47 protein-coding genes (2 of these 47 cut by a window edge) are annotated in these 57,671 nt (G+C 49.1%); 38 read left to right on the forward strand and 9 right to left on the reverse strand.

Annotated features, from left to right (window positions below; translation table 11 throughout):
• The 4 genes from C7R94_RS04520 to C7R94_RS04535 all read left to right on the forward strand — a co-directional run.
• On the forward strand, positions 1-953 hold the 3' portion of the coding sequence (locus C7R94_RS04520) for an N-acetylglucosamine kinase (RefSeq protein WP_106778648.1). The gene continues 28 nt to the left of window position 1, outside the view; 953 of the gene's 981 nt are visible here — the last part of the coding sequence; its start codon lies beyond the left edge, outside the window; it ends in the stop codon at positions 951-953.
• Positions 954-1,080: 127 nt separating this feature from the next.
• Complete coding sequence (locus C7R94_RS04525) at positions 1,081-2,493, forward strand: PAS domain-containing sensor histidine kinase (protein WP_106778649.1); 1,413 nt, start codon at positions 1,081-1,083, stop codon at positions 2,491-2,493.
• A 12-nt stretch (positions 2,494-2,505) separates the two neighbouring features.
• On the forward strand, positions 2,506-2,820 hold the full coding sequence (locus tag C7R94_RS04530; protein WP_106778650.1) for a DUF3870 domain-containing protein: 315 nt from the start codon (positions 2,506-2,508) through the stop codon (positions 2,818-2,820).
• A gap of 27 nt (positions 2,821-2,847) precedes the next feature.
• The gene (locus C7R94_RS04535) at positions 2,848-4,062 is read left to right on the forward strand and encodes a sensor domain-containing diguanylate cyclase (RefSeq protein WP_047070587.1); all 1,215 of its coding nucleotides are present in this window, start codon (positions 2,848-2,850) and stop codon (positions 4,060-4,062) included.
• Here C7R94_RS04535 and nhaC read toward each other — a convergent pair.
• The gene (nhaC, locus tag C7R94_RS04540) at positions 4,059-5,411 is read right to left on the reverse strand and encodes a Na+/H+ antiporter NhaC (protein WP_106778651.1); all 1,353 of its coding nucleotides are present in this window, start codon (positions 5,409-5,411) and stop codon (positions 4,059-4,061) included. The genes C7R94_RS04535 and nhaC overlap by 4 nt on opposite strands.
• A gap of 330 nt (positions 5,412-5,741) precedes the next feature.
• On the opposite strand from nhaC, the gene C7R94_RS04545 reads away from it, so the two are divergent.
• From C7R94_RS04545 to C7R94_RS04555, 3 genes are read left to right on the forward strand one after another with little or no spacing between them, the layout of a single operon-like run.
• Positions 5,742-6,665 carry an NAD(P)/FAD-dependent oxidoreductase gene (locus tag C7R94_RS04545; protein ID WP_106778652.1) on the forward strand — a complete coding sequence of 308 codons (924 nt, stop codon included), beginning with the start codon at positions 5,742-5,744 and terminating at the stop codon, positions 6,663-6,665.
• A gap of 24 nt (positions 6,666-6,689) precedes the next feature.
• Positions 6,690-6,938 carry a glutaredoxin family protein gene (locus tag C7R94_RS04550; protein WP_047070590.1) on the forward strand — a complete coding sequence of 83 codons (249 nt, stop codon included), beginning with the start codon at positions 6,690-6,692 and terminating at the stop codon, positions 6,936-6,938.
• Positions 6,939-6,983: 45 nt separating this feature from the next.
• Positions 6,984-7,538, forward strand: coding sequence for a peroxiredoxin (locus C7R94_RS04555; RefSeq protein ID WP_047071263.1), 555 nt, complete (start codon positions 6,984-6,986; stop codon positions 7,536-7,538).
• A gap of 107 nt (positions 7,539-7,645) precedes the next feature.
• Here C7R94_RS04555 and C7R94_RS04560 read toward each other — a convergent pair whose 3' ends face one another.
• On the reverse strand, positions 7,646-8,560 hold the full coding sequence (locus C7R94_RS04560) for an NAD(P)/FAD-dependent oxidoreductase (RefSeq protein WP_106778653.1): 915 nt from the start codon (positions 8,558-8,560) through the stop codon (positions 7,646-7,648).
• A gap of 441 nt (positions 8,561-9,001) precedes the next feature.
• Here C7R94_RS04560 and C7R94_RS04565 point away from each other — a divergent pair, with 441 nt between their 5' ends.
• From C7R94_RS04565 to C7R94_RS04615, 11 genes are all read left to right on the forward strand, one after another.
• Positions 9,002-11,224, forward strand: coding sequence for a hypothetical protein (locus C7R94_RS04565; protein ID WP_106778654.1), 2,223 nt, complete (start codon positions 9,002-9,004; stop codon positions 11,222-11,224).
• Between the two features lie 21 nt (positions 11,225-11,245).
• Positions 11,246-12,436: a HEAT repeat domain-containing protein gene (locus C7R94_RS04570; protein WP_106778655.1), complete on the forward strand. Its 1,191-nt coding sequence runs from the start codon at positions 11,246-11,248 to the stop codon at positions 12,434-12,436.
• Positions 12,437-12,453: 17 nt separating this feature from the next.
• Positions 12,454-13,896: a glycosyltransferase family 2 protein gene (locus C7R94_RS04575; RefSeq protein WP_047070594.1), complete on the forward strand. Its 1,443-nt coding sequence runs from the start codon at positions 12,454-12,456 to the stop codon at positions 13,894-13,896.
• Entirely contained in the window at positions 13,893-14,684 is a 792-nt protein-coding gene (locus tag C7R94_RS04580) for a response regulator transcription factor (RefSeq protein WP_106778656.1), read from the forward strand. Before C7R94_RS04575 ends, C7R94_RS04580 begins: the two co-directional genes overlap by 4 nt.
• 30 nt (positions 14,685-14,714) lie before the next feature.
• Positions 14,715-16,076 (forward strand): nucleotide sugar dehydrogenase, encoded by a 1,362-nt coding sequence (locus tag C7R94_RS04585; protein WP_047070596.1) that lies wholly within the window; start codon positions 14,715-14,717, stop codon positions 16,074-16,076.
• A 44-nt stretch (positions 16,077-16,120) separates the two neighbouring features.
• Positions 16,121-17,953, forward strand: coding sequence for a glutamine--fructose-6-phosphate transaminase (isomerizing) (gene glmS / locus C7R94_RS04590; RefSeq protein WP_106778657.1), 1,833 nt, complete (start codon positions 16,121-16,123; stop codon positions 17,951-17,953).
• 56 nt (positions 17,954-18,009) lie between these two features.
• A complete protein-coding gene (locus C7R94_RS04595) occupies positions 18,010-18,216 on the forward strand; it encodes a hypothetical protein (protein WP_106778658.1) in 207 nt (68 codons plus the stop codon).
• A complete protein-coding gene (gene glmU / locus C7R94_RS04600; RefSeq protein WP_106778659.1) occupies positions 18,213-19,235 on the forward strand; it encodes a bifunctional UDP-N-acetylglucosamine diphosphorylase/glucosamine-1-phosphate N-acetyltransferase GlmU in 1,023 nt (340 codons plus the stop codon). Before C7R94_RS04595 ends, glmU begins: the two co-directional genes overlap by 4 nt.
• Positions 19,235-20,143, forward strand: a complete 909-nt coding sequence (locus C7R94_RS04605; protein WP_106778660.1) for a hypothetical protein — start codon at positions 19,235-19,237, stop codon at positions 20,141-20,143. The genes glmU and C7R94_RS04605 overlap by 1 nt, the downstream gene beginning before the upstream one ends.
• A gap of 9 nt (positions 20,144-20,152) precedes the next feature.
• Positions 20,153-21,832 carry an SGNH/GDSL hydrolase family protein gene (locus tag C7R94_RS04610; protein WP_106778661.1) on the forward strand — a complete coding sequence of 560 codons (1,680 nt, stop codon included), beginning with the start codon at positions 20,153-20,155 and terminating at the stop codon, positions 21,830-21,832.
• Positions 21,833-22,086: 254 nt separating this feature from the next.
• Positions 22,087-22,593 (forward strand): hypothetical protein, encoded by a 507-nt coding sequence (locus C7R94_RS04615; RefSeq protein WP_106778662.1) that lies wholly within the window; start codon positions 22,087-22,089, stop codon positions 22,591-22,593.
• A gap of 57 nt (positions 22,594-22,650) precedes the next feature.
• Here C7R94_RS04615 and C7R94_RS04620 read toward each other — a convergent pair whose 3' ends face one another.
• The 5 genes from C7R94_RS04620 to C7R94_RS04645 all read right to left on the reverse strand — a co-directional run bounded on the left by C7R94_RS04620 (position 22,651) and on the right by C7R94_RS04645 (position 29,039).
• Positions 22,651-23,433: a hypothetical protein gene (locus C7R94_RS04620; protein ID WP_106778663.1), complete on the reverse strand. Its 783-nt coding sequence runs from the start codon at positions 23,431-23,433 to the stop codon at positions 22,651-22,653.
• Between the two features lie 337 nt (positions 23,434-23,770).
• On the reverse strand, positions 23,771-25,078 hold the full coding sequence (locus tag C7R94_RS04630; RefSeq protein WP_106778664.1) for a YheC/YheD family endospore coat-associated protein: 1,308 nt from the start codon (positions 25,076-25,078) through the stop codon (positions 23,771-23,773).
• Positions 25,079-25,119: 41 nt separating this feature from the next.
• The gene (locus tag C7R94_RS04635) at positions 25,120-26,496 is read right to left on the reverse strand and encodes a YheC/YheD family endospore coat-associated protein (protein ID WP_106778665.1); all 1,377 of its coding nucleotides are present in this window, start codon (positions 26,494-26,496) and stop codon (positions 25,120-25,122) included.
• A gap of 3 nt (positions 26,497-26,499) precedes the next feature.
• The gene (locus C7R94_RS04640) at positions 26,500-27,588 is read right to left on the reverse strand and encodes a YheC/YheD family endospore coat-associated protein (protein ID WP_106778666.1); all 1,089 of its coding nucleotides are present in this window, start codon (positions 27,586-27,588) and stop codon (positions 26,500-26,502) included.
• 5 nt (positions 27,589-27,593) lie between these two features.
• Positions 27,594-29,039 carry a YheC/YheD family endospore coat-associated protein gene (locus tag C7R94_RS04645; RefSeq protein WP_106778667.1) on the reverse strand — a complete coding sequence of 482 codons (1,446 nt, stop codon included), beginning with the start codon at positions 29,037-29,039 and terminating at the stop codon, positions 27,594-27,596.
• A 91-nt stretch (positions 29,040-29,130) separates the two neighbouring features.
• Between C7R94_RS04645 and C7R94_RS04650 the strand changes: the two genes are divergently transcribed.
• The 3 genes from C7R94_RS04650 to C7R94_RS04660 all read left to right on the forward strand — a co-directional run bounded on the left by C7R94_RS04650 (position 29,131) and on the right by C7R94_RS04660 (position 32,981).
• On the forward strand, positions 29,131-30,288 hold the full coding sequence (locus C7R94_RS04650) for a DUF445 domain-containing protein (RefSeq protein ID WP_106778668.1): 1,158 nt from the start codon (positions 29,131-29,133) through the stop codon (positions 30,286-30,288).
• Positions 30,289-30,502: 214 nt separating this feature from the next.
• Positions 30,503-31,813, forward strand: coding sequence for a DRTGG domain-containing protein (locus C7R94_RS04655; RefSeq protein ID WP_047070608.1), 1,311 nt, complete (start codon positions 30,503-30,505; stop codon positions 31,811-31,813).
• A 538-nt stretch (positions 31,814-32,351) separates the two neighbouring features.
• Positions 32,352-32,981 carry a DUF2087 domain-containing protein gene (locus C7R94_RS04660; protein ID WP_106778669.1) on the forward strand — a complete coding sequence of 210 codons (630 nt, stop codon included), beginning with the start codon at positions 32,352-32,354 and terminating at the stop codon, positions 32,979-32,981.
• A 222-nt stretch (positions 32,982-33,203) separates the two neighbouring features.
• On the opposite strand, the gene C7R94_RS04665 is transcribed toward C7R94_RS04660, so the two are convergent.
• Positions 33,204-33,515, reverse strand: coding sequence for a YtpI family protein (locus C7R94_RS04665; protein ID WP_047070611.1), 312 nt, complete (start codon positions 33,513-33,515; stop codon positions 33,204-33,206).
• 169 nt (positions 33,516-33,684) lie between these two features.
• Between C7R94_RS04665 and C7R94_RS04670 the strand changes: the two genes are divergently transcribed.
• The 11 genes from C7R94_RS04670 to C7R94_RS04720 all read left to right on the forward strand — a co-directional run bounded on the left by C7R94_RS04670 (position 33,685) and on the right by C7R94_RS04720 (position 48,611).
• Positions 33,685-37,113 (forward strand): DNA polymerase III subunit alpha, encoded by a 3,429-nt coding sequence (locus tag C7R94_RS04670; RefSeq protein ID WP_106778670.1) that lies wholly within the window; start codon positions 33,685-33,687, stop codon positions 37,111-37,113.
• Positions 37,114-37,281: 168 nt separating this feature from the next.
• Positions 37,282-38,526: an NADP-dependent malic enzyme gene (ystJ, locus tag C7R94_RS04675; protein ID WP_106778671.1), complete on the forward strand. Its 1,245-nt coding sequence runs from the start codon at positions 37,282-37,284 to the stop codon at positions 38,524-38,526.
• A 105-nt stretch (positions 38,527-38,631) separates the two neighbouring features.
• Positions 38,632-39,303, forward strand: a complete 672-nt coding sequence (locus C7R94_RS04680) for a FadR/GntR family transcriptional regulator (protein ID WP_047070614.1) — start codon at positions 38,632-38,634, stop codon at positions 39,301-39,303.
• Positions 39,304-39,384: 81 nt separating this feature from the next.
• The gene (locus tag C7R94_RS04685) at positions 39,385-39,567 is read left to right on the forward strand and encodes a glutamate decarboxylase (RefSeq protein ID WP_047070615.1); all 183 of its coding nucleotides are present in this window, start codon (positions 39,385-39,387) and stop codon (positions 39,565-39,567) included.
• 20 nt (positions 39,568-39,587) lie between these two features.
• Positions 39,588-40,532 carry an acetyl-CoA carboxylase, carboxyltransferase subunit beta gene (accD, locus tag C7R94_RS04690; RefSeq protein ID WP_106778672.1) on the forward strand — a complete coding sequence of 315 codons (945 nt, stop codon included), beginning with the start codon at positions 39,588-39,590 and terminating at the stop codon, positions 40,530-40,532.
• Positions 40,499-41,455 (forward strand): acetyl-CoA carboxylase carboxyl transferase subunit alpha, encoded by a 957-nt coding sequence (gene accA, locus C7R94_RS04695; RefSeq protein ID WP_047070617.1) that lies wholly within the window; start codon positions 40,499-40,501, stop codon positions 41,453-41,455. Before accD ends, accA begins: the two co-directional genes overlap by 34 nt.
• Before the next feature lie 221 nt (positions 41,456-41,676).
• On the forward strand, positions 41,677-42,636 hold the full coding sequence (gene pfkA, locus C7R94_RS04700) for a 6-phosphofructokinase (RefSeq protein WP_106778673.1): 960 nt from the start codon (positions 41,677-41,679) through the stop codon (positions 42,634-42,636).
• A 40-nt stretch (positions 42,637-42,676) separates the two neighbouring features.
• Positions 42,677-44,431: a pyruvate kinase gene (gene pyk / locus C7R94_RS04705; protein ID WP_106778674.1), complete on the forward strand. Its 1,755-nt coding sequence runs from the start codon at positions 42,677-42,679 to the stop codon at positions 44,429-44,431.
• Between the two features lie 442 nt (positions 44,432-44,873).
• Positions 44,874-47,135, forward strand: coding sequence for a ribonucleoside-triphosphate reductase, adenosylcobalamin-dependent (nrdJ, locus tag C7R94_RS04710; RefSeq protein ID WP_106778675.1), 2,262 nt, complete (start codon positions 44,874-44,876; stop codon positions 47,133-47,135).
• A 646-nt stretch (positions 47,136-47,781) separates the two neighbouring features.
• Entirely contained in the window at positions 47,782-48,213 is a 432-nt protein-coding gene (locus C7R94_RS04715) for an acyl-CoA thioesterase (protein ID WP_106778676.1), read from the forward strand.
• A 2-nt stretch (positions 48,214-48,215) separates the two neighbouring features.
• Entirely contained in the window at positions 48,216-48,611 is a 396-nt protein-coding gene (locus C7R94_RS04720) for an FxsA family protein (RefSeq protein WP_106778677.1), read from the forward strand.
• A gap of 77 nt (positions 48,612-48,688) precedes the next feature.
• Here C7R94_RS04720 and ytvI read toward each other — a convergent pair whose 3' ends face one another.
• The gene (ytvI, locus tag C7R94_RS04725; protein ID WP_106778678.1) at positions 48,689-49,819 is read right to left on the reverse strand and encodes a sporulation integral membrane protein YtvI; all 1,131 of its coding nucleotides are present in this window, start codon (positions 49,817-49,819) and stop codon (positions 48,689-48,691) included.
• A 424-nt stretch (positions 49,820-50,243) separates the two neighbouring features.
• Between ytvI and citZ the strand changes: the two genes are divergently transcribed.
• The 6 genes from citZ to phoU all read left to right on the forward strand — a co-directional run.
• A complete protein-coding gene (citZ, locus tag C7R94_RS04730) occupies positions 50,244-51,356 on the forward strand; it encodes a citrate synthase (protein WP_048031704.1) in 1,113 nt (370 codons plus the stop codon).
• A gap of 153 nt (positions 51,357-51,509) precedes the next feature.
• Positions 51,510-52,793, forward strand: a complete 1,284-nt coding sequence (gene icd / locus C7R94_RS04735; RefSeq protein ID WP_106778679.1) for an NADP-dependent isocitrate dehydrogenase — start codon at positions 51,510-51,512, stop codon at positions 52,791-52,793.
• Between the two features lie 52 nt (positions 52,794-52,845).
• Positions 52,846-53,784: a malate dehydrogenase gene (mdh, locus tag C7R94_RS04740; RefSeq protein WP_047070624.1), complete on the forward strand. Its 939-nt coding sequence runs from the start codon at positions 52,846-52,848 to the stop codon at positions 53,782-53,784.
• A 716-nt stretch (positions 53,785-54,500) separates the two neighbouring features.
• Entirely contained in the window at positions 54,501-55,196 is a 696-nt protein-coding gene (locus tag C7R94_RS04745) for a response regulator transcription factor (protein ID WP_106778680.1), read from the forward strand.
• 13 nt (positions 55,197-55,209) lie between these two features.
• The gene (pnpS, locus tag C7R94_RS04750) at positions 55,210-56,973 is read left to right on the forward strand and encodes a two-component system histidine kinase PnpS (RefSeq protein WP_106778681.1); all 1,764 of its coding nucleotides are present in this window, start codon (positions 55,210-55,212) and stop codon (positions 56,971-56,973) included.
• 108 nt (positions 56,974-57,081) lie between these two features.
• On the forward strand, positions 57,082-57,671 hold the 5' portion of the coding sequence (gene phoU / locus C7R94_RS04755) for a phosphate signaling complex protein PhoU (RefSeq protein ID WP_016738714.1). 67 nt of this gene lie beyond the right edge of the window; the window shows 590 of its 657 coding nt (coding positions 1-590); it begins with the start codon at positions 57,082-57,084; its stop codon lies beyond the right edge, outside the window.

Here is a 57,671-nt window from a genome sequence, read left to right on the forward strand (position 1 = left end):
TTATTGGGATCGATGGGGGCGGAAGCAAAACCAGAGCAGCCATCTGCAATGAGGCGGGACAGGTAAGGGCAATTGTGGTAGGGGAATCATCAAACCCGCTTTCCAGAAGCTGGAGGGATGTGGAAGTTACTCTACGCCAACTCATTGATGCTGTGAGGATAAAGGCAGGTGCCAAAGAAGGGCAAGTAGCCGGTCTGTTTATTGGGCTTGGCGGTGCAGATCGTCCGCAGATCAAAGAAAGAATTCAGCAATCCTTTGCCGATGAGTGGGGAGAACGGCTATTGATTGATAACGATGTCATCGCAGCCCTTTACGCGGGGACGTGGGGGCAGCCAGGCGTCGTTCTCCTTGCTGGTACGGGCTCGATTGCCTGTGCCTTTTCAAAGGAGGGGGCGCGGCATCGTGTAGGTGGATGGGGGTATCTGGTAGGGGATGAGGGCAGCGGGTTTGATTTGGGCAAAAAAGCGGCAAGCGCCATATTGCGCGAATACGATGGACGCGGTGAATCGACAGTACTGACGAGTCTGTTTATGGACCACTATGGCGTTGAGCGTCCTGATGAGTTGATCAGCCTAATCTACGGGGGAAGCAATCCGCGGATGGAGCTGGCAAAAACGAGTCAACTCGTGGAAAAAGCCGCAGCACTAGGTGATCTGGTGGCGAATGCATTGATCATGCGAGGAGTGGAGGATTTGCTAGAATTAGCCGATGCTTGCTTAAAAAAGGTTCAGGAGCCTGTTCCAGTCGTTTTGGCGGGAGGATTGTTAACGGCCTGTACAATCCTTCGCGAACAACTGATTGGGAGAGCTTCGTTTCAAACGATCATTCCCACGGTATCCCCTGTCGTCGGAGCGCTGGTAGCCGCTTTCACAAAGCTGGGCTTCGTTGTTGACGAAAAAATGGCAGAGCAACTGCGTGTCAGTTCAGAGGCACTGGAAAAATCGTACAATTAAATTTTCCGGGGGATGGAAACAACAGAACGAATAGGGTAAAATTGGGTGAGAATAGGATTTGAGAACGTTGTAGGCTATTTCCGTAATTTGGAGTAGCCGTTTTCTCGTCCCAGGAGGGAGGGGCACGATGAAAAATTTATTGGACAGTGGATGGAGAAGTGGTCATCTCTATCGTTCCTTCTTTGATCAAATGATTCAAGCCACTTTTCTGCTCGATCAATTTGGTAGAGTTTTTAAAGGAAATCCTGCCTGCCAAGTGTTGAATGGCTACTCCGTAGAAGAATGGGAAGGGTCCTCATTTTGGAAGCTGGCTATTTCGGAAGAACAGGAAATGGTACGCCTTCAAACACAATTTGCGATGAATGGTGATCCGAGACCTTTTTTTACCGCTTTTCGCCATAAGGATGGGACAAGCATTCCCGTGCATATTACATATGGAACCTTTTGGGAGGAAGGCACATCAATTGGGTATTATGCGATGGTGCAGAAGCTTCCGGCCCCGTTTGGGGACAGCTATGGTTCCAAACAGTGCAGAGTATTGGATATTTCCGGTGAAGGTGCGTTCATTTTCCGTGCTGGGGAGCTTCAATACGTTAACCAAGCAGGGATGAAACTGGTTGGGGCTTCCGGCTTGGACGAACTGTTATGGTATCCGTTTCAGTCGTTTTTCCATCCCCGTGATGAACCGAAGATCAAGGGCCTCATCCGTACTTTGGAAGAAGGGGAAACGGCCTCGCCAATTGAGGTCGAGCTGATCCGCTTGGATGGCAGTCGGACGGAGGTAGAAGTGTGTGGAACATCCGTAACGATTCAGGACAAGCTCTCCATGTACATCCTGATTCGAGATATTACGGAACGCAAACGGGCGCAAGAATTTTTGCAAAACTCGGAAAAACTCGCGCTGGTCGGGCAGTTGGCGGCAGGGATCGCGCATGAGATACGCAATCCGCTTACCTCGTTAAAAGGCTTTGTGCAATTAATGCAAAAGGACGGCATGAGAAAGCCGGAGTATTTTTCGATCATGAGCTCGGAATTGGCGCGAATTGAGATGATTGTCTCAGAGCTGTTGGTTTTGGCGAAGCCGCATACGGCTGTGTTTGAAGCCCACGATCTGTCCAACCTGATCACGCATGTGGTTACGCTCTTGGAGACGGAGGCGATTTTGAAAAAGGTCATGATACAGGTCGTTTTCGAATCGGAAGTCCCCTTGATCCATTGCGATGAGAATCAGTTGAAGCAAGCCTTCATTAACTTTTTGAAAAACGGGATCGAGGCGACCGCAGGGAATGGAGAAATTGTGATTCGACTGCGGTGTGAAGATGACCGAGTCGTCATTCGGTTTGAAGACAACGGAGTGGGGATCCCGGCCCATCAGATGGCGAGATTGGGAGAGGCTTTTTTCACTACGAAGGAAACGGGGACGGGCCTGGGATTGATGGTGAGCCGCAAAATCATCGAGAACCATCGGGGGACTTTGCGGTTGATAAGTACCCCAGGTAACGGAACGGCAGTTGAGGTATGCTTGCCGATCAGCAGCTAGGAGGACGACTGGATGAACAGAAATACGGTACTGACAGCAGGCTTCGCCCAAATCCCCAAGGGAACTACCTTGTACGAGGTTTCTACCATGGTAGGCTGTGTACTCATCATTGATGTAGACGCCGAAGTGATTTGCGACGCCAGCTTTACCTTTGTCATGGACAAGACGAGCGAGTTTTTGGTGAACTTGCTTGTAGGCAAGACAGTTGCAGATGGCATGCAGGATATCACGAAGGCGATCCAAGAACGTTTTTTAGCACCTGGTCAGGGAGCTGTCTTGCAAGCCATCCGTGCAGCTATTGAGCGATATCATGAAAAAAAAGCGTAAAGCTACCCAATAGCCGGAGGGTTTACTATGCATGAGAAGCACGACGTTAGAGAAGCGTATGCAAGACAGTTGTTGGAGCGTTATAGCCAATGGCTTGGCAACATAGAAGAAGTCGAGCTTGGAGAGGTTGAAGCGTTATCTCGTGAGGTAGACAGCATGCTGTCGGAACAGGACAGTGCCTTGCATGCAGAACTGCTGAAGCAGATTGTGGAGCTGCGAAATAAGGTAACCGAAATGATGTGGATCTCCGAGCATATGAAGATTTTGCACGATCTCAGCCACATTTTTGCCAAAACATTTGAGGAATGCAAAATTTTGTGGAAAGCATTCGAACTGGTCTCGCGCGTGATGCGTGCAGATGCGTTCTTTATTGCCTTTTATGATGAAGGCGACAGTGAGATCAGGATTCCGATCAGCATCGATAATGGGGTCAATTATGGTCCGCTCACGATTCCTTATGGGCAAGCGATGGTGTCCAAAGTGATTGATACACGGGAAACCATCCACATCAAGACGATGAAGAACGAGCCAAGCGAGCCGGAAATGATCCGCTGGGGGAGCCCGGAAATTGATACGAATACATGCATTTTTGTTCCACTCATGCTGGGGAATCAGATTAAAGGCGTTATTTCTGCCCAGTCTTATCGCGAATTCGCCTATAAAAAAGAGCACGAGGAACTACTGAAAATCATTGGTTTTCAGGTAGCAAGTGCTATCGAAACGGCGCGTTTGTATGAGCGAATGTACCAGATGTCGTTTCAGGATGAGCTGACAGGAATTGCGAACTATCGTGCGTTCCATCGTGATTTGGAAAAGCTGCTGAGTGAAGAGGATGCGTCTGTCTCTTTGATCATGTTGGATTCAGACAGCTTAAAAGCGGTGAACGACCATTATGGTCATCATGCAGGGGACGCATTGATTAAACAAATTGCCGAAGCGATGAAAGAAGTGGCGGGGCCAGAGGATACTGCGTATCGTTATGCGGGAGACGAGTTCATGCTGCTTTGCCCCGGATCGTCCATGAAGATGGCGGAGGAAAAAGCGCATGCCATCCGGGAATATTTGCGGTTGCGCCCCTTAATACAGGACGATTGCTGCATCTTGATAGCGGTCAGTGTTGGCATTGCGCGCTATCCTCAAGACGCAAACACGGCAGATGGCTTGAAGCGGGCAGCAGATGAGGCACTGTACCGCTCCAAGCGCAAAGGGAAAAACTGTACGACCGTGTATGCAGCCGGCTAAGCTTTCTGCCGACGCATGGCGAATAGAAACGTCAAAATTGGTGAGATCCACAGGTAGATGACGTAAGGCAAGTATTCCAGTGTGGATACATGCAAGGTAGCAGTAAAGAATGCGCCACTTACCCCCCATGGAATGAGTGGGTTGACGAGTGTCCCGCAGTCTTCGAGAGTACGAGACAGTCGTCTGCCCGCCATTCCGCGAGCTGCGAATGCTTCACGAAACATCTGCCCAGGGAGCAGGATGGACAAATATTGTTCTCCTGTCAGCAGATTTACGAGAATAGAAGAAGATCCGGCAAGTCCGATCATCTCAGCGTCTCGTTTGATTCGATTGATGAATCCGGAAAAGAGTGCATGAAACACACCGCTGTATTGCAGGATACCGCCTAAAGACAAGGCAATCAAAATCAAGGCGAGGGACCAGGTCATCGACAACAGTCCACCGCGGTCTACAATCGATGCAACGGCTTCATTGGCGATATTGCTGGTGAAGCCTTTTTGCATGACAGTCATCCATTCGACCGGAGAGGTAACTCCTTCGGAAAGAGCAGCTGTGACAATCCCGCTCAAAATCCCGAATACCAATGTAGGCAAAATCGGTTTTCGCAGCGCTGAGCATAACAGGACGACGAATGCTGGCAGCAGCGATAAGAGGCTAAGCGAGAAGTTTTGTTCCAAAGCAAGCTGGATTCCTTGAATGGCGTCTAGATTCACACTGGCGCTTTGTCCTTGAATTCCGAAGAAAATCGCGGTAATGACAAGGGCAGGAACGGCAGTGCGTGACATGAACTTGACGTGCTCCGACAAGGAAACGCCTGCAATGGCTGCTGCAAAGTTGGTTGTGTCAGAGAGTGGCGACATTTTATCCCCGAAGCAAGCCCCACAAATAATGGCTCCGGCTGTAATCAACGGATCAAGTCCGAGTGCAGTCGAGACCCCCATCATAGCGACCCCTACCGTACTGATCGTGGTAAAAGAGCTTCCTGTAACAGTTGAGACGATCACCGTCAGAAACAGGGCGGAGAGTGTGAAGTACTCCGGTGAGATGAGCGAAATGCCGAGGTGCAGAATCATCGGAACGGTTCCACTCATCATCCATACCCCGATCAAAATGCCGATTAAGGAAAGAATCAGCATGGGGGCGATCGCGGTTTGAATGCCTTTGATCAAGCCCTCCTCCATTTGCTTCCACGGAACGCCGAACAGGAAGAGAAGAGTGGCAGCCCCTATGGTTGCGAGGAAGAGCGGCATATGCGGCTCAACTTTGCCCCAGAAAAGGGCAGGAAACAAGATTCCGAATACGGTGACAAGCACCCAAATACTTTGTGAAAAAGATAATGGCTTATTCATAATGGCAACTCCTTGTTAAATCAGGCTGAAGCAGTGAGAAGGTACATTTTACTTTCGTACTTTTGTGCTTTCTTGCTTTTTGGCTTTTGTGCGTTCAAGTGTTAGTGGTACTTTATCCTGATTTATTTGTTTCGTCAACGAGATGAAGTGAATTCGGAATCGTAAAATAATACAGACAAGTATGTGGGGTGCCGAGTGGGACGAATCTTAGAACTCTTAATTAAAATTATTATAAAAAGATATTGACTTTAAAATTATATCAAGTACAATGATAATTGTTCCTAGTTGATAATAATTACAATTTGATAATAAGGAAAGGGGGAGCCGTTCATGTATGATGTCATCATCATCGGGGGAGGACCAGCTGGTGCTTCCGCTGCCATTTATACAGCTCGTGGAAATCTAAAGACGCTCGTCATCGATAAGGCACCCGGAACCGGGGCGCTTGCCCTGACACATAAAATTGCCAACTACCCAGGGGTTGAAGGCGAGATGACTGGGAAAGAACTGCTGGATAAAATGCGCAGACAAGCGGAGGGCTTCGGTGCAGAATTCATCCAGACGACGATTTCTGCTGTAGATGTAGAGGATGAGGAAAAAAGCATCTTCACGGCTCATGGTACTTTCCAAGCAAAGGCCGTGATCGTAGCGACTGGTTCCAAAGGGCGTAACCGTATACTTCCAGGAGAAGAGCAATTGCTCGGACGAGGAGTGAGCACTTGCGCGACATGTGACGGAGCTTTTTATGAAGGCAAGCATGTTGCGGTCATCGGTGATTCGGAGGAAGCATTGGAAGAAGCGCATGCACTGACCAAATTTACGGACAAGATCACTTTCTTGGTGCCGCGCGCTGATCTACAAGGAGTAGATGAACTACCTGAACTGCCGAACACGGAAATGCGTTTCCGCACGCGCCCATTGGAAATCGTGGGAGAAAAGGCGGTCGAAGGGTTGCGCATTCGCACGGCAGAAGGAACGGAGGAAATGCTTTCCGTAGACGGGGTCTTCGTCTTCCTGTCTGGCAGCAAGCCGGGTACCGATTTCTTGGATGGACAAGTTCCCCTCGATGAGGAAGGATTTATGATTCTAGATGAGTTCATGCAGTCTTCTGTTCCAGGCGTATTTGGAGCGGGAGAGGTGCGCAAAACACCTGTGAAGCAAGCAGTAGTCGCTGCGGCAGATGGTGCCATTGCGGCTATGGCTGTAGACAAATACATCAACAAGCGCTCCAAGGTTGTTCCACAGTACAAATAATAGAAGAAAAGGAGAGAAACAAACATGGCACAAGCAATCGTATACTCCAGCACAAATTGCAACTTCTGCAAGCAATTAAAGACGTATTTGACAGAACAAAACATTTCTTTCGAAGAGCGCAATATCGATGAAAAAGAAGAGTACGGCCAGGAGCTGAGCCGTTTGGGCGTGATGTCCGTTCCCTTGACAGTCATTGGTGAAAAGCAAATTTTGGGCTTCAACCCGACACGTATCAAAAAAGCACTGGCAGCATTGGAAGAGACAGCGAAGTAAATTTTAGCAAATACAATATAAAAGGAGAGATTTATCATGACAGCAATGACAACACAGCAAACTGTACAACTTCAAGTAGGAAAACCAGCACCTGACTTTAACATGGTTACAACGAAAAACCTCGAGACACTGGAAGAACGTGTGTCGCTGGCTGATTACAAAGGAAAATGGCTGATTTTGTTCTTCTGGCCGTTCGACTTCACATTCGTTTGCCCGACAGAGGTAACTTCGTTTAGCGACAACATGGAAGAGTTCGAAGATTTGGATTGCGAAGTGCTGGGGGTATCCACGGACAGCGTACATACGCACCGGGCATGGATCAAAACACCTCGCGATGAAAACGGCATCGGTGAAGTAAACTTCCCGCTCGCGAGCGACTTCAAAAAAGAGACGGCACGAGCTTATGGCGTCCTGGACGAAGAGACCGGTGCAGCTCACCGTGGCTTGTTCATCATCGATCCAGACGGCATTCTGCGCTACCAAGTAGTTACGGACATGAACGTAGGCCGCAGCGTGACAGAAACAACTCGTATTTTGCAAGCTCTGCAGGCTGGCGGTCTGTGCCCGGCGAACTGGAAGCCAGGTCAGAAGACGCTGTAATCAAAGAAAAAGCATTGCTTCTATAATATAGAAGAAAGACAATCCCACCCATCTATTGCAGACGGAGGGATTGTCTTTTTTTATGGAAGGAACGAGGAGGGATGGAGCTAACTTTGATGATTCCATGCCTCTGAAAGCAGCTCGTTGTTGATGCTCATTCCAGCGGCAGAACCTAGAGCAGCAGCAGTTATCACTTGGTATTGTGTAGTAGCTGCATCGCCTGCACTGTAGACACCCGGTACGCTCGTTTTCCCAAAGCTGTCGACGATGACCGTACCTGCTTCCGTTACCTGGCAGCCTAATGCTTGCGGCAACTCAGATCCAGCCGCGAGTTTTGGAGCAAAAAAGATCCCCTTGCACGAAATGCTATCGCCATCTGCAAGGTCAACGCGCTGTACCATCCCATCGATAGATACAATTCGCTCAATCGGGGAGTCATAGACAGGAACGCGATGCTGCAACAGCTCCAACCTTTGTTCTTCTGTGAATCCATCTGGTCCATTGGTGCAGATGGTGTATTGCTGGGTCCAACCAGAGAGCATTTTTGCCAAATGTAATGCTTTCTCTCCGTTGGCAATCAAGACAAGTGGCTGGTCGCGTAATTCCCATCCATCACAATAAGGGCAGACAAAAGCACTTTTTCCATACACTTCTGCCAATCCGTTAACAGGCAAAGGAAGATCCTTCATTCCCACTGCGAACAACAGCTTTTTGCTTTGATAGGTCGTTCCCTGTGCAGTCGAAATGAGAAAATTTCCATCGTGTCCCGTGATCGTTACAGCTGTATCCTCCACAAAGTGAACAGAGGAGTAAGCGCTGATTTGCTCTCTTGCAATGCGACGAAATTCACTCGGCGTGATGCCGTCTCGCGTAAGAAAGCCATGTGACTCACGTGTAACGCGATTCCGCGGACGGCCTTCATCGATAACGACCACGTTTTTTCTTGCCCTGCCAAGTGCGAGAGTGGCACTCATACCTGCTGGTCCGCCGCCAATAATCCCTACATCGATAAGTTGATTCATGCTTTAATACCACCTTTATAGATTCCTTATATCCTTAATTAAGCGTCAAAAAAACTATTAGAGACCCTTTATATCTATTATAAACAAAGCTTCCTAAGAATCAAGGCGAGAAACACTTTGTATTCTTTTTGTAAAATAATCCCCTATATCGGCAAAATTCATCCTCTTCCAAATAGTAGCAACCTACCATTTTCACAAGCGAAAAGGAAAAAAAAGGAAGCGAAAATATACCTAATTGAGAAAAAGTGTGGGCCAGAAGACCGTCCCGGTTGCAGGACTTCCCTCCAAAAAACGTAGGACGATGGAGGTGAATCCGCCCCAATATTACATTTTCATGACAAATCTAAAAAAGGCACAATAGTGAATTTTGTCTATGGGAACGATTTGCTCCCTATGTTTACAATGACTGTGACGTGGCAACATATCGGAGGTTGACGAGAAATGGAGCCAACAAAAAAGAGAAGATGGCGCTGGATGAGCCTGACCATGCTGGTCGTGGTGGGGGTAAGTGCCTTCTGGTGGTTTTGGGCAGCAGATCGAGTCGAAAGCATGGAGACGACTACAGGTGCTCAATTGAAATTTCGCGCAAGTGGCGAGCTGTTCGAAGTCTATCAGAATCAGAAATGGCAGCCCTTTTTTGCGAAAGGCGTCAATTTGGGGGCATCGCTACCGGGTCATTATCCGGGTGAGCTTCCCATAACAAGAGAGGATTACATGCGCTGGTTCGCAATGATCGACGAGATGGGAGCGAACGTCATTCGTGTGTATACCATCCATTCTCCTGTCTTTTATGAAGCACTGGTTGATTACAATCGGCGCAAAGAAGGGGACCCTCTCTATTTGATGCAGGGCATTTGGAGTCCAGAAGAGCTGTTGATTGAAAAGAAAGACGCTTATTTGCCAGAGATTCGCGAGGAGTTTCGACAGGAAATCAAGGATGCAGTCGGCGCTGTCTACGGAGATATCACCCTGCCGGAAAAATCGGGAAAGGCAAGCGGTACATACCGTGCCAATGCAGGCAAATACTTGATCGGATGGCACACAGGGACCGAGTGGGACCCCGTGATGGTGCGAAACACCAACCGCCTGCATCAAAAAGTGGCTCCCTATCAAGGGAAGTACTTCCACGCGACGCCGAATGCAACTGCTTTTGAGACATGGCTTGCTGAAATGGTGGATACCGTCGCAGTGGAGGAGAGCAAATACGGTTGGCAGCATCCGATGACCTTCACCAATTGGGTGACAACAGACCCCTTATCGCATCCGGGAGAGCCGATCCATCACGAAGATTTGGTCAGTGTCGATCCTACCCATATAGAGCCGACGCAATGGGACGCAGGCTACTTCGCTTCCTATCACGTGTACCCGTATTATCCGGATTTCTTCCGCTACGACACTACCCTGCAACAGCTAAAGAACGATGCAGGGCAAATCGATACGTACAAAGCGTATTTGCGACAACTGAAGCAGTATCACAAAAACATGCCGATCATGGTGACGGAATTCGGGGTCCCGGCATCGGTGGGAGTCGCCCATCTGGGCAATTTGGGGCGCAATCAGGGTGGTCATTCAGAAAAGCAGCAGGGAGAGATTGATGTCGATCTTTTGCAAGAAATTCATCAGGAGGGGTATGCAGGAGCAATCGTATTCGTCTGGCAGGACGAGTGGTTCAAAAAAACGTGGAACACGATGCGTTTTGAGTTGCCGGAAGATCGGCGCTCCCTGTGGGTCAACGTGTTGACCAACGAGTCTCTGTTTGGAGTCCTCGGCATGTATCCGAACAAAGAAGGCGTGCTGACCATCGACGGGAATCGCACAGATTGGGATCAGCTCGTACCGGAAGAGAAGCAACGCCTCGATGTTCAAGTCCCGGGTGTCGAGGAAATCTGGATGACACATGATGAAGGGTATGTCTATTTCCTTGCTCAATTGAAGGAAGAGTTTGACCCGGCAAAACAACAGCTCTATGTGGGCGTTGATACGCTTCCTGGCGGGAACAAGCATGCGGCTCAGCTTCCCGGCTTGACGCTGGATGAGGGGCTAGAGACATTGATCACGTTGGGAAAAGCAGACGAGAGCCAGATTCAAATCGCTGCCAATTACGACTTTCATGCACGCTTATACGGAAAACGCTATGGCATGCTTGCGGTCAAGGAAGAGGAGAAAAAAGACAATTCCGGGATTTTCAAGCCGTGGAAGCTGGCTGTTAGCCTGGAGATGGAGCCGCCAGACAGCAAGAAGTACTATCCGTTGGAGGAAGTCGAGGTCGGCAAGCTAATCCGGGGAACGACAGATGCCGAAGACCCGCAGTACGATTCACGAACCGCCTGGCAAGCAAAGGGCAAAGTGGTAGAGCTGAGAGTACCGTGGATGCTGCTTGGATTTACAGACCCGAGCTCCTTGTCCGTCATGAGCTATGAAGATGACGGCAAAAGCTTCACGACGAAGACGACGAAAGGCATTCGCATCCTACCGCTCCTGGTGGATACAGCGACGAAACAAATCGTCGGGCAAAACGCTTATGCAGTGACGAAGCTCCCGATGTATACATGGCAAGGCTGGGAGCAGGTCGGCTATCACGAACGCAAAAAACAGAGCTATTCCATACTAAAAAAAGCATTCCATGAGATTGAGGCTCCGGTGAAGATCGGGACTCAGCCTTGATTGGATAGGAGAGTGGCAAACGTGCAAACACCATTGGCGACGGCAATTGTTTTTCTGTACGCGCTATGTGGATTGACAGTGCTAGGCTTGCTTGTCTTGTTCGCACTGAAGCTGCGCAACATTTCGGTGGAGAAACAGACCATGCGTTGTCTGGAAAAATATCGCGACTACTTCGTTTACCTGCAAGCACACGGGGAAGAAGAGGAGCGCTTGCAAGTGCCTTATGGCGATGTGACGCAAAAAGAAAAGCAAATCATTCAGAAAAAGCTGTTTGAGCTGATGGAGCGAGTCACAGGCATTCATCGGGACAAGCTGATCTGGCTCTGCGAGGATATGGGACTCGTAGAGCTGGACATGCAAAGACTAAATGGCTGGTGGAAATGGACGAGAGTGGATGCCGCTTACAATTTGGGGATCATGCGCTCCAAGCTCGCCGTACCTGCACTACTCACCCTCCTGCAAAAAAACACGAATGACACCAGTGTTTTTATCATTGCGCGCTCCGTCGCCAAATGTGCACGCAACACAGAAGATTTGCGGGAAATGGTGACCCACGTTGTCGGAGCGAAGAAAAATGTCCACCAGCTTATCGTGGACATCATCAGTGACGCGCAGGTGGATACAGCACCGCTTTTCGCACAGTTTTTACAAGAATCCGATTCTGAACTGGTCAAAATCGGACTGATAGGCTACGCCGTGCATGCCCAGCCCGGCATTGAGCCTGCGTTATACCAGCTCATTCAGTCTCCTGACAAGGAAGTCCGAATCAAGGCAGTAAAGCTTATGAGTCGGGATATCCGCTATATGAATGAGCAGGCAGTCACGGATTTTATGAACCACAAAGATTGGGAAATTCGGGCAATGGCAGCGAAAGCAATTGGCTCACTGAAATTGTATTCGTACATCGCCTTGCTGAAAAAGGCGGTGGGCGATGCGAACTGGTGGGTTCGTCATCACAGTGCACGCAGCCTGGCGCAGCTAGAGGTCGAAGGCTTTGCTGCCCTGTGTGAAATTTTGCAGGAAGAGAGAAACGGTCATAAGAGCGAGATGGCTCATCAAGTGATCCAGGAGGAGCTGGAAAAAGAAAAGATGGTTCTTCAGGGTGGGACTGCAACAGCGACAGAGAAGCTCGTGCAATACAACGAAAAGCTGCATCTGTACCGCAAGTCGTACCGCAAAACGATCTCCACGGTTCAGGCACTGGAAAGATAGAGCGAAAGGAGGCTGCCATGAGAGATTTTCTACTTTACTACGGTGTGTTTGCGATCTATTACGTCATCACGATCAACTCTCTGTACTTCATCATCATGCTGTTCTCGTTCAAGAGCATCATGGGAATCTTAAAAAGCTCCATCTATTCGAGATTCCAGACACTTTCAGGCTCTGAGCACGTTCCGCCGATTTCGATTCTCGTGCCGGCATACAACGAGGAGCTGACGATTATTGAAAATGTAAGGTCGCTCTTATCCTTGAACTATCCGCGCTACGAGGTGCTCGTAGTCAACGATGGATCGAAGGATGCTACCTTGCAGGTATTGATTGACGAGTTTTCACTGGTTTACTCCGAGCACATGCCGTTGCAGCCGCTTCTGCATACGTCGAACATCAGGGGAATCTACCACAATCCGGCTTTTCCGAATCTGTATTTGATCGACAAAGAGAACGGAGGAAAAGCTGACTCGCTCAATGCGGGGATCAATCTCTCCCACTATCCGTTGATCGCATCCATTGATGCAGATTCCTTGCTGGAAAAAGACGCGCTGATTCGCATTGCGAAGGTGTATATGGAAAACCCGGATGAAACAGTTGCCATCGGGGGAGATATCCGCATTGCCAACGGCTGCAAGATCGAAGACGGTGTCGTGAAAGACATTCGTTTGCCAGACAAGTTTTTGCCGATGATGCAATCCGTCGAATACCTCAAGGCGTTTCTCGGGGGACGGATCGGCTGGAGCGCAATCAACGGATTGATTATCGTCTCGGGTGCGTTCGGTGTTTTTCGCAAGGATTACATCATCAAGGTAGGCGGCTATCGTGAGGGGTATCCAGGTGAAGACATGAACATCATCATCAAGCTGCACAAGTACATGCTGGAAAACAAGCTGCCGTACCGTGTGGCATTTTGCCCCGATGCGGTCTGCTGGACACAAGCGCCGGATACGCTGAAAATCTTGGGCAGTCAACGGCGCAGATGGGGACGCGGCAATCTGAAAAACATGATTGAGTACGGCAGACACATGGTGTTTCGCCCCAAGTACAAGCTGTTCGGGATGCTTACGCTACCGTTCAATATCTTGTTTGAAACCTTGAATCCGTACTTTCGCATCACAGGTCTATTGGCCCTCATCGGGTACACCTTGCTGGATATGACCAACGGCTACGTCCTCTTACTCTACGGCTTGCTCAATGTGCTGTATGGCGTGCTGCTTGGCATAGGCTCCTTATTGCTGGAGGAAATCGCGTTTCGACGGTATCCGCGTTTTCGGGACATTGTCAAAATGCTTTTCTATACGATTCTGATGTTCTTCGGCTATCGGCAAATCGGCGTCATCTGGAGATTCCTCGGTCATATTGAATTTTTGCGCAACAACAACTCCTGGGGAACGATGACGCGGACGAGCTGGCAGACGAAGGGAAGCGAAAACATTTCAAGTTTGGAGGCTAGATCATGAGTAATCTCGTACCAGTTTTTTACGAGCATCTGAGCAAGATGGAGGAGAAACAATTGGCGTGTGGGGTTATTCTGGCAGCTTGCAAAACCCTCACGAAAGAGTCAATCGAGCTGATCAAGCAAGACTTGGGCACTCGTTCAGGAGACGGCTCCGAGGTTGCCTTGCACTATGCGTATGACAAGAACAAGCAGCTCTTCGGAATCCTGCTGGAAGGACAGAAGCTTTCGAACACCCATTTCTATGCTTTGCGTGTCAAAGACTATTTGCAAGAGCACAAACTGCTAGCAGGCAGCCTGTTGATTGCGAGTTTTCCCGAAAGCTCTCGCTCGTCCGGTCAAATGCTGATGCGGATGATCCAAGAGATGAGAGAGTCAGGCGCTCATGGGGAAATCAAGATTTACGAGCAGAATCCCGCTCCAAAAGAGGAGCCGGCAAGTATTTTGCTGGTTAACCATGATAAGACTGTCAACGAGTTTTTGAGCATCTACTTTCAGCGCAAAGGGTATCTCGTTACGGTAGCCAATGACGGGATGGATGGCATGGAAAAATATCAGGAGGTCGCCCCTGATCTCGTGATTACCGACCTGAATCTCCCTATCCTCAATGGATACCAGCTCATGGAAAAAATCAAGCATATCAGCGCTTCTATGAGCAAAATTATGGTGCTCACAGACAAACGTCTGGAAGAAGATGTGCAAAAATCATTTGCAATGGGAGCATCTGACTACATTACCAAACCATTCTCCCCGGTAGAACTGGAAGCCAGGGTGAAAAGGCTAATTTTATAATTCTAGAAAGAGAAAGGGAGAGAACCGAGGATGGCGAGATACGAGGAACTGCAACAGAAGATTCAACAAAAGACAGCGAGAGTGGGTGTCATTGGGCTTGGGTATGTAGGGCTGCCGCTGGCGGTAGAGACAATCAAGAGCGGTTATACCGTAGTCGGAATCGATCTGCATGGCGGAAAAATCGAGAGCCTGAAAAGAGGAGAGTCTTACGTCCAGGATATTTCCAATGAAACCTTGCAGGAATGCCTCGCGACCAACCGCTTTTTTCCAACGACTGATTATAGCGTCATCGAGGAGCTGGATGCGATCAGCATTTGCGTTCCGACGCCACTCAGTCCCAATCAGGACCCGGATACCTCTTACATTACAAACGTTGTCGAGCAAATCAAGCGATTCATGAAAAGAGGAATGCTCATTACCCTGGAGAGCACAACCTATCCGGGAACGACGGAGGAGCTGATCCAGCGCGAATTTGAAAAGCTGGGCTATCGGGCTGGCATCGACTTTTTCCTCTGCTACTCGCCGGAGAGGGTCGATCCGGGCAATCGCAAATACAGTACGTACAATACGCCAAAGGTAATCGGCGGGACGACAGAACGCTGCATGGAGTTAGGCACACTCTTGTATGGCAGCTTGGTCAAAACTGTCGTGCCGGTCTCCTCGCCAAAGGTGGCGGAGATGTCCAAGCTTTTGGAAAACACCTTCCGCAGCGTCAATATTGCCTTCATGAATGAGATGGCGATGATGTGCGACAGAATGGGCATCAATGTTTGGGAAGTAATCAAGGCCGCATCGACCAAGCCTTTCGGGTTCATGCCGTTTTACCCGGGACCCGGAATCGGTGGGCATTGCATACCGCTCGATCCGATGTATTTGTCGTGGAAGGCCAAGGGCTTTCGTTTTCACAGCCAATTTATTGAGATCGCTCAATCGATTAACGACAACATGCCGGACTATGTGCGAAACAAGACGGCACAGGTGCTCAACATTTACGCCAAAGCGATCAACAGCTCGCGCATCTTGATTCTCGGCATGGCCTACAAGCCGGAAGTAGATGACCTGCGGGAATCACCAGGGCTGGAGATTTACGAGCTATTCACCAATAGCGGAGCAACTGTTGACTATTACGACCCGTATGCGCAGAGCTTTGTGAATAAAAAAGGCGAGATCGTCCACTCCATCGCCAATGACTACGAGGCGTTCAAGACTTACGATTGCATGGTGCTCATTACGAATCACCAATGCTTTGCCTATCAGGAGCTGGCGGATTTGGGCGTGGCCATTATCGATACACGAAATGCGTTTGAGGGCATCACGAATCCGAATGTGTATCGCATCGGAACCTCCGTGGCTATCAAGCAGGAGAAGGAAGTTGTCAGCTTGCTTGCATAATACAAAGTTCGAACATTATACGCAACAAGGGAGGAACCGAAAACATGTGCGGAATTATGGGATATATCGGGAACAGGGAAGCGCAGCCGATTTTAATCAATGGGCTGCGAAAGCTGGAATACAGAGGCTACGATTCAGCGGGTATTGCGATTTGTGACGGGGAAACGATCGGCATTCGCAAGGCAAAAGGCAGAATTGACGTACTGGAGAGCCAAACCCAAAAATCCGGCTTGCAGGGCTCCATCGGCATTGGTCATACGCGCTGGGCGACACACGGACGACCGTCTGACGAAAACTCTCATCCTCATTTTGATCAATCCGGCAAGTTTTCGATCGTGCATAACGGCATTATCGAAAACTATCTGGATCTCAAGCAGGAGTTGATCGAAAAAGGCGTGACGTTTACTTCGGAGACAGACACAGAGGTCATCGTGCATCTCTTGGCGCAGGAATACGACAACAACCTGGTTGCAGCGGTGCAGAAGGTCGCTGGCAAAATTCGCGGAGCATTTGCCCTCGGTGTGATGACGGAGCATGAACCTGACAAGCTGATAGCAGTTCGCATGGCGAGCCCGTTGATTATCGGGGTAGGGGAGAATGAGAATTTCATCGGCTCTGATATCCCGGCGATCCTGGAGCATACGCGTGATGTGTACGTTCTGGAAGACGGAGACTTGGCAATTTTGACCAAAGATTCCGTTCACGTCATGCGTCTGGATACGACTGAGCCAGTCGAGCGAGAGCTGGTGCGGATTGAGTGGGACAAGGAGCAAGCGGAAAAAGACGGCTTTGCACACTATATGCAAAAGGAAATTTACGAGCAGCCGCGTGCCCTGCGCAATACAATGACAGGTAGAATCGATGCTGCACAGCAAAAGGTTATTTTTCCTACTCTTCAATTATCGGAAGCGGATGCCAAGCGTGTGGAGAAAATCTACATTGTCGCATGCGGTACCGCTTATCATGCGGGCTTGATCGGCAAGCATGTGATCGAGCGACTGGCACAGATTCCGGTAGAAGTGGATGTAGCGTCGGAGTTTCGTTACCGTCGCCCACTTTTTCAGTCCAATACGCTTACGATTGCCGTCAGTCAATCAGGGGAGACAGCAGATACATTGGCAGCTATGCGTGAAGCCAAACGAAACGGCTCAGCAGTACTCGCGATTACGAATGTAGTCGGTAGCTCGATTGCCCGTGATGCTGATGACGTGATTACGACAAATGCAGGACCTGAAATCGCGGTTGCTTCAACAAAGGCATATACCTCACAGCTAATTGCGTTTTACTTGCTCGGTATCTATTTGGCGCAAGCGAAGGGAACACTGGACGATGACACCCGTGTCTCACTGCTTCACCAACTGACAGCCCTCCCGGATCAAGTCGAGCATATTCTCGCACATGCGGATGAGATACGTCATTTCGCTGAATCGATCAAGGACGAGCAGCATCTGTTTTTCATCGGACGAGGACTCGATCATGCAGTATCGATGGAAGGCTCACTCAAGCTGAAGGAAATCTCGTATATTCACTCGGAGGCGTATGCGGCAGGGGAACTGAAGCACGGCACGCTGGCGCTGATCGAAGAGGGAACGAGAGTCATCGCCTTGGCTACACAGGATGAGCTCCATGAGAAAATGATCAGCAATATTACAGAAGTAAAAGCCCGTGGAGCAAAGGTTCTTGGTATTACCTTAGATGGACATGTAGAGCTGCATCGCTCGGTTGATGATGTTTGCCTGATTCCGCAGACAGATGCCTTGTTTACGCCGGTTTTAGGCGTGATCCCCCTCCAGCTCATTTCCTATTACACTTCTGTTGCGCTTGGCAATGACGTAGATCGTCCACGGAACTTGGCCAAAAGTGTAACAGTTGAGTAAACACAAACGTCAGTCGTTATGAAGTGAAGAGAGGAAGGAAAAAGGGGGAAAGATGAATGAAAACCTCGAAGCGGACGTTGAATCAGGAGAAATTACTGGAGATTATGCTTCAGGCCTATCAGCTGGGCGTGCAGAGGAAAGACATTAATTTGAGCATGATGATTGACACACTGACCTATGAATTGAAACCATACTTCGATCAGCAAATCCAACAAGGTCAGCTTGCAAAAGGGGAGCTGACCAAGACGGAGGCGATAGGATGAACATACATGCAGTAGTACTCGCAGCAGGAAAAGGAACCAGAATGAAGTCCTCGCTCTACAAGGTCATGCATCCAATCTGCGGAAAGCCGATGATTGAGCATGTCGTAGAGACATTGGAAGCCTTGTCGCTTCGCCATCTGGTCGTCGTTGTCGGTCACGGAGCCGAAGTAGTCAAAGAGCAGTTGAAAAACCGCGTTCAGTATGCGTATCAACCGGAACAGCTGGGTACCGCTCATGCTGTTTGGATGAGCCACGAAATTCTTGGAGCGCAGGATGGCGTGACGATTGTCATGAATGGCGATACACCACTCGTACAAGAACAGACGTTGCGAAGTTTGCTTGAGTATCACCAGCTCAAACAAGCAGCAGCTACGGTTTTGACCTCCATTGTGGACGAGCCTACAGGCTATGGCAGGATTATTCGCGACGAGAACGGCGATGTCCGTAAAATTATCGAGGAAAAAGACGCGACCTTGGGTCAAAAAAAGGTGAACGAGATCAGCACCGGAATCTTCTGCTTTGACAATCAAAAGCTGTTTTCGATGCTGCCGATGGTCTCAAACGAAAACGCGCAAGGGGAGTTTTACTTGCCGGATGTTCTGGGGCTATTGCAAGAACAAGGTCACTTGGTAGCGGCGTTTGCAACGGATGATCCCGAAGAAGGCAATGGCGTCAATGATCGTGTGCAGCTCGCAGATTTGGAACAGCTGATGCGCAAGCGAATCAACGATTTCCATATGCGAAACGGAGTTACGATGATAGACCCGGCCTCGACATACATCGACTCGGACGTAATGATCGGGCGTGATACGGTGCTTTATCCGGGAACCTGCCTTTTTGGCGACACAAAGATCGGTGAAGGCTGCCAGATCGGGCCGCACGCGCTAGTTAAAAACAAGAGCATCGAGGATTACACGAGAATTCAGCCGTTTTCAGCGGTTGACGGCAGTACGTTTGGTGAGCGGGCTTTTGCTGGAGTGGGAGCGACGACACAACAGTACGGTACCGATCAGCACTGATGCAGGTACTTCGTCGCTATAGCTGGCTGTGGATAGCGCTGCTCCTTGTGACAGTAGCTTCGACTATCATGCTGTCGTTGGCAAACACCCGCTCTCCGCTGACAAAAGCAACCTGGATATGGAATGCCAAGCAAATGGAGACCCAAACCGATGAAATGATCGAGTTTGCCGAGAAGAACGACATCAACCTGATCTATCTTCACGTTGAACCAGCAGGTGTTGCGCCAGAGACCTATCGTACCTTCATTGAAAAAGCCAACCAGGCAGGCATCAAGGTAGAGGCACTTGGCGGTGACCCAAATTGGGCATTAACAGCGAATCGAGAGAGCATCGACGACCTGATCTCCTGGGTAAAGGCATTCAATCGCAGTGCCAAGCCAGATGAACGCTTCTCGGGGATTCACGTCGATATCGAGCCGTATTTGTTGCCTGCATGGAAGGAAGACCAGGCAGAAATCGTCCGGCAATGGCTGAAAAACGTCAGCTATCTGGCAGCGGAGACGAAGAAGGATACGGATCTCGCTGTCGGTGCCGACTTGCCTTTTTGGATCGACTCCGTAAACGTCCCTGACAGTGATGAAAAAGTGAGCAACTGGATGGTACAGCGACTCGACAGTATTACGCTAATGGCCTACCGCAATCAAGCCCTTGGGCAAAATGGGATCGTCGAAATCGTAGAAAAGATCGTCGATGATGCCAATGTACGCAAAAAAGGGTCGGTCATTGTTGGCGTCAACATCATGGAGACGATGGAAGGCGCTCATGTGAGCTTTTATGAAGAGGGCACAGAAGAGATGAACAACCAGTTGGCCATTTTACAGGAGGAGCTGTCAAACAATCCGGCGTTTGCAGGAAGTGCGATCCATGATTACGAGAGCTGGAAGCACGCAAGTCAACGAGAGGAGTAACTTTGACGAATGAAAGCTGCGCGCATCTATTTGAGTGTTCTCTGCCTGACGGTCGGCTTTCTGTTCGGCTTTTCCCCCGCGGAGAAGAAGAGTAAAGCAACATGGATCTGGCAATCCGAAATGATCGGAAGAGAGAAACAAGAGATTCTCGATTTCTGCAAAAGTAACGATATTAATCTCGTTTACTTGCGAATCGAAATGAACAAGCCCTATGATTACTACCGCGATTTTATCCGCGAAGCGACAGAGATGGGGATCGAGGTTCATGCGGTAGCCGGCCATCCGGCGTGGTCACTCAAAAGCAATGAAAAGCGGATGATGAACATCGTCCACTGGGTAAAAAGCTATAACCGTGAAGCGCAGAAGAATGAGCGTATTCGCGGGATTCAGTTAGACATCGAGCCGTATCTTTTGCCGTTTTGGGAGACCGATCAGAAGCGGATTATCCGTGAATGGCAAGCCAATGTGCAGGTGTTCACAGCCGAGGTGTCAAAAGATGAGGATTTGGTTGCCAGTGCAGCCATTCCATTTTGGCTGGACAATATTCCTGTTCCGGGGCAAGAAGAGATGTCTCTGTCCAAATGGATGATCAGCCAGTTTGATACGGTATGTATCATGGCGTATCGTGACACCCTTTCTGGTCAAAACGGCATCCTGAATTTGATTGATCAGGAAATGAAGGAAGCGGATGAATTAGAGACACGTGTCTTGGTGGCTGTGAATATGAAGCCGCTGGATGAAGACCACACTTCTTTTGCAGAGGAAGGCCCGGCTCTCATGAACCAGCAATTAGAGCAATTGCAAGCACATTTGGCACAGCATCCGTCCTTCTCTGGTGTCGCGATTCACGATTATCGCTACTGGAAGGAGGCGACTCCACTGCCCCCAACAACGAAGCAACGCTACAAAGGCACCTACATATGGCGTGCAGAATTGATTGGCACGGAAAAGGAGGAGATTCTCTCCTTTGCGGAACAAAACGGGGTGAATCTCCTCTATGTTCGTCTAGATTTGGAACAGCCGACTTCCTATTATCGCGATTTCGTGAGAGAGGCTCGTGAAGCGGGTATCGAGGTTCATGCGATGGGCGGTCATCCGATTTGGGCTCTGTCTGAAAGTCGGAGCAAGATCATGAAGCTCGTGAATTGGGTGAAAGCTTACAATGAGGCTGTCTCGACAGAAGAGCAGTTTCACGGCATTCACTTAGACATTGAGCCGTACGTTCTTCCTGTCTGGCGCGAGGATAAAGAGAAGGTCTTGCGCCAGTGGATGGGCAACATCGAAGCGTTTGTCGAAGAGACCAAGAAAGAAACATCCTTGGAAGCAAGCGTCGATCTCGCCGCATGGCTGGACAAGACACCGACTCCGGGTCAGCCTGAATTGCCGTTTTCGCATTGGATGATTAAACAGCTTGATCATACGACCTTGATGGCATTTCGCGATCGCGCTCCTGGCATCATCGGCTTGGTTGAAAATCAGATGAAGTACGCAGAGAGCCTCCAGAAAAAGCTGGTCGTCGCCGTGGAAACGAAAGAGAGCCACGAAGGGAACGGGATTTCCTTTCACGAGGAAGGCATGGGCGAAATGGACCGGCAGCTGGATCTGGTGACAAAAGCACTGGATCGGTACTCCTCGTATTGGGGGCTCGCCGTACATGCCTATGACTACTGGAAAAATGGGAAAGAGTAGGCTGCCTGCATCGTGCACCATTGTTGTTGTACAATAGAAGAGGTTGTTCAAAAAGTCGTCTTTTGATCACGAAGTAGTAAAGAAAGCTAATTCGGCATCGAAAATGGCGTTCACCTCCGAAGTCTGGTGCTCATGTAGATTACCTACACTCCGCTCCTCCTTCGTTCGGTTCTCGCCATTTTCTCGGTGCTGAAAAGCCAACTTTTTGAACGTGCAATAGAAGTAAACGAGTGTCGGAAAGAGGAGAATAAGCCATGCGAGATGTGCAAAACCGACATGGAAATCTTCCGCAGCGTACTCCAGAGATGTTGTACAACGTGGTGCGCAAGTTTTACCGCGGAGCAGTCAGTCATTTTGACTTGATTCAGGAGAAAAAACAGGAAGCACGCGCTGCTTTGGAAGCTGGTGACCACGATAAAATCCGTGCAGCCGTACACACGTTATTTTTGGAGTTCCATTTTTATGTGACCTGCTGGCTCCAGATTGAGCTTGCCTTGTATCGGCTGGCACGTCAGGATGAACGCCTTGCGCAAGTGATGGAAAAATATCGACCATCGTTGGAAAAGCATGTTGCGGTACGGCAACTGCTGGATCAAACGGAGGCGTGTGTGGAGGCGCAGTTCCAATCAACCGGGGATGGATGGAGCTGCGTGCGGAAGGATGCCTACGTGTTTGGCAGTATTATTTTTACAGTCGATGAACAGAGTCTGCAAGATTTGCACGCCGTGTATCAGGCGATTTGGGAAAATGTACACCGCTGAACTATCACCCATATTAAAAAGCGTGACCGTCGCGATGGATGGTCACGCTTTTCTCATTTAGAAAGTGCCAGGGAAGATTGAACCTGTGTGTGGAGCAACCTGACCTGGTGCATTCAATTGGCGCACCTCTTGTGCATTCGTGCCAGCAAAACCGGGAGTGAAGACAGATTGTGCTCCCATGCCGAGTGTATTAGCAAAAGTCTGCTGTTGCTGTTGAGGCTGCTGTGCTTGCAGACCGAAGCCGGTGTTGTTCAATTGGCGTACTTCTTGAACATTGGTTCCGGCAAAGCCTGGGGAAAAGATGCTGCCAGCGTTTCCTGCTTGGTTCACAAAGCCAGTTTGTCCAGCGAAGCCAGTTTGTCCAGCGAAGCCAGTTTGACCCGCGAAGTTGCTATAGCCAGCTTGATTTCGCGCCTGAACCTCTTGAACATTAGTTCCAGCAAAGCCAGGAGAAAAGACCGCGTTAGCTCCGCCACCAAATGCTGGTTGATACGATGGCTGCGCCTGGATGTACTGGGATGCCTGATTTTGACCAAAACCAAATTGTTGTTGCTGTTGTTGTGCTGGATAGCTAGCATTTTGCTGTCTTACTTCTTGCGCATTGGTATTCGCAAAGCCTGGGGAAAAGATGGATTGGACACCACCAACTCCGCCACCGAAGGATACAGCAGATGAAGGAGCTCCAAGCGATTGTGCATGACCGCCTTGGTTCCAATACTGTACTTCTTGTACGTTGGTTCCGGCGAAGCCTGGTTGGAACATAGAACCTGCAGGGCTTACTGCTCCGAAAAATTGGGGTTGTTGCTGGGATTGCATCATATTGTTATTTGTGTAGGTCATGGTTAAGACCACCTCCATGGAGTATTTTTTCCAAGGTTGATCAGGTCATGCATTCGAAACGAAAAAAACATGCCGGAGTTTAAACGGCATGTTCCTTTAGAACAACATGTGAGACTTGCCTCATTGTTCAGTGCTACCCGCGCGTACAGCCCAGCATGCCGATTCACCTATTGCGGTAGCGTTTATCTACAACCAGGAAGGATTGACCCATTATGAGCCAACAGCCTAGGGGTCAATCGCGTCAGCCAGTCGTTCGTTGGGTGATGCGCCGTTCCCCTTCCTGACGGGCAAATCGCACCAAGGTCGTCTGTGAATCAGCTAGTGCTGTTCGACTCCCTTATCCTGCGGCAATGCCTCGCTTGTTTTGCAAGCGGGAGACATGCTGTGCGTAGTGGATCAAATTCGCTAATGATAATCGTCGGATCGATGGTTCATCGAATTTCTCCGGCTTTGCATTTGCTTCAAAGAGCCATAGCTTTCCTTCTTCTGTCAACCCAAGGTCCATCGACATCTCAGCCAAATCCGTCCATTCTGCATTTAAAGACCGTGCAATGGCGAGCGCCGTTTCGTGAATGTGTCTTTCCATTTGCTCGGGATTATTTTTGAACAAAGCTTGCAGAACGGTTGATAACGAGTGGATCGAGCCTCCCCGTGGTACATGAGTGGTGATGCTTTGCGAGCCAGACCTTCTGATGCCAACTCCGGTTACGCTCCACTCGCCCTCACCATCTTTCTGTACGAGGACGCGCACATCAAAAGGTTTGCCGTTATAGCGGGCACGGCGGATACCTTGCTGCATGATGTACTTCTGTTGTTTAACATGAAGCCGAATGTGCTTCCATACATCATTCAAATTGGAAAAGCGGCGAGTAATGGCCTTTTGCTCCTTTAACCGTTGCAGGAACCACTTATCGTTTTTGAAATCAATGCGCATAATTCCCTGACCAGCTTTACCCCGAACAGGTTTCAAGTAGACAAAGCGATGCTCCGTGCAAAAGCTTCGAAAGCGAGCCAAGGTGTCCAGCTGTTTCGTCTCCGGTAGAAAAGCTTGCACTTCCAGGTGAGACTCAAGCATCGCAAACAGCTGTTGCTTGTCAAAAAAGGCGCGATTAAACAATGTGACATTTGGCATCTCATGGATACGGTTCAGTGCTCTTCGGACTTCAGGTCGCCGTTCTGCTTTTCTCGTCGGAATTCGGTTGTAAACCACATGGGGGAAAGGTAGAATCACCTCTTGCCACGAGTTTAGACGATTGTTGTACAAATAGCCGCGCACCTTTTTCTTCTCCCAATTGATTCCTTGTGGAGTGAACACATATACGAGTGCACCCCATTGCTTTCCCGATTTAGTAATATCCTTGAAGTTCTCGCGATTTCCTAAGAATGTTGCCCCTTCACCAACGGTCAATATGCCAAATAATGGGCCAAGCTTCAGGGAGTCGCCCGCCATTTTCCAGTTAATGCGTGTACGAATACGGCTTGCTTGCACGCGAGGTAAACCAGCGTATATCCGTTTCGTATGAGAAAAGGGACCGAGACTGGCGACCAGTGGCTTTGGCGAGCGTTTAAGGACTAGCCGTGGTAACTGTACGAACCATCTACCGCTAGGGAGGATCGTCAGCCACCCGGAGCGCTGCTGAAGCATGGTGTTCCTCCTTCCTGAAAAACGGTACAGATCGCGTGCGACTAGAAATTGGCCAAATAACAGCTATAATCGACGAGCAGCTTGCGGGATTCTTGATCAGCCTGCCTGAGTCGGGCGTGCTTGAATATAGAACGGCCAGGCTTGGAATTCGCTTCGAACATCCAGACATGGCCTTGCGTATCAATCCCCATGTCCAGCCCCAATTCCCCTAAATCAATCCCTTTTGCCAGTTCAATTGCGGTAGCGAGTCGGATCGAGGCGTCAGAAATGCGCTGGGTCATGAGGGCTTTTTGTCTGCCAAACAGGTGCTGCAACAGGTCATCGCCGGGGATAACAGTGCCACCTGTACGTACGTGGGTAGTTACGCTACCAGAACCTGCAACCTTGGCTGCCGTGCAGGAGACGACCCACTCGTTTTGTTGATTTTTATGCAAGTGAACACGGAAATCAAACGGACGTCCATGGAATGTCATGAGCGGAATGCCCTGTTGAGCCAGATACGAACTGACGCGACGACTGCGGAAGACATGCTGATAAAGGCTAGACAGCTTGGAAAATTGTTTTTTTACATTGCCGCTGCCTGTATGATAGGAGGCAGTAAAGCCACCGCCTGCCTGGCGAACCACTTTGACAATACCGTACCCGAGACTTCCATTTTTAGGCTTCAAATAAACGATGGGGTATTTACGCAGCAAGTTTCGAACCGTTGTAAGAGAAGGAGAGGTGTAAGTCTCCGGGATATGCTCATTCACTTCTGGATTCGGATACAGCAGTTGGTGCACACCCCATTTGTTAAAAAAGCCCTGATTGAACATTGGTAAATTGGGGTAACTGGCGAGTCGATACTTGAATTCCTGAACGGCTTCATGCTTTTCTGCCGACCGAGAGGGAATACGATCATAGACGACATCGGGCATGGCGGTAACATGCTTTTTCCAAAAATAGCCGCCTGACTTGTTTCTGCGCAAAAACCACGCTTTGACCGTATTGGATTCCCAGTCCACATCGGTTGGGGAAAATATATAGTAGAAAACGCCTTTCCCTTCTTGGGCCTGTAACAGATTGTAAAAAAACGAGGTGCGAGAGCCAATTGGCTGCTTGGGATCTCGTCTTATGCCAGTCGTAACGATCCCAATTGAAGGACCGATTCGGAGTGCTGAGCCCTCTAGTTTGAGCTGGATCAAGCCAGGGTGAGGAATGCCCAGCTCCGTTTGCAAGAGCGTCGTCACTTTCATGACGTTCGCATCCGGATTGCGTTTATCTTGTAAGACAGTTGCGACTACTTCCTTTTTACCCAGTAAGACTTTAATTTTTTGGCGTTGCCGCAGCTGCAGCTGTTGGAAGAGAGTAGCTGGCAGGATAATCCCACTGATACGGGGGTTGGAAAGGAAGCGAAGCCGCATTCTAAACGTTTCCATGCTTTAACCTCCTACACGCTCTTTCATGAGATAGTGGGCGTAGCGAACAGGCTGAGTAATCGAATGCAGTTGTGCAGTCGGGTCGTCAATCATGCGAAAAACGGTTCGCCCTGGTCTGCTGTTTACCTCGATGATCCAAACATTACCTGCGGTGTCGATGCCAATATCGATTCCTAGCTCAACGAGTCTGCCGTGTGACTCTTCCAAAAAACGGGGAAGTTCTTCCGCCACTCGGTTGATTGTTTGCTCGATGCGTGTCGCTTTTGCGGATGTGAAGTGAAGGGGCAGGAAAGAGGCCAGAAGTGTTGCTTTCCCTCCTCCGTGCAAATTGGAGGTAATACTGCGTTTATCTCCCAGGCGCACAGCTTTGCCAGTTATCCCCCATTTACCAAGCCCGTTTTTTTGAACGAGAACACGGACATCGAATGGGGTGCCATCTGGGGTATGCAACTCCAGATAGGGCTGTACCAGGAACTTGCGGCCGGCAGTAAAGACAGAGACAAAACGTTTTAATTCGGCAGTGTCACGAATTCGCCTAGTGAAAGGTTTGTTGTCTCGGTTTCGTCCAGAAGCTTCATAGCCAGTGCGCATTTCTTTGATTCTCACGACGCCAATACCGTGAGTTCCCGCCATCGGCTTGATGATGGCTGCCCCGTATTTTTCCAAGGTTGCATGGAGCACAGGATATGAGAATATTTCAGTAGGTGGTAGCAGCGGGGCGAGGAGAGGGGACTTAGCGAGCATCTGGTGTACCTGCCATTTTCCAGACAGACCATGCCCCAAAAACGTAATGTTGCGATCGTTTTGCAACTTTTCCACAAATGGTTTATAGTGGCGATAAGATGGGCCCACAAAGCAACGATCATAGATAAAAGCTGGGATTGGGAAGTCTTTTGCGTGCCAGGACCCATTGCGATATTCGAACCCTTTTACCATACGGGTGGAAAAGTTAACCTGACGTGGTGAAAAAACGAAGACGCGAATACCGTGCTTGCGTCCATAGAGCGTAAGCTTTTTGTAATACCCTTTGTCTACAAAGTGGGAGCCTTGGCACCGGGCCATGATGCCAAGACTTCTCTCGGATGCTGTCATGTAGGTCACCTTCGCCTGTTTTTGTTGCGCTTCGGTCTTCTTTTTATCGTCTTTTGTGGTTGAATGGTCCGGGGAAAACCACTTAGAAAGGCTGAATAATCCAGCATGCGAACGACAGAAGGGCGAGCGCGCCGAGGTAGCTCTTCGGCCCCCTCAGGCAACGGAACTGTTTTGGCTGACTTGGATGGCTTGCTGTTGACCTCCAATAGCCACACCCGTCCATGGACATCGACTCCCAGATCAATTCCGAATTCTGCGTAATGCCCAGGCAGTGATTCTTCTAATAGGATCGCGAGCTTAAGTGCTACTTCGCGTAACGTTTGAGGAGATGGTCGTATCGCGTTTGCCCGTGGTCCACAAACGCGCAGCGCCTGAAGGGGAGTCATCATCTGCCCGCCTCTGGATATATTGGAAACAATGCGGTTTAATCCCAGGCGAGCGACCATGGAAGTGACGGACCATTCGCCTTTTCGGTCTTTTTGTACCAATACACGAAAATCTGTCGGTCGTCCTTGGATGCCGATTAACGGTAACCCTTGCTGCAGTAAATAGGATGTGCCTTTTATCCTTTTTTGCAAATACTGATGTAAGCCCTGAAAGCTAGTAAATGATTTGCGTAATCCCCCGGGAAACGCGAGCTGGTATCCCTCGGGAGAACTGCGAACTCGAATGATCCCACGCCCCATGCTACCGTTAGCTGGTTTGGCATAAACGATGCGATAGGTGGATAGCATTTGCCGCAGATCTTCCTGTTTCAGGTAGCGAACCATGCTGGGAAGATGTTCGGAGGCTGTCGGTTGATTCTCGAGAGCGGCGTGTACATGCCACTTATTCAAAAAACGCTCGTTAAAAAAGGGAATAGAAGCGTCCTTGCAGCGTTGAACCCAGTTGGCCATCTGTTCACTTCGTTCGCGTTGGCGGGATACGAGCCGGTTGTAAATGCATTGTGGAAGCGGAAGTACGGTTTGTCTCCAGAGGCCTCCTCTTCTAACGAGGCCGCGTACGATTCCTGCATCCCAGTTGACATCCTGAAGCCGAAATGTGCAAAGGATTCCTCCGCGTTTACGGGTGATATCGGACATCTCGTGAAAGAAAGAGTTTAGGTGTCCAAACGGTCCTTGCGAGAACGCTGTATTGTAGCTCGAAACAAGAACACCTATATACGGCCCGAAAACGAGTGTTTTCTGACTCGCATCATAACGGACTAAGAGTGGAACGCCCTTGGGCAAATGAAGTGATTGAGCTAAAGATGGTCGAATGAAGGTTTTACCCGAGGTTTTGCCTCCCCGTTCCCAACCGCCTACGCGTGCGGAAAGGGTTTTGCTCCCAAACTGGACTGCGATGGTGGACGGTGTTGAAAGATTCCATTTGCGCAAGTGCGCCTGGGGCAGGTAAAGGTCTACTTCCGATATTTTCTCGTTTTCGACAACGATTGTTGGAATGTAGGACATGAGTATCCCCTTCCCATCAGGCAAAGTTAGTCTATGGTATGAGCATCCAAAACGTTTGGTGCCATGTAGAGAAGAGAGGTTGTTAGGATTTATGAACGCTTGGATAATATTAGTGAACATTGCAGTAGGCTCAGTCATCGGTGGAGTAACGAATGAGTTAGCCATCCGAATGCTGTTTAAACCAGTAAAACCGTGGTATATAGGCAGATGGAAAGTGCCGTTTACTCCGGGTTTGATTCCAAGAAGACGGGACGATATCGCGATACAAATGGGCAGACTCGTCGAAGAACATTTGCTGACTACAGAGGGTGTCAAGCGTGCACTGAACCAGAGTGGTTTGGAGAGTACATTGGCAGGATGGATGAACAGCATCGCTCGCGATTGGATGACAGATGAGCGTAGTCTGCGTCAAGCATTGCTTACGGTGATGCCACAGTTATTTAAGGAAGACGGAACATGGAGTGAGGGTGTCCGCGCGCCTATCGAAGCGAAATGGGGTACCTTTGTCGAACAGGTTCTGGCGCAATATGAAGAGAAAAAACTGCGAGAGTTGGTAACGGACAACGGACGCGAGCGTCTGGATGCTGCACTTGGCACTGTGAGCGAACTGCTCTTGAAACGTTTCCGCGAGTATTTGCATTCCCCGGAAGGCCAGCAAACCTTGCAAAATATGGTTCGTGGATTGCTCGGTGGAGGCGGAGGCATGTTTGGTGGCTTGGTCGGGATGTTTCTGGGGGATGACAAGATTTTGGGCAAGATTCTCCCGTATCTCGATGAGCTATTGCAAAGCAGAGAGCTTTCGGAACGCGTTCACTACTTTTTACATAGCGAAGCGGACAAGCTCTTGGACAAAAATGTGGGCGAAGTGGTTGCCTGGATTGGGCGAGATCAAGTGGACGACTGGGCGCAGAAGCTTTTTGCCAAGCTCGAGGAGCAAAGCTTGCGCATCGTGGACGAGCCTCTGTCTCGTTTGACAGCGCCTATTTCTGAAACGGTGACAACGGAACTCGTTCCTCGTTTGGCCAAGTGGATGGTGGACACGCTGCAACAAAACATAGAGAGAATATTTTCGCGCCTGGCCATTCGGGATATTGTTACCCGGCAAGTAGAGGGTTTCCCCATTGAAAGAATTGAAGAGATGGTAGTAGGGATTTCGGGCAAGGAATTCCGCATGATTACCGTGCTCGGATTTATCCTCGGAGGGATTATTGGGCTTGTCCAAGGTATATTGGCAAATTTCCTCAGTTAAACAAAACTGAAAAGAAACTGTAACTGTGTTGTAATAATCCTGTAATATTCCTTGGGTATGATAAAAGCACGATGAAAACCCCCTTAATGATATACTTTCTGGTCGGTAGCTTTCGAAAAAGCTACCCTTTTTTTTTGCCCCGCCTTCGGGTATATTGGTCGAAGGAGCGCACGTACATGGAACGGGTGGGAGAAAAGGAAGGGGGAATAGCAATATGGCAACGAAGCATGAACAAATCTTGCAACATATTGATCGCCTTCCGATCGGTTCGAAGATTTCCGTGCGGCAGATCGCAAAAGACCTGGATGTGAGTGAAGGGACTGCATACCGCGCGATCAAGGAAGCGGAAACGCAAGGATACGTCAGCACGATTGAGCGTGTCGGTACGGTGAGAATCGAGAAGAAGCAAAAGGAAAATATCGAACGTTTGACCTTTGCGGAGGTTGTGAACATCGTCGATGGTCATGTGCAAGCTGGACGTGAAGGCTTACACAAGACCTTGAATAAATTTGTAATAGGGGCCATGCAGCTCGAAGCCATGATGCGCTATATCGATGCCGGGAGTCTCTTGATTGTCGGTAACCGCTATCAGGCGCACAAAATTGCGTTGCAGCAAGGGGCTGCTGTATTAATTACCGGGGGATTCGATACAAGCGAGGAAATCAAGCAGCTGGCTGACCGCTTAGCGCTGCCAATCATCTCCTCCAGCTACGACTCCTTTACGGTAGCCTCGATGATTAACCGAGCCATTTACGATCGCCTGATCAAAAAAGAAATCGTAATGGTAGAGGATATTTTGAAGCCGCTTGCAGAAACACCAGTCTTATTGACATCAGATTCTGTTGCCAAGTGGCATCAGTATACAGAGCTGTATCAGGACACGAGATTCCCCGTCGTTGATGAGCAGATGCGCCTGATCGGAATTGTTACCTCCAAAGACATCATCGGTCATGAGGATACCGCGACGATCGACAAGGTCATGACGAAGAACCCGATTACGACTTCGCCGCGAGTATCCGTAGCGTCATCTGCGCACACCATGGTGTGGGAAGGAATCGAGCTATTGCCTGTCGTAGACAACCATCGCAAGCTCGTCGGGGTCTTGAGCCGCAACGACGTGTTAAAAGCACTGCAATTTACAGCCAAACAACCACAGATGAGTGAAACGTTCCCGAATCTGATCATGTCCCATTTCCGTGAGGAGCGACAGGCAGATGAGATGGTCTATCTGGGTGATGTGAGCCCACAAATGACCAACCATCTTGGTACGATTGCCAGCGGAATCATGACGACGGTCATGGTCGAGGCTGCTTGTAACCTGTTGCGCCACCATCGTCGAGGGGACATGGTACCGGAAAATATCACCGTCTATTTCCTGAAGCCAGTCCAGATGGAAAGCCATATCGAAGTAAAGCCGCGCCTATTGGACATCAGCCGCCGCTTCGGAAAAGTCGAAGTATCCGTATTCCACGGCGAACAGCTCGTGGGGCAGGCCATGATTACGGCACAAATAATTGAGCGTTAAAAGACAGGAACAGTCTTCTTATGGACTGTTCTTTTTTGTGTTGAAAAGTGGCTGTAGTGGGGGAGAAGAAGCGCATTTCCAGTCTACGCTTCGGCCTCCGCCCCCCCAAGGGGTGTGAACTGTCCGCTTCGGAATAAATGGCGGGAGCGCTTCAAACGTTGAAGTTTCGAGGAAGTATTCCATAAGTGGAGCTTAAATTCCCCGCCATTTATTCCTACGCTGAGATGGGCTCCAGAGGCACTTGGACTGGAAATGCGCTTCTTCTACACAGCTTTGGCAAAAGCATTTTGAAAGTTATTACATGAAGTTAATATCATTCTTGATTCACTGACAAACCAGCCACAACTAAACAGACAGCCGCTTCAAGGAAAAAGGAGAAATAAGCTCGAGCGTTTTCTCCTTTTTCCGCTGCCACCAGCAGCAACGATATAGAATTTGTTTTATCTCCTACGAATTGACAGGCAAAGCAATGCAACTTATCATCTAATTAGAACATCATCTAATCGAAACGAATAGACTAGGAAAGGAGTGCCCCATTTTGCAATTAGACCAACTCGTCACCTTTTATAAAGCACTCGGAGACCCGACGCGCGTACGCATTCTCGCGATTTTGGCAAATGGCCCCCTGCACGGACAGGCGTTGGCAGGCAAGCTCGGCGTAACACCTCCTACCATCACCCACCATATGGCGAAGCTTCGGGAAGCAGGTGTGGTTTACGAACGTCGTGATAAAAACACCATTTACTTTTACCTGCACGAAGCCAATGTAAAACGCCAGTCGCAAGCAATCGTGAACGTCATGGAAAAAGCAAAGGATTCGACAGCAGAGGACATTTTTGCGCAAGACGACTCACATATTCAAAGGAGGCACCAGATGGCAGCGGAAAAAATGCAGGTCATTCGCAGCTTCATTACGCCAGATGGCAAACTGAAACAAATCCCTTCTCAGCGTAAGAAAAAGCTGATCGTCTTTGAATACATGGTCCGAGGGTTAGAAAAAGGCCGCAAATACAAGGAACAAGAGATCAACGAGTACATCCGCCAATTCCACGAAGATTATGCTACGATTCGCCGGGAATTCATCATGAATCATTATATGTATCGGGAAGAGGGCATCTATGAGCTGAACCCCGAGGAAATGTGGGCGAAAGCCGAAGATCTGCAATGACTGGAAATGGTTCCCTTCCGAATTAAAATGAAAAAAAGACAACCTTCGGCACTGCCGCTCAGGTTGTCGAAGCAATAGAATGTCACACAAATTCATTATAGCGAGAGCTCTATCGGGTTTGTATGATAAACAGCTGGGAAAAGAGGAAAAGTATTTCCAGCGATGCTTCTCCCCAAAATGAAAAGGCATGTGGAACGTAAAATTGTTCTCATGCCCTTTTTTTTATACCCCTTTTTTCAATTCTGCCTGCCAAGCTGTACGATAACGGAAATAATTGCGAGTTCCCAAAAATAAATTCATAGCTCCTACAATCAGCATGATCAACCCAACGACAATGCGGATCGTATCGAGAGAATCAAAAGTAAACTGATTGATGCCGAACAAAGAAACGAGTATCCCCAACGACACATTCATTTTCCCCAGCAGCATACGCGATTCTAGCGGATGGATGCCTCGTCTGCGCGCATGGATACTATAGTAGACACTGGCTACTAGGGAAGCGAGAACACCGGTCATGTAAAAGGCAGACCACATAGATGGATTCATCCTTTCTAGCCATTCTGGTAATACCCATCCTACCAAAATCAGGGGATGACGGTCAAATACAAGTAAGAACATTTGTTCTTAACGTCCGTATGCGCTATACTTCCGTTATAATGTAAGTAAGAAAGTTTCAATCGTGAAAAGTGAGAGGGGTAATATCATGACCTCCTTTGTCCATTTGCATGTTCATACGGAGTACAGTCTGCTGGATGGAGCAGCACGTATCGATGAGCTAGTGAAGCGAGCCAGCGAATTGGGCATGCATGCATTGGCGATGACAGACCATGCCAATTTGTACGGGGCGATCCCGTTTTATAAAGCCTGTCTGGAGGCAGGCATCCAACCGATTATCGGGATGGAAATATACGTAATAGAAGGAAATCTTCAAGATCGCGTGCGAAATGCACCGCCGCCTAGTCATCTGATCGTTCTCGCTGAAAACGAAACGGGCTACCGGAATCTCCTGAAGCTGGCGACAATCGCGAATACAGACGGCAATTACATCCTTCCGCGTCTCAATAAAGAGGTGTTGGCCAAGCATACAGACGGCCTCATTGCACTGAGCGGCTGCCAGCAAGGGGAAGTAGCCAAGCTGTTACTGGCTGGAGAAGCGGACGCTGCGAAAGAAGCAGCTCGCAAGTATCAGCGAATGTTTGGTGAGCAGCATTTTTACTTGGAGCTGGCTGATCACGGACTGGAAGTGGAGCGCAGGCTGAATGCTCGTCTCGTGAAATTAAGCCAGGAGACGGGGATTCCACTGGTTGCGACGAACAACGTTCATTATATCCACAGGGAGGATCACCAGCAGCATGATATCTTGCTGGCGATCAAAGAAGGCAAGACCATTAGCGAAGAAAGCCGTTTTCGTTACGAGACGGATCAGTACTATCTGAAAAGTGCAGAGGAAATGGCAGCGCTATTTGCTTTTGCTCCCCAGGCGTTAGCGAATACGGTAGCTGTTGCAGACAGGTGCAAGCTGGACCTTTCCTTTGGTGCGCATATTTTGCCGGAATTTCCTTTGGCAGAGGGACAAGATTCGACGCAGTATTTGCGTGAACTGTGTGAAAAGGGCTGCCGGGAGCGATACGGCGAGATTACACCAGAGGCACAAGCGCGTCTGGATCACGAGCTGGCGATAATTACAGGGACAGGCTTCACCGATTACTTCCTGATCGTATGGGATTTCATGCGGTACGCTCACGAAAACGGGATACCGACTGGACCTGGACGCGGATCAGCGGCAGGTAGCCTGGTCGCGTATGTTTTGAAAATCACGAATGTCGATCCACTTCGCTTTCAGTTGCTCTTTGAACGCTTTCTCAACCCGGAGCGGGTGACGATGCCCGATATTGATATCGATTTTTCCGTAGAGCGCCGTGACGAAGTCATTCACTATGTAGCGAGCAAGTACGGACATGATCGCGTCGCCCAGATCATTACCTTTGGTACGATGGCGGCTCGTGCAGCAGTGCGCGACGTTGGGCGGGCGCTAGGCTTATCTCTGGGCATTGTGGATCGCGTGGCCAAAATGATTCCGCAATCGCCAGGCATGACGATTGAACGAGCGATGCAGATCAACCCGGATATCGGCAAGCTATGCGCGGAAAACAAACAGGCAGCGAAACTGATCGAAACGGCAAAGGGCGTAGAAGGTTTGCCGCGTCACGCCTCTACGCATGCAGCGGGTGTCGTTATTTCGCGTGAACCGCTGACGAATTACGTTCCATTGCAGACGGGCAATGAAGGCTTGGCTCTTACTCAGTATCCGATGGAAATTCTCGAAGAAGTCGGTCTGTTAAAGATGGACTTCCTCGGCTTGCGCAATCTGACAATCATTCAGGAGACGTTGCGTCATTTGCAGGAGCAGGGAATATCGCTTGATCTGGATAAGCTGCCGACAGATGACGAGAAAACGTTTCGTATGCTCTCCCGCGGGGAGACAACGGGCATTTTCCAACTGGAATCTTCGGGGATGCGCAATGTACTGCGAGATTTGAAGCCGAGCAGCCTTGATGACATCATTGCGGTGTTGGCATTGTATCGCCCCGGGCCGATGGAGATCATCCCACAGTATATCGCCGCCAAGCACGGGACTAGCAAAGTGCAGTACGCTCATCCTGTTCTCGAGCCGATTTTGCGGGAGACGCACGGTTTTATGATTTATCAGGAGCAAATCATGCAGATTTCCTCGACACTGGCAGGCTTTAGTCTTGGTGAGGCAGATATTTTGCGCCGAGCGGTCGGGAAAAAGAAACGGGAGCTATTGGCGGAGCAGCGGGAGAAGTTCGTGGCTGGTTGTGTCCGGCAAGGGTATGGAGAAGAGCTGGGCAATCAAGTCTACGATTTGATCGTGCGCTTTGCCGATTATGGCTTCAATAAAGCCCACTCGGTGGCTTATGCGGTCATCGCCTACCAGATGGCTTATTTGAAAGCAACGTATCCGCTTGCGTTCATGGCAGCGCTGCTCTCCTTGTCCATTGGCAGTCAAACGAGAATTGCCGAATATACGGAGGAAGCGCGGAGACTGCAGCTTACCGTGCTTGGGCCTGACGTGAATAAAAGCTTGGCTTACTTTACAGTGGAGCAGGATGCGATCCGCTTTGGTTTGGCCGCAGTGAAAAACGTCGGCTACGGTGCCATTGAATCGATCGTGAAAGAGCGCAAAGGTCGACCGTATCGCGATGTCTTTGATTTTTGTGCGCGCGTGGATGCGCGGTTAGTCAATCGCAGAGTAGTAGAGTCGCTTACTTTATGCGGCGCGCTGGACTCGTTGCCAGGCCATCGCAGTCAGCTTTTGCTATTGCTGGATGAAGCGGTAGGGAAGGCAAACAGCAAGAGAATTGAACGTGACGCCAACCAGCTCAATCTTTTTGCGGGAGAAGAAGATGCGGCACCTTTGCGCGAACCGGCAGAATATCCAGAGGTACCGCCGCTCTCACATACGCAGCAATTAAAAGAGGAGCGGGACTTGATCGGCGTATACCTCTCGGGCCATCCACTTGACCAGTTTTCCCATGTCGCCAGTCGTCCCGAAATAGCGGTTATCTCTTCGTTGGGTGACGTGCCGCGCGACAAGACGGTGAAAGTATTCGGAATGATTACGGAAGCCAGACGCATCCAAACGAAAAAAGGGGACCAGATGGCGTTTATTACGCTAGAGGACAAAACGGCACCAGTCGAGCTGGTTGTCTTCCCGCAGGTGTATGCGAAGTATGCGCCACTGCTCGAGCGCGAACAAATCGTCGTGGCAGAAGCCCGAGTCGATCACCAGGAAGACATGGTCAAGCTCTTGGCTTCCCGTTTCTGGGATGCACAAACGCTGCCGCAGCCGAAGTCCGAGACCGTATTATTTGTCAAAATATCGGCAGAGCAAGAGCGCGATTCGACACTGCAAAGACTTTCACGCTTGTTTGTCGAAAAAAAAGGAACGATTCCCGTTATCCTCTTCTACGAAGGAAAAAGACAGACAATTCGCCTGCCGGAAGCAAATTGGGTAGACGTAGATGAGTCATTTTTGGAGCAAGCGCGAGAAATTGTGGGGCCTGACAGCGTAATTCGGAAAGAAATGCCTATAAATTGGGGAGGATGAGGAATGTCCTCCCTTTTTCGCCGTTTTCGGCAGGTTTACAGGAGAACAGATTTTTATTATATTGAGAGCATAACTCAATGAGTGGTCAGACCACTTGGAATAACCCAGGCGTTTTTACTGCCTACAAGCCCTCATAGAAACTATTATCGTGAAATGGAGTGGGATCTCATGTCCAACCTGAGAGAGGAAGCACTGGAGCTTCACAGAAAACATCAAGGAAAATTGGAGGCAGTGACCAAGGTACCCGTTCGCAATGCTTACGATCTGAGTCTTGCCTATTCTCCAGGGGTTGCTGAACCTTGCAAAGATATTTTTGATGACAAGTCCAAAGTGTACGATTACACGATGAAAGGCAATCTGGTTGCAGTAGTCAGCGACGGTACTGCTGTACTGGGTCTCGGAAACATCGGACCAGAAGCCGCAATGCCAGTTATGGAAGGGAAAGCGGTTCTGTTCAAATCCTTCGCAGGCGTAGATGCATTCCCGATCTGCTTGAATACGACAGATGTAGATAAAATCGTAGAGACAGTTAAACTGCTCGAGCCTACTTTTGGTGGCGTGAACTTGGAAGATATCGCAGCTCCAGCATGCTTCGAAATCGAAGAGCGTCTGAAGCGCGAAACAAACATCCCGATCTTCCACGATGACCAACACGGTACAGCGATCGTTACAGCGGCAGGTCTGATTAATGCTCTGCGCGTGGTTGACAAAAAGCTGGAAGATATCCGCGTAGTAGCGAACGGTGCAGGTGCAGCTGGTATCGCGATCATGAAGCTTTTGATTTCCATGGGCGTTAAAGAAGTGATCATGGTTGATACAAAAGGAATCGTGTACGAAGGCCGTCCATTCGGTATGAACCCAGTGAAGGAACAAATGGCGAAAATTACGAACCGCAGCATGCTGCAAGGTGACCTGGCTGATGCAATGAAGGGCGCTGACGTATTCATCGGAGTATCCGTAGCTGGCGCTGTTACACAGGACATGGTTCGTTCGATGAACCGCTATCCGATCATTTTCGCTATGGCAAACCCAGTACCAGAAATCATGCCGCAAGAAGCAAAAGAAGCAGGTGCGGCAGTAATTGGTACAGGTCGTTCCGACTTCCCGAACCAAGTAAACAACGTACTGGCATTCCCGGGAATCTTCCGTGGCGCTTTGGATGTACGTGCAACAGAGATCAACGAAGAAATGAAGCTGGCTGCTGTATATGCAATCGCAGACCTGATCACACCAGAAGAGCTTACTGCGGATAAAGTGATTCCTTCCGCATTCGATCCACGAGTAGCTCCAAACGTAGCTGCGGCAGTAGCAAAAGCAGCGATGGAAACGGGTGTTGCTCGCATCACAGTTGATCCGGAAGAAGTAAAACAAAAGACGACAAAATTGACAGCTATCTCTTACCAAGAAGCGTAAAATACTCTTTATCGAGGCATCGACGACACCCTCCGCGAAACAACGTAGGTATTTTACAAACGTGGAGGGTGCTCCTCGTTGAAGGTACGAGTAAGGAGGATAATCGTGCTCGACTCTTCCCAAGATCGAAAGGTTTACGAAGGAATTCTCCTGCAACTTCATGAAATCATTCAGGAGCAAAACTTGCGGCCCGGGGACAAGCTGCCGTCTGAGCGAGAGCTGTCCGAGCAGCTGGGAGCAGGTCGTTCCTCTGTACGCGAGGCTCTTCGGGCTCTGGAGCTGCTCGGACTCATTGAGACGCGTCGCGGGGAAGGCACTTTCCTCAAGCATTACCGACACAATCGGCTGATCGATATTCTTGGCTTTTTTATCCTACGGGATACCAAAACCAAGAAGGACTTGATCGAAATGCGGCGAATGCTAGAGCTGGATGCTGTCCGCCTAGCCTGTAGACGGGCGACTGACAAGCATTTTGATGAAATGGAACGCATCCTGGCCATTGCAGAGGAAAGAGTAGCAAGAGGCGAGGTACCTGCGGAGGAAGACTATCAGTTTCATCGTGTCATATGTCGCTCCAGTCGCAACTCGATTCTGCATCGCATCTGGACGCCTTTGGTTGAGTACAGCAACAGTATTCGTATTGAATCACTGTCGCGCGAAGGCAGAGCGAGTGCAGCACTCGTAGAGCATCGACAGATTATGGAAGCCATTCGCGAAGGCGATGTGAACGTAGCATTAGAGCGAATGAAGCAGCATTTGGAGAACAGCAAGCTATAGTTTTCCCCCAATTTGCGAGGGGCGCTGGCGCTGTGATATGATGATGCAGACCTGTATTGGACGATTGAGGAGGAAGCCAGCATGTGGACGGTCATCTACATCGCTCCTAGCGCTAAAATTGCAGAACGGATACAGCAACGTTTGACAGATGAAGGGTTTTTGGTAAAGGTTCGCGAAGGCAAGGTCTCGAAGCAATACGAGATTCTCGTGCCGGAGAGCGAACTAAACGAAGTCCGGGATGTGCTCGGCACGATCCTTCACTGAAGAGAAAGGTGGGTGTACCTGTGCTTAAAGATCTTTTTGGGAAAAAGCGTAAATTCGCTACTGTTCCTTCAGAGACACTAGCACGTGTCCCTGCTTCCACCGACATTAGCAAGGAAGCGGGTACGAAAGAAAAGGAAGTCCCTGAGGGATTGATGAATAAATGCCCACATTGTGGGACGATTCACTACTCGAAGGATTTGGAGAAGAACCTGCGCGTCTGCAAAGGCTGTCAGTTCCACTACTCCATGTCCGCTCCAGAGCGTCTGCAAGCGCTTCTGGATGATGGGGTTCTGACAGAAGAATTTGATGCCAATTTGATAACAGCCAATCCACTCGGTTTTCCTGGCTATTTGGAAAAACTGGAGCAAGATATGGCCAAAACCAATTTGAACGAGGCAATCATTACAGGCGAAGGTCTCCTGAGTGGAAACCGCATCGTGATTGGGGTCATGGATTCTCGCTTCCGTATGGCGAGTATGGGATCGGTCGTCGGGGAAAAAATCACCCGCGCAATTGAGCAAGCGATCGAACGGCGTTTGCCTTTCATTCTGTTCAGTGCATCTGGTGGAGCACGTATGCAAGAAGGCGTATTAAGTCTGATGCAAATGGCGAAAACCAGCGCAGCGTTGTCTCGATTGGATCGCGAACGCTTACTGTTTGTCTCGGTCATGACGAATCCTACATATGGTGGGGTATCAGCCAGCTTTTCTTCGTTGGGAGATTACAATATCGCAGAACCAGGAGCTATGATCGGTTTTGCTGGGCGTCGAGTCATTGAGCAAACGATCCGTCAGGAGTTGCCAAAAGACTTCCAAACAGCGGAATTCTTGTTGGAAAACGGGCAACTCGATATGGTGGTACACCGTAAGGACATGCGAAATACGCTGTCCAAACTGGTAGAGATGCACACGTCTCGGGAAGGAGTAGAAACATGGCAGGCGAGCTCTCCTTTGAAAAGCCATTAGTAGAATTACAAGATAAGATTAAAGAATTGCGCCGTTTTACTGAGGAAAAGGGAATTGACTTCTCTGACGAAGTACAGCGACTCGAACAAAAATCAAAAGAGCTTGCTGAGCAAATTTACGGCAATTTGACTCCATGGCAACGCGTACAGCTGGCTCGTCATCCGGAACGGCCGACGACTTTGGACTATATACAACTACTTTTTACCGATTTCATCGAGGTTCATGGAGACCGTTTGTTCGGAGACGACCATTCGATTGTGGGTGGAATTGCCAAGCTGGATGGACGTCCGGTTACCGTTATCGGTCACCAAAAAGGGAAAGACACAAAAGACAACATCAAGCGCAATTTCGGGATGGCTCATCCAGAAGGCTACCGGAAGGCATTGCGTATCATGCAGCAGGCGGATAAATTCGGTCGCCCGATCATCTGCTTTATTAATACATCAGGGGCATATCCTGGAAAAGCGGCAGAAGAGCGCGGTCAGAGCGAAGCGATTGCTCGCAATCTGCGTGAAATGGCGACATTTGGCGTGCCGATTATTTGTATCGTCATCGGGGAAGGCGGAAGCGGCGGAGCCTTGGCGATCAGCGTAGGCAATCGCATCTATATGTTGGAGAATTCCTATTACTCCGTGATTGCACCGGAGAGTGCCGCTGCGATTCTGTGGAGAGACTCCAGCTTGGGCATGCGTGCAGCGGAGACGATGAAAATTACGGCACCTGATTTGTTGGAATTAGGAGTCATTGACGGAATTATTGATGAACCATTCGGAGGAGCCCATCGTGATTTGATCGCGCAGGCAGGAATGGTCAAGGCGGTCATAGCGGAACAACTAGAACAGTTGGGCCGTTTAACTCCAGATGAATTGATACAGGACCGTTACGAGAAGTTTAAACAGATCGGAGAATTCGCCTCCCTGTAAGAAACAGGGGGCGTTTTTTTCTTTTTTCTCCGAGGAAAATCTGCTACAATCGAAGTCGAATGAAAGAGTTATCAGAGCTTTCAAAAAGTATGGCACATATCTTCCGAGTGTATAACAGATATGAGGATTTGAGTGATACAGCATGTTTCATACAAAGTATGGTACATACTGTTTCCGTTAAATGACATGCTAAAGACGATACGATTGGAGAGGTGGATTCCATGCGGAAACTTGCAGTTCTCACTAGCGGTGGAGATTCTCCTGGAATGAATGCCGCAGTCCGGGCGGCTGTACGTCGTGCTCATTTTCACGAGGTACAAATGTTTGGGGTTTACCACGGATACGAAGGGCTGATGAGGGGAGATATCAAGGAGATGTCTCTGGGCTCTGTTGGTGATATTATCCAACGGGGAGGAACCATTCTCTACTCTGCTCGCAGTGAAGCGTTCAAGACGGAAGCCGGACAGCAAAGAGCGGTGGAACAATTACGTGTTCATGGAATTGAGGGTCTGATTGTGATTGGGGGGGACGGGTCGTTTCGCGGTGCACAGAAGCTGACCGAAAAAGGCTTTCCAACTATTGGGGTACCGGGTACGATTGATAATGATATTCCATGCACTGATTTCACGATCGGGTTTGATACCGCATTGAATACCGTTGTGGAAGCGATTGATAAAATCCGTGATACGGCCACCTCGCATGAACGTACGTACATTATTGAGGTAATGGGGCGAGATGCTGGCGACCTGGCATTGTGGGCAGGGCTTGCAGCTGGTGCCGAGTCCATTATTATCCCGGAAGCGTCGCAGGAGATGGACGACATTATTGAGCGTCTGCATGCTGGACAACGCCGTGGCAAAAAGCATTCCATCATCATTGTGGCGGAAGGGGTAGGAAGTGCCACTTCTTACGCTGAAGCGATCACGAAAGAGACAGGCTGGGAGACTCGCGTGACGGTACTCGGTCACATTCAGCGTGGTGGTTCCCCTACTGCGATGGACCGAATGCTGGCGAGCCGAATGGGTGCCGCAGCTGTCGATTTGTTGCTGGAAGGCAAGCAGGACCGAATGGTTGGGATTCAGAACAACCAGATCGTGGATGTTGATTTTCAGGAAGCATTGGCGAAAAAGCATCAATTGGATTTATCCATTTATCAATTGGCGCGCACGCTATCTATATAAAACTGACATTTTTTACGAGTGCTGAGGAGGCTTACATCCTATGTTAAGGAAAGCAAAAATTGTATGTACCATCGGACCGGCGAGTGAATCGGTTGAAACGCTGAAAAAACTGATCGAAGCAGGAATGAACGTAGCGCGTTTGAATTTCTCGCACGGTTCCCATGAGGAGCATGCAGCGCGAATTGTAAACATTCGTCAGGCATCAAAAGAAACTGGGAAGCCCGTTGCAATCCTGTTGGATACAAAAGGTCCTGAAATTCGCACGGGTACACTTGCAGTAGATGCAGTTGAGCTCGTAGAAGGAAATACGCTGATCCTCACCACTGAAGAAATAGCGGGTACCGCAGAGCGCGTCTCCATTACGTATCCAGAATTGCCTCATGATGTAAATATCGGTGATACGATTTTGATCGACGACGGTTTGATCGGGTTGACAGTACAGGAAGTGAGTGACACCGAAATCGTCTGCTTGATCAAAAACGGTGGAACACTGAAGAGCAAAAAAGGCGTCAATGTTCCTGGTGTCAAAATCAACTTGCCAGGTATCACAGAAAAGGATGCACAGGATATCGAATTCGGTATTGAACAAGGAGTCGATTTCATTGCGGCTTCCTTCGTTCGAAAAGCATCGGATATCTTGGAGATTCGCCAAATCCTGGAGCGCCATAACGTGCGTATCGATATTATCGCGAAAATCGAAAACCAGGAAGGCGTCGATAACGTAGACGAGATTCTGGTAGTAACAGATGGAATCATGGTTGCGCGCGGTGATTTGGGCGTAGAGATTCCGGCAGAAGAAGTACCACTTGTTCAGAAGAAGCTGATCAAGAAGTGTAACGAGCTCGCGAAGCCAGTCATCACGGCGACACAAATGCTTGATTCAATGCAGCGCAACCCACGTCCAACACGTGCGGAAGCGAGTGACGTTGCGAACGCCATTTTTGACGGTACGGACGCAATCATGCTCTCTGGAGAGACGGCTGCAGGTAAATACCCGGTTGAGTCTGTCGAGACCATGGTGCGTATCGCTGTACGTGCAGAGCAAGAGCTGAATTATCGCGAGATCTTGTATGCGCAAGCACAGCTCAAACAAGTGACGATTACCGATGCCATCAGCCAAGCTGTATCCAATGCAGCATTGGATCTGGACGCAGCAGCAATTATTACGGCGACCGAAAGCGGACACACAGCTCGCATGGTATCAAAGTTCCGTCCAAAAGCACCAATCGTGGCTGTAACGCCACATGAAGCGATTATTCGCCGTCTTGCACTCGTAAATGGCGTGTATCCGGTGAAGGGCGAAATGGCGAACACAACTGATGAAATGCTGGAGATGTCTGTTCAAGAGGCGCTTGATGCAGGCTTCGTTCGTCATGGCGATCTCGTTGTGATCACAGCAGGCGTACCTGTACGTGAAGTTGGGACAACAAACCTGATGAAAATCCACGTTATTGGCGATGTGGTAGCAAAAGGACAAGGAATCGGCCGAAAAGTTGTCACAAACAAGGTAGTGATTGCTAGATCAGCGGAAGAGGCACTGGCAAAGGTAGAAGAAGGAGCAATTCTGGTAACCATCGGTACCGACTCCGATATGATTGAGGCGTTTGGCAAGGCTGGAGCGGTGATTTGCGAAGAGGGCGGACTTACCTCTCACGCAGCCATCGTAGGACTGAATCTCGGCATTCCAGTCATCGTAGGAGTGCCATTTGCTACGGATGTATTGAAGGATGGACAAATCGTAACAGTGGATTCCGAGCGCGGGCATATTTACTCAGGACATGCCCGGATTCTGTAGGTAAAACTATTTATATTTCATGGAGAATGCTTCTGAAGGGTGACCAAGCGTCACCCTTTTTTGGCTTGTGTAAAAAGGAGAAGCCGACGAACTGCCTGATAAGTTTTACCAGATAACGGTGATTATTAGGTGGTGCAAAGCGAGTGGGAATCTGTTAAAATCGGTCGGTGGCTTTGTGTCAGGACGGATGAAATCCATACGTTCGGTGTTTCCAAATCATGACAGAATGGATGTTGTAGCGCTCGGTGACAGGAAAAGGCCGAACATAAAACGGTCTTTCTGTACGTCTAATGTTCGGGATTTTGTGTCAAGTGTTTTGTTTAGGGTAAACACAACATCTAGTATTGTCGAAAATTATTTCGCACAATATATAGGTAAAACTATTGAGTTTTACAGATAAAGATAGGTAAACTAGAGAGGAAAGATTTGAAGGAGGAACGATATGCTGGCGACTGAAACCGTATCCCGAACACAATTTTTGCGGGATGAATTCTTAGATCAATATCCTGATTTTCCGAACCATATGAGTCCTCTGGGACAATTTGTTTACTACCGTACTTATTCTCGTTTTGTACCGGAAAAAGGAAGACGGGAAACGTGGAAAGAAACTTGCCGCCGCTCGGTGGATTACAATATTAAGCTGGCTTATCAGCATTTGAACAAAATCGGAATGTACGCCGATTCTCGCGCAATGGAAAAAGAGGCAGAAGGTTTGTTTGACAACATGTTTAACCTTCGTCAGTTTTTGTCTGGCCGTACGTTGTGGGTTGGCGGTGCAGATAACGGCGTAGCGGATTTGTATCCGTTGGCGAACTTCAACTGCTCCTTCCTGAACATCAAGTCTTGGGATGACTTGGGAGATTTGTTCTACCTTCTCTTGGTAGGAACTGGCGTAGGCTTCAAATGCACGAAGGAAATGGCTGCTGGACTGGGCCCGATTCGCACGAATGTTTCGCTGCTTTCTTCTGAATACAGACCGCTGCCAAAGCATCAACGCCTAGAGCGTTCCGAGCTGAATGTACTGGATAACGGCTTTGCCAAAATTTATGTAGGTGACAGTAAAGAAGGCTGGGTAGAATCCCTCCGTCTCTACCTGCAAATTTTGACAGATTCGACTTACGAACACATTCACACCGTGAAAATTTCTTATAACAGCGTGCGTCCGAAAGGGGAGCGACTGAAGCGTTTTGGCGGTACTGCTAGTGGTCATGAGCCGCTTCGCGAAATGTTTGAAGGAATCGATAAGGTGTTGAAAAACCAAATCGACCAGCATTTGGCACCAATCGAGAGTGATGAAAAAGGATACGGTAAAATCCGTCCGATACATATTCTCGACATTGGAAACCTCATCGGAGCAAACGTCGTCGTAGGTGGCGTGCGACGTACAGCGGAAATTTTCCTCTTTGATCACGATGACTACGAGTGCATGCTGGCGAAATACGGCATCAACGGCTTCTGGACTGAGGATCAGCTGAACCATCACCGTCGTGTGGGCGAGCTGTTGGGAGAGCACAAGCCTGTATGGTTTGACAGCATCCAAAATGTCGGAGACGGACGTTTTGGTCTGGATCACCGCCGCATGTCCAACAACTCTATTGCCTTTACCAAACAACCGACCAAGCCATTCTTGAACCTCGTGTTCACCTTGATGCAATTGGAAGGCGAACCGGGCTTCATCAACCTGGAAGAAGCAAACCGTCGTCGCCCAAATGCAGAGGGCTTGAACCCTTGTGCAGAAATCCTGCTCGATTCTTATGGTGTCTGCAACCTGACGACAGTCAATCTGGTTGAATTCGTGAAGGATCGCGAGGATGGCTCCAAGTATCTGGATCTCGATGGCTTGCTGGAAGCACAACGCAAATCTGCCCGTGCCGGTCTGCGCATGACGCTGGTTACGTTGGAGCTGCCGCATTGGGATACTGTTCAACAGCGTGACCGTTTGCTCGGAACTTCCCTTACTGGTGTAAAGGATGCGCTGGCATCCCTTGGCTATACAGAAGAGCAAGAGCTCGAATTGTTGCGCCAGCTGGGCGATGCTGCTCGTGACGAGGCGAACCGCTATGCGTATGAGCTGCGTGTGAACTCCCCGCTCTTGGTAACGACCGTGAAGCCGGAAGGTACGCTGTCTCAGGTAGCTGGTGGTGTCTCCAGTGGTCTGCACTGGTCTCATTCGCCGTACTACATCCGCCGCATTCGTATCAATGCTGAGGATCCATTGGCAAAAGCGGTCCAAGCTCTTGGCTGGACAGTCAACCCAGAGGTAGGAACACCAGGCGAAACGTACGAAGAGCGCATGGCAAATGCACGTACACTCGTAATCGATTTCCCTGTGGCATCAGGGGCAGAAGAAACGAAGAACGAAGTAAGTGCAAAACGCCAATTCGATACGTACTTCCGTTTCCAGAAAGAATATACGGAGCACAACTCTTCGAACACCATTACGGTACGCAAGGAAGAGTGGGCAGAAGTAGAAGACATCGTTTACGATAACTGGGATAATTTCGTAGGTGTATCCTTCTTGCAATTAGATGGAGGAAACTACCAATTGGCTCCATATGAAGAGTGCACCAAAGAACAGTACGAGGAATTGAAGCAGTCCATGAAGCCATTTGATCCTGCGATTTTGCAGCAGTATGAAACCGGCGGCGAGGCTGATCTGTCCACGGCTGAATCTTGCGAGGGTGGAGCTTGCCCGATTCGTTAAGTGATCTGAATTATATAAGACAGGGGGAGGCTGCAAAAAGCAGTCTGCCTCTGTTTTTTTATGTGGCTGCGGTGGAGAGAAGAATATTTCCAGTCTAGGCTCCAGGCTCCGTCCTGCTGGGGGCTGGGACTGCCCGCTCCGAAGGAATCCGCGGGGAAACGCAAAAGTGGTAGCCGCTACGTCGCGTGGACACGGTTGCGTTTCTTTTGCCCGCGAATCCCTTCTCCGCTCGGTAGGACTCCACAAGTCGCTACGCCTGGAAATATTCTTCTCTGGCGTAATTGATGACATCTCTTCATTCACTTAAATCTTTAAAAGCCCGTTTAAACACGGGATAGCTCGTAGAGGAAACAGGAGAAATAAGCGAAGATCTTAGGGACACCGACCGAGACGGAATGCAAAAAGCGAAACACGCTCTTAAGCGTCCACCTCTGAGCTAGCACCCTGAATGGACCACTTTGGACGCGGTTTCGCTTTTTGCATGGAGGCGGGCAGAGGGTCCCCCAGCGGGTGGCCCTAGAATCTGAGCGTTTTCTCCTGTTTCCTCCCCACCACTACAGCCACGTATGATACTGGTCTTATATCAATGAGCCTCGAGTAGGGGGACTATGGTACAATCATGATATAGAGAAAGGAGCGATCCAAAATGACTCCCATTATTCATTCCCATCGATTGCGCGTCCGCTATGGCGAAACCGATCAAATGGGTGTGGTCTACCATACGAATTATTTGAACTGGTTTGAAGTAGGAAGAACAGAATTGATTCGCCATGCGGGAATCACCTATCGAGAGCTAGAGGAAAAAGGCGTACTTCTGCCTGTCACAGATGCGCACATCTCTTACAAACAGCCCGCCCGCTATGACGATGAAGTAGAGATACGGACGCGTGTAAAAGAGATCAGTCCTGTCCGTCTCACTTTTGCTTACGAGATTGTTAGATTGCCTGACCAACAGCTGTTGGTGTCAGGAGAGACGATGCATGTATTTACCAACGCAGCTTTGAAGCCGATTCGCTTGTCGCGAGCGGTGCCTGACATATACGATTGGTTGGACTCCCAGCATAAAGGAGGGGAATAGGCATGTTCCGCTTTTTTGCCATTCTGTTTGTCGTTGCATTTGGTTTAGAGCTCTGGGGGCTTATTACCATTGGTTCTTGGATCGGCGGCTGGAATACAGTTATGCTGGTCATTCTCACGGGGATCTTGGGAGCTTGGCTTGCGAAACAGCAGGGGATGCAAGTATTTCGCATGGTCCAGCACCAGTTGTCGCGTGGGCAAATGCCTACGGACTCGCTCATCGATGGTGTTTTGATTTTAATCGGCGGCATTTTGCTCTTGTTGCCTGGATTCGTCACGGATGTGATTGGACTGGTCTTCCTCATCCCGTACACAAGGATGATTATTCGTCATCTCTTGAAGCGCTGGCTGTGGAACTTCATCTCGTCTGGCCGTGTTCAATTGTTTTTCCGCCGCTAATCCACAGATATTCTCTATAAAAAGAACCGCTCCGAGCTATGTACAAGCTGCTCGCAAGCGGTTCTTTTTACATGAGGTCAGGTTTTCTTCCCGCGGATGTAGCCCCATACATCGACGAAGACGTTGGCTTTTACCAAAGCATTGATCAAGACGAGTGAAACAGGTCCGATGATCAAGCCCAAGAATCCGAACAGCTGGAGGCCAACAAACAGCGCGACCAGTGTCAGGAGCGGGTCGAGACCGACGTTTTCGGCAACGACTTTTGGCTCGATAATTTGACGGAAAATCAAGACGACCCCGTACAAAATGGACAAGCCGATGACCATTGTGTAATTGCCTTTGAAAAACATGTAGATGATCCAAGGGACGAATACGGTCCCTGTCCCAAGATAAGGCAAGAGATCGACCAAGCCCGTGATCAAGCCAATCGTAATCGCGTACTCGACACGCATGAACAACAGGCCAATAATCACAATGGCAGCGGTTAAGGAGATGAGAGTCAACTGCGCCTTGACGAACCCGAACAAGGCATTGCGCAAATCGATGAAAATTTGATCGAGACGGCTGTTTACTCCTTTTGGCAAAAGACGGCGAGCCCGCTCTTCCCAAAGAGCAAAATCTTTAGAGATAAAGAAGGCACCCATGATGGAAATGACGGAAACTGTTGCCATATTAGGAAGTGAGACAAGCAGGTTTTTCAATCCATCCAGGAATTTGACGATCAAGTTCTGCCCGACATTCGTGATAGTCGAGATCGCGCTGCCTACCGTATTGGTGAGCTTCTCTTGATATCCTGGATCTAGCTGATCATAAAACCACTGAATCTGATTGTACAGCCCCATTAAAAAGTCTTGAGAAATCGTAGTTTGCAAATAATGGGCCAGCTCCTGTGCAACGACTGGCAAGCGTTTGGCCAGCTCTCCGATTTCCACGACCGTTTCCGTGATAATCAGTGTGACCACTCCGCCGGCGAACAACATCAAAACCAAGAGCGCGATAATGACCGAAAGCCAGCGTGGAATCCGGAACTTTCTAGTCATGAACGTAACTGGTTTGTTGATGATGAGCGCAATGATTAAAGCGATTAGAAATGGGTACAGTAAGGGTGTTGCATGTTGGAATACCCAAATCCCTACATAGACAAGCAGGCAAACCCATAACAATCGAATGATTTGAAAGAGGCGCTCTACCCAGTTTTCCTGATTCAAACGATTTCTCCTTTCCGCCGCGAAGGTGCGAACCTAATACTGATATTTCTATTATGCAGCATGCCTGATAGATGGAGCAAGAATCGCGAAAAAACAAAACTCCGTTTCACCCTTCGAAACATTTTTTCGCTAACCTTATTCACAAAATCGCAATAATCTTTTATAATTGGGTCGTCTTAGTGGATTCTTTTCTCTCGCCTCTCCCCTTTCACGAGCGTCATTTTCATGTACGACCTTGTGAGGATTTGCGTGGATACATTCCCTGTCAAGAGTGGTGGATGAAAGAAACCGCTGCTTACAATTTCATAGATAAGATGTTCAAAAAGTCGTCTTTTTGGACTTGATCAGGGCGTTTATCAGTCATGGCGGACAAGCGAAGACTAGATAAGCACTACTACTTGAGTGGAAAAGGAGAGGGAGTTCTATGACAACTACTCGTGGACTTGAAGGCGTTGTTGCCGCTCAATCATCCATCTGTTCGATCGTCGATGGGGTTCTTTGCTATGGCGGGATCAACATCGATGAGCTGGCAGAACATGCAACTTTTGAAGAGGTTGTATATTTGCTCTGGCATGGAGCGTTACCGAAGCGTGATCAGCTGGACGCTTTGAAAAAACAATTGGGTGAAAATGCAGCAGTGGCTCAAGAAGTGCTGGAAAGCATTCGCCACTATCCAAAAGGCGTACACCCAATGGCGGCGTTGCGCACAGCTGTCTCTTCGTTAGCGCTCTACGACACAGAAGCGCAAGATATGTCTCCTGAAGCCAACTATCGGAAATCTATCCGTCTGATGGCACAAACTCCTACCTTGATCGCTGCTTACGAGCGTATGCGTAAAGGTTTGGAGCCAGTAGCTCCACGTGCAGATTTCACGATTGCACAAAACTTCCTCTACATGCTCACAGGCCAGGAGCCAACCGAAACAGCAGTTAAAGCGTTTGACGTTGCTCTGATCCTGCATGCTGACCATGAGTTTAACGCATCTACATTCTCTGCTCGCGTAACTGTTGCGACTCTGACCGACATTTATTCCGGTATCGTGTCTGCAATCGGTACGCTCAAAGGCCCTCTGCATGGAGGCGCTAATGAAGCAGTAGCGAAAATGCTGAACGAAATCGGCGGCATGGCCAACGTAGAATCCTACATCCGCACTAAGCTGGATAACAAGGAAAAAATCATGGGCTTCGGACACCGTGTATACAAAGACGGTGACCCACGTGCGAAATGGCTGAAAGAAATGTCTAAAGCACTGACCGCGCAAATCGGTCGCCCTGAGCTGTTTGAGATGTCTGTGAAGATCGATGAAATGATTTCCGGTGAAAAAGGACTGAAGCCAAACGTTGACTTCTACTCCGCATCTGTTTACATTTCACTCGGCCTCGAAACGGACCTGTTCACACCGATTTTTGCTATCAGCCGTATGTCTGGCTGGACAGCACACATCATGGAACAGTATGAAAATAATCGCCTGATCCGTCCTCGTGCGGATTACACCGGTCCGGTCAACCAACACTACGTTCCAATTGACCGCCGCTAAGAACTCGCTATTTTCGAGCGTGGAGGGCAGGTGGTCAGCCAAGCTGATCGCTCCTGAGCGCAAGCTTGAGAACTACCACAACTGAGTGGTAGTTCTCCTACGTCTGGAAATATTCATAATCACCAAATATATATAACACTGGAGGGATTTTTTGTGTTTAAAAACCTGACGCAACCAACTGTAGGCGAAAAAATTACTGTGGATAACGGTAAACTGGTAGTTCCAAACAATCCGATCATTCCTTTCATCGAGGGTGACGGTACTGGCCCTGACATTTGGAAAGCTTCTGTACGCGTTCTGGATGCAGCTGTAGAAAAAGCTTACAAAGGCGAGAAGAAAATCGCTTGGTTCGAGGTATTCGCAGGTGAAAAATCCTTCAACCAATACAGCGAGTGGCTGCCAGAAGATACACTGACTGCTGTTCGTGAATACCTGATCGCAATCAAAGGTCCTTTGACTACACCAGTAGGCGGCGGTATCCGTTCTATCAACGTAGCACTGCGTCAAGAGCTGGATCTGTATGCTTGCGTACGTCCTGTTCAATACTTCGATGGCGTTCCATCCCCAGTGAAACATCCTGAATTGACAGACATGGTAATCTTCCGCGAGAACACTGAAGACATCTACGCTGGTGTTGAGTGGGCTGAAGGTACTCCAGAAGTGAAAAAAGTTATCGACTTCCTGCAAAACGAAATGGGCGTGAAGAAAATCCGCTTCCCAGAAACTTCTGGTATCGGTATCAAGCCTGTTTCCAAAGATGGTACAGAGCGTCTGGTTCGTGCAGCGATCGAATATGCAATTGACAACAATCGCAAATCCGTTACCCTCGTTCACAAAGGTAACATCATGAAGTTCACAGAAGGTGCGTTCAAAAGCTGGGGTTATGCACTGGCTGAAGCAGAATACGGCGATAAAGTGTTCACTTGGGCACAATACGATCGTATCAAAGCTGAAGGCGGCGACGCTGACAAAGCACAAAAAGAAGCAGAAGCAGCTGGCAAAATCATCGTGAAAGATGTAATTGCTGACGCGTTCCTGCAACAAATCCTGACTCGTCCAGCTGAGTACGATGTAGTAGCAACCCTCAACCTGAACGGTGACTATGTATCTGATGCATTGGCTGCACAAGTAGGCGGTATCGGTATTGCTCCAGGTGCAAACATCAACTACCTGACTGGTCATGCGATCTTCGAAGCAACTCATGGTACAGCTCCGAAATACGCTGGTCTGGACAAAGTAAACCCATCCTCCGTGATCCTGTCCGGAGAAATGATGCTGCGTCACCTGGGCTGGAACGAAGCAGCTGATCTGATCATCAACTCCATGGAAAAAACCATCTCCGCGAAAACAGTAACATACGATTTCGCTCGTCTGATGGAAGGGGCACAAGAACTGAAATGCTCCGAGTTTGCTGACGCTCTGATTCAAAACATGTAAGATAGATTTGGGCACAAATTTTTACACTTACATTTTTGGAGGGGAATCGTTCATGGCATTCAACCGTAAAAAAATCGCTGTTATCGGTAGTGGCTTCACTGGTGCAACAACTGCATTCATTTTGGGGCAAAAAGAACTGGGCGACATCGTATTGGTTGACATTCCGCAACTGGAGAACCCAACAAAAGGTAAAGCGCTCGACATGATGGAATCCTCGCCAGTATTAGGCTTTGATGCAAGCATCACAGGTACTGCCAACTATGAAGACATCAAAGATGCTGATCTCGTCATCATCACAGCAGGTATTGCCCGCAAGCCTGGCATGTCCCGCGATGACCTGGTTAACACAAATGCTGGCATTATGAAATCTGTTGCAGAGCAAGTAAAAACATATGCACCAAACTCTATCGTGCTCGTACTGTCCAACCCAGTTGACGCGATGACGTACACCTTCTTCAAAACGTCCGGCTTTCCAAAAGAGCGCGTAATCGGTCAATCCGGCGTTCTGGATACAGCCCGCTTCCGTACCTTCGTGGCGATGGAGTTGAACGTATCTGTAGAAGACGTAACGGGCTTCGTTCTGGGAGGTCACGGTGATGACATGGTTCCTTTGGTTCGCTACTCTTATGCTGGTGGTATTCCATTGGAAAAATTAATCCCGAAAGACCGTCTGGATGCGATCGTAGAGCGTACCCGCAAGGGCGGCGGCGAGATCGTAAACCTTCTGGGGAACGGTTCCGCTTACTATGCACCTGCGGCTTCCTTGGTACAAATGGCTGAAGCCATCATCAAGGACAAAAAACGCATTCTGCCATCCATCGCTCTCCTGCAAGGAGAGTACGGCTACAACGATCTCTACCTGGGTGTACCGACTCTGCTCGGCGCAAACGGGATCGAAAAAGTGATCGAATTGGATCTGACTGCCGAAGAGAAAGCAGCGCTCGACAAATCTGCTGACTCCGTACGCAGCGTAATGGCTGTTTTGAAATAAGATCAATACATGTAAGACGCCTTTCTTTGGGGAGGCGTCTTTTTTCTTGTTAAAGTGGCTCTAGTGGGGGAAGAAGCGAATTTCCAGTCTGCGCTTCGGCCTCCGCCCCGCAAGGGGGATTGACTGTCCGCTTCAGAATAAATGGCGGGAGCGCTTCAAACGTAGATGTTTCGAGGAGGTAGTCCATGAGTGAAGCTGAAATTCCCCGCCATTTATTCCTACGCTGAGATGGGCTCCAGAGGCGCTTGGACTGGAAATTCGCTTCTTCTACGCAGCTTTTGGCTATTTATAAAAAGCGCTCAAGGAAAAAACGTGTGGGTTAATACGTTTAATCTCTGGAAAATTTCTTTGAGTCCACTTGCAAAACGTAGTAAAAGCAATACATACATCCACAGCTGTCCGAAAGCACTGTCACATGTTTGGAAGGAGACCGCCCGAACGTAGAGAGGATATAGGCGACTGGAAAACATGTGGCAGGGCTTCTCCCGACCACAACAGTTAGAAGACCTTTTTCATGTAGATACCTTTACCTAAAAGAGGAATACTATTGCCAACCAACTAAGTTCTATGTGTCCAACAGCATGTCTTTACAAAAAAATTACTTGTTTTCCGCAATGAGCATTGGCAGACTGAGTATTGTAGAGAGAAGTATTTTTCAGGGGACGTAGGTTAGAAAATCGAGCGCAAGCATTGCAACGCTAGGGGGAAACAGACAGATGATCAAAGTATTGGTAGTGGATGACGAAGCTTCTATTGTAAAGCTATTGCAATTTAATCTTGAAAAATCAGGATTTCAGGTCGTGACTGCTTTTGACGGTAAACAGGCCTTGGAAATGGTGAAGAGCGAGCAGCCAGATTTTATCATTCTTGATTTGATGCTTCCCAAAATGGATGGAATGGATGTATGCAAAACCTTGCGTCAAGAACGCAATAATACGCCGATCTTGATGCTTACAGCGAAAGATGATGAGCTCGACAAGATTTTAGGACTTGAGCTTGGTGCTGATGATTATTTGACAAAGCCTTTTAGTCCGAGAGAAGTAATTGCCCGCGTGAAAGCCATCCTGCGCAGGTTTCAGAACACGCCAGAAGCGGCTACAGCGCCTCAAGAGGTGTTGCTCCAATTTGGAGATATTCGCATCTACCCGGAGAAGTACGAGGTGTTTTGCAAAGACGTCAAGGTCGAGCTGACGCCAAAGGAATTCGAGTTGCTCAACTATTTAGCGAGCCATCAAGGACGTGTACTGACGCGCGATCAATTGTTGAACGCTGTTTGGAACTACGATTTTATCGGGGATTCTCGAATCGTGGACGTGCATGTCAGCCATTTGCGCGAAAAGCTTGAGGATGACACGAAGAACCCGAAATACATCAAAACAGTTCGCGGATTAGGATACAAACTGGAAGGATAACGGAGGATTTACCTTGACTCGCTTTCGAATCAAACTCACTTTGACTATTTTGGGTTTAATCTCTCTCGTACTATTGGTGATGGGGATGTATTTTGCCAAAGTACTGGAGAATTCCTACCTCCAATCACTGAATGAGCTATTGTCCCGCGAGTCGAAGCTCATCGCTCAGGCTGTCCGTTTCCCGAATGTCTTTACCGATAAGGCGACGTTAGCGGATCGGGTCACACAAGTAGCGCCAACGGATGAAGTACGGATCACCATTATCGACAAGGATGGTCAGGTGATGTACGACAACTCCTCCCACACGGAAGAGATGGAAAACCACCATGACCGACCGGAGATGAAGGCAGCGTTACAAGGAGAAACAGGGATTTCCCGCCGTTTCAGTGAGACGCTCGGCTATGACATGATGTACGTTGCAGTACCTGTTGAACTGAACAACGAAATATTCGGTGTTGTTCGTTCAGCGATGTCGATGAAAGATATTACCGATACGATCCACAAAATGTGGTACAGCTTACTCACTGGTTTACTGGTTACTTTGGTAGTCGGATCGATTGTCGTTTCTCGCATTTCCTTTTCCATTATTCGTCCGATCGAGGAGATCACCCGGGTAGCCCGCAACATTACACAGCGCCAATATGAGAGCCGTGTGAGAATCAAAGCAAAGGACGAGATCGGTCAGCTTGCAGGAGCGATTAACTTCATGGCATCGAGCCTGGAACAGCAGATGTACGAAATCTCGGAGAATCAGCAGCGCCTGGCAGGGGTGCTGACCAATATGACGAGTGGCGTGATCTTCATTTCAGAACAACGTCGGATCATGCTGGTCAATCCAGCCGTTGAAAAGCTGTTGGGCACTGCTGGACATGAGATCGTAGGGAAGCTGCATATCGAGGCAGGCAAAAGCTTTGGGCTCAGCCAATACATCGACAGGTGCCTCGACAGAAGCGAGAAGTTCCGCCAAGAGGTGCACATCTATTACCCGCAGGAGCGCATCCTTGACGTGAATTTTGCTCCCTATATTAACTTCAAGGGGGAGTCGAGGGGTGTGGTCGTGGTGCTGCATGATATCACTGACATTCGCCGCCTTGAGAAGATGCGCAGTGACTTCGTAGCAAACGTATCGCATGAGCTACGCACGCCGATTACCTCGATCAAGGGCTTCACGGAGACCTTGCTTGAAGGGGCGATGCAGGACGAAGAAACATGTCGCAACTTCCTGCAAATCATTTCGGATGAGAGCGAGCGGCTCTACCGAATGATCCGCGATATTTTGGATCTTTCCAAAATCGAGCAAAAGCGAATCCCATTGCATCTGAGTCAGGTTCACTTGCAGGATTTGATCAGCTCGGCAGTTGCTATCATGCATGATCAGGCACAGCGCAAGGAATTGACGATCACGCTCCCTTCACCTAAGCCAGATATTTGGCTGATGACGGATAAGGATTGCTTGCAGCAGATCATCTTGAATTTGTTGACGAATGCGATCGCCTATACGCCAGAAGGTGGAAAAATCAACGTTAAGACAGAAGCAGACAACGAAAACATCACCATTCAAGTCATGGATACCGGGATCGGCATTCCAGAAAAGGAACTCACGCGTATCTTTGAGCGGTTTTATCGCGTAGACAAGGCCCGCAGCCGCGATTCAGGTGGAACAGGTTTGGGCCTCGCAATTGTGAAGCATCTCGTGGAAAATTTGCACGGACATATTAGTGTGGAGAGCAGGGAAGGGAGAGGGACAACCTTCACCGTTACACTTCCCCTTACCTAAGACAACAACTGAAAAAACATTTACACAAACAAAATAGTAGCTTTACTTCTACAATACAATCGCCTTGTACCATTTGACATGTCAGACACTAGAAGGGGGAAGAGGGAAATGTCACGGCACGCTTTTGAAGAACAGCAGGATGTACTGCACCGCAAGCTCATGACGATGGGCACGTTGGTGGAAGAAGCCATTCATAAATCCATTAAGAGTCTGGTTGAGCGGGATGCCCAACTAGCTGAACAGGTTATCGCAAGTGATCCTGTGATCAATGAGCTGGAGCAAGAAATACAGAGCGATTGCTTCCGTCTCATTGCGCTGCAACAGCCAGTCGGAGGTGACTTGCGACGCTTGGGAACAATGTTGAAGCTGGTGACGGATTTGGAGCGAATGGGTGATCATGCCGTTTCCATTGCCAAGACGACCCGACGCTTGATGGCGGACCCATACGTGAAACCCCTCATCGATATTCCGATGATGGCTGATCACGTCAAGGCGATGGTGCGAGATTGCTTAAATGCGTATATTGCACGTAACAAAGAAGCGGCAGAAGAGATTGCCTCACGCGACGACATTGTTGATAAATTGTACTCCACGATTTTCCATGATCTGATTGAATTGATGACGAAAAACAGTCAGGCCATTTCGCAAGGAACGCATTTGCTCTTGGTCGCGCAATATTTGGAGCGGATTGCCGATCA

The sequence above is a fragment of the Brevibacillus sp. NRRL NRS-603 genome (genome assembly GCF_003013445.1).
GTDB classification, from domain to species: domain Bacteria; phylum Bacillota; class Bacilli; order Brevibacillales; family Brevibacillaceae; genus Brevibacillus; species Brevibacillus formosus.

Coding starts and splice junctions, on each gene's coding strand:
- citZ (WP_048031704.1), top strand. CDS start 50,244: ATGACAACTACTCGTGGACTTGAAGGCGTTGTTGCCGCTCAATCATCC.
- accA (WP_047070617.1), top strand. CDS start 40,499: ATGGCAGGCGAGCTCTCCTTTGAAAAGCCATTAGTAGAATTACAAGAT.
- C7R94_RS04630 (WP_106778664.1), bottom strand. CDS start 25,078: ATGCTTCAGCAGCGCTCCGGGTGGCTGACGATCCTCCCTAGCGGTAGA.
- ystJ (WP_106778671.1), top strand. CDS start 37,282: ATGTCCAACCTGAGAGAGGAAGCACTGGAGCTTCACAGAAAACATCAA.
- C7R94_RS04525 (WP_106778649.1), top strand. CDS start 1,081: ATGAAAAATTTATTGGACAGTGGATGGAGAAGTGGTCATCTCTATCGT.
- C7R94_RS04550 (WP_047070590.1), top strand. CDS start 6,690: ATGGCACAAGCAATCGTATACTCCAGCACAAATTGCAACTTCTGCAAG.
- C7R94_RS04560 (WP_106778653.1), bottom strand. CDS start 8,560: ATGAATCAACTTATCGATGTAGGGATTATTGGCGGCGGACCAGCAGGT.
- C7R94_RS04580 (WP_106778656.1), top strand. CDS start 13,893: ATGAGTAATCTCGTACCAGTTTTTTACGAGCATCTGAGCAAGATGGAG.
- nrdJ (WP_106778675.1), top strand. CDS start 44,874: ATGCTGGCGACTGAAACCGTATCCCGAACACAATTTTTGCGGGATGAA.
- C7R94_RS04595 (WP_106778658.1), top strand. CDS start 18,010: ATGAAAACCTCGAAGCGGACGTTGAATCAGGAGAAATTACTGGAGATT.
- C7R94_RS04575 (WP_047070594.1), top strand. CDS start 12,454: ATGAGAGATTTTCTACTTTACTACGGTGTGTTTGCGATCTATTACGTC.
- C7R94_RS04665 (WP_047070611.1), bottom strand. CDS start 33,515: ATGTGGTCTGCCTTTTACATGACCGGTGTTCTCGCTTCCCTAGTAGCC.
- C7R94_RS04530 (WP_106778650.1), top strand. CDS start 2,506: ATGAACAGAAATACGGTACTGACAGCAGGCTTCGCCCAAATCCCCAAG.
- glmU (WP_106778659.1), top strand. CDS start 18,213: ATGAACATACATGCAGTAGTACTCGCAGCAGGAAAAGGAACCAGAATG.
- C7R94_RS04650 (WP_106778668.1), top strand. CDS start 29,131: ATGAACGCTTGGATAATATTAGTGAACATTGCAGTAGGCTCAGTCATC.
- glmS (WP_106778657.1), top strand. CDS start 16,121: ATGTGCGGAATTATGGGATATATCGGGAACAGGGAAGCGCAGCCGATT.
- pyk (WP_106778674.1), top strand. CDS start 42,677: ATGTTAAGGAAAGCAAAAATTGTATGTACCATCGGACCGGCGAGTGAA.
- C7R94_RS04670 (WP_106778670.1), top strand. CDS start 33,685: ATGACCTCCTTTGTCCATTTGCATGTTCATACGGAGTACAGTCTGCTG.
- C7R94_RS04555 (WP_047071263.1), top strand. CDS start 6,984: ATGACAACACAGCAAACTGTACAACTTCAAGTAGGAAAACCAGCACCT.
- C7R94_RS04640 (WP_106778666.1), bottom strand. CDS start 27,588: ATGACAGCATCCGAGAGAAGTCTTGGCATCATGGCCCGGTGCCAAGGC.
- C7R94_RS04645 (WP_106778667.1), bottom strand. CDS start 29,039: ATGTCCTACATTCCAACAATCGTTGTCGAAAACGAGAAAATATCGGAA.
- nhaC (WP_106778651.1), bottom strand. CDS start 5,411: ATGAATAAGCCATTATCTTTTTCACAAAGTATTTGGGTGCTTGTCACC.
- C7R94_RS04720 (WP_106778677.1), top strand. CDS start 48,216: ATGTTCCGCTTTTTTGCCATTCTGTTTGTCGTTGCATTTGGTTTAGAG.
- C7R94_RS04610 (WP_106778661.1), top strand. CDS start 20,153: ATGAAAGCTGCGCGCATCTATTTGAGTGTTCTCTGCCTGACGGTCGGC.
- C7R94_RS04715 (WP_106778676.1), top strand. CDS start 47,782: ATGACTCCCATTATTCATTCCCATCGATTGCGCGTCCGCTATGGCGAA.
- pfkA (WP_106778673.1), top strand. CDS start 41,677: ATGCGGAAACTTGCAGTTCTCACTAGCGGTGGAGATTCTCCTGGAATG.
- C7R94_RS04745 (WP_106778680.1), top strand. CDS start 54,501: ATGATCAAAGTATTGGTAGTGGATGACGAAGCTTCTATTGTAAAGCTA.
- C7R94_RS04620 (WP_106778663.1), bottom strand. CDS start 23,433: ATGACCTACACAAATAACAATATGATGCAATCCCAGCAACAACCCCAA.
- C7R94_RS04585 (WP_047070596.1), top strand. CDS start 14,715: ATGGCGAGATACGAGGAACTGCAACAGAAGATTCAACAAAAGACAGCG.
- C7R94_RS04545 (WP_106778652.1), top strand. CDS start 5,742: ATGTATGATGTCATCATCATCGGGGGAGGACCAGCTGGTGCTTCCGCT.
- C7R94_RS04605 (WP_106778660.1), top strand. CDS start 19,235: ATGCAGGTACTTCGTCGCTATAGCTGGCTGTGGATAGCGCTGCTCCTT.
- C7R94_RS04535 (WP_047070587.1), top strand. CDS start 2,848: ATGCATGAGAAGCACGACGTTAGAGAAGCGTATGCAAGACAGTTGTTG.
- C7R94_RS04615 (WP_106778662.1), top strand. CDS start 22,087: ATGCGAGATGTGCAAAACCGACATGGAAATCTTCCGCAGCGTACTCCA.
- C7R94_RS04655 (WP_047070608.1), top strand. CDS start 30,503: ATGGCAACGAAGCATGAACAAATCTTGCAACATATTGATCGCCTTCCG.
- mdh (WP_047070624.1), top strand. CDS start 52,846: ATGGCATTCAACCGTAAAAAAATCGCTGTTATCGGTAGTGGCTTCACT.
- C7R94_RS04685 (WP_047070615.1), top strand. CDS start 39,385: ATGTGGACGGTCATCTACATCGCTCCTAGCGCTAAAATTGCAGAACGG.
- C7R94_RS04635 (WP_106778665.1), bottom strand. CDS start 26,496: ATGGAAACGTTTAGAATGCGGCTTCGCTTCCTTTCCAACCCCCGTATC.
- C7R94_RS04565 (WP_106778654.1), top strand. CDS start 9,002: ATGGAGCCAACAAAAAAGAGAAGATGGCGCTGGATGAGCCTGACCATG.